The sequence below is a fragment of the Halobaculum gomorrense genome (assembly GCF_900129775.1).
GTDB lineage: Archaea > Halobacteriota > Halobacteria > Halobacteriales > Haloferacaceae > Halobaculum > Halobaculum gomorrense.
In genome coordinates this window covers 109,691-165,544 of sequence record NZ_FQWV01000005.1, presented here as the reverse complement: position 1 = coordinate 165,544, position 55,854 = coordinate 109,691, and the positions used below count along the sequence as shown (strand labels likewise).

Genomic DNA, 55,854 nt, shown 5'->3' with positions numbered 1-55,854 from the left:
CGTGCGCGAGCACGCGAGCCCGCCGGCGATCCTCGACGGCGAGGCGGTCGCGGTCGACGACGACGGCGAGCCGCTCCCGTTTCAGGAGATCCTCCGACGCTTCCGTCGCAAACACGACGTGGAACGGATGCGCGAGGAGGTGCGCGTCGAGCTTCGCGCGTTCGACTGCCTCCACGCCGGTGGCGACGACCTGCTCGACGCGCCGCTGGCCGAGCGCCACGACCGCCTCCGCGAGGCGCTCGACGACGGCGTCTCGGAACTGCTCGTTTCCGACGACGCCGCGGAGATCGAAGCGTTCGAGTCCGAGACGCTTGAGTCCGGCCACGAAGGTGTGATGCTGAAGCGCCCCGAATCGACGTACGACCCCGGAACCCGCGGGAGGGAGTGGCTCAAGCGCAAGCCCGATGTGGAGACGCTCGATCTCGTCGTCACCGGTGCCGAGTGGGGCGAAGGACGCCGCGCGGAGCTGTTTGGCACCTTCGAGGTGAGCGTCCGCGTCGACGACAGTGACGACGACGAGAGAGCGTACGCGACCGTCGGCAACGTCGCGACCGGCATCACCGACGAGGAGTTGGCCGACCTCACCGACCTGCTGGAGCCGCACGTGCGCACGGAGTCCGGCCAGACCGTGACGCTCGCCCCCGCAGTGGTCTTTGAGGTCGGCTACGAGGAGATCCAAACCTCGCCGAGGTACGACTCCGGGTACGCGCTCCGGTTCCCGCGCTTCCTTGCGGTCCGCGACGACAAGGCGCCCGCGGACGCCGACGGTCTCCAGCGAGTCCGACGGCTCGTCGGCGACGAGTGACAAGACACTACTCCGGCGCGATCCTGCGAGGGGTATGGACGCTCTTCGCCTCCTCGCGGAGTACCCGCTCCAAGTGCTACTAGGCGCTGCAACCGCCGCGGCGGTTATCGCGACCCTCGCCGTCGCCGCCGGCGGCTCCTCGCTGTCGGCGACGCTCCGCCTCGCGGCGCTTGCCACCGTGCTCCTCGTGTTCACCCTCGGCTTCTCGGCCGGCCCGCTCGCGGAGCGGTACGTATAGGCGCCTCCCGCCCGCACCCCCAGGCATGACCGTTCGACACGACGACCTGCGGGTCACGTGGTACGGCTACGCCACCGCGCGCGTCGAGAGCGAGGACGGCACCGTCGCCTACACCGACCCCGGCCGCTACGGCGTGCTCACCGGCGAGTGGACCCCCCCGGGCGGCGGCAACCCGAAGCAGGCCGCCCACCCGCGAGCGACCGACCACCGGCCGATGGACGCCGACCTCGTCGTCGTCACCCACGACCACCACTACGACTCCGAGGGGATCGAACGCGTCGCCGCCGACGACGCCACCGTCGTCGTGTACGAAGGCGTCGACGCCGCGCGCATCGACCGCGACGTGACGCCCGTCGACGACCTGCCGTTCGAGGTCGTCCGGGTGGGCGAGGCCGACCACGTCGCCGTCGACGGCGTCGGCGACGTGTGGTCGATGCCGGCGTACAACGAACCGGACGGCCCCCACGCCGCCGACGACGGCTCCGTGCCGCACCCTGAAGGGTTCGGCGTGGGCTACCGCTTCACGGTCGGCGCGATCGGCACCTCGGTGTTCTGGCCCGGCGACTCCGACGCGCTCGACGCGTTCGCCGAGCTGGACGTGTCGCTGTTTCTCGCCAACATCTCCGGCTCTGTCTGCATGGGCGGGCCCGAGGCGGCCGACCTCACAGCACGGATGGACCCGGATCTGGTTGTCCCGATCCACTACAACACGCAGGCGTTCCTCGAAGCGGACTCCGCGGGGTTCGCGAGCGACGTGGCGAAGCGGACAATCCCCGTCGCGCTCGACGAGTCGACCGAGTAGCGCCCGTCGACGAGCGTCTGCCCGGTCCTCAGATGACGCCCATGTCGCCGAGCCTGTCCGGCAGGTACGTGTCCGTCACGAAGTCGAGCCCCTGCGCGGCCAACGCCTGCTGTTCGGCCTTCTTGCCGATGTCGAGCTGAAGCTCGATCTGCTCCTCCCAGAAATCAGTCTGGAAGCGCGGGTCCTCCAGCTCCGATTCGAGGGCGTTCACGTCGGAGTCGGCCAGCGGGTCCGTCGGGAGGTCGTAGTCGACGATGTCCTGCGGGCGGATGCCGACGTACTCGGCTTCCGGCGTCGCGAGGTACTCCGAGAGGTGCGCGGATTTGATGGAGCCGTACGCGACCGACCCGTAGATGCGGTACGACCACGGGTCGCCGTCGGTGAAGACCACGACCGGGAGGTCGAGCTCGTCGTGGAGGCGCTTGGTGATCCGCCGGGTCGCGCGCGCCGGCTGGCCCTTCAGGTGGACGACGAGACAGTTGTAGTCGGTGTCGAAGCCGTTCTCGATGAGCCGGTCGCGCATGCCGCCGGTCTCCACCGCCAGCACGAAGTCGATGTCGTGGTCGAGGAACTCGATCGTGTCGGGGTTGTTGGGGATCTGGTAGCCCCCCTCGCCCACGTCCTCTTGGCAGTGGATATCGCGCTCGCCGCGGCGGGTCTGCTCGCGCAGCTCCAGCGGCCCCATCAGTGTCGCGCCGGACTCCTCCGGGCGCATGTGGAAGTCCTCGCGGGTGACGCCCGAGACGATCTCCAGGTCCTCGACGAGCTGGTTCGACTCGTCCTGGTCGGAGAAGCCCGCCTCGTCGGAGTCCCACGACTCCGAGAGGTAGTACAGCTCCCGCAGGGTCGACGAGCGGTCCTCGTCCAACTGCTGGGCGAGGAACTCGACGGTGTAGGCCGCCTTCAGGAGCTTTCGAGCGCCGCGCACGGAGTTGGCAGAGCGGGTGGACGTGCGGTCGCCGTACACCCACACGCCGCTGTCCTCGTCGAAGACGATGTTGCTCTTCGTCCGCGTCGGCAGGCTCATCTGCGGGATGTCGCCGCGCTCGAACTGGTCGTAGATGTCGGCCGCCAGATCGATCAGCTGTTCGCGGGCCTCCGCTTCATTCAGCTTGGTGTCGGATTCGGGTGTGTCTGCGCTCATATCAGGCGTTCACGGTCAGCTTCTCGGTCTCGATGCCATCGACGTTCACGTCGAACTCGGCGTCGCCGGCAACGGTGTACTCGAGCACCGCCTCCTCGCCGCCGGGCACGCTCGGGTTCCACTTCACGAACCACTCGCCGTCGAGGTCGACGACGGTCGCCTCCTCGGGCACGTCCGTCGGCTCCGCGGAGACGATATCGGTCACGTCCGGCTCCTCAGTGCGGTCGGAGTGGTTCTCGACGATGAGGCGGACGGTGTCGCCGTCGCGCTCGCGCTCGACGCCGACGTTGTTCATGATGCGCGCCATCGCGCCTTCGATGTTCGGGCGCTCGCGTCCGGTCACCTCCGCGACCTTGTCGGCCATCTCCGGGAGGATGCGCCCGAGCACGTCCTGTTTCTCGCGGCGCTTCTGCATCGAGCGGCGCTTGTTCAGATAGCTCTTGAGCTCGCGCGCCGCCTCCCGGACCGCGAGTTCGATCTCGTCCTCGATGGCGGGGATGTTCGCGAGCGCGTCCTTCGACTCGCTGGTGAAGGGGACGTTCGTGGAGGCGACGTGGATCATGATGACGGCGGGACCGTTCGGCATCCCCGAGCCGCCGGGCTGGTCGAGCCCGTAGTTGCGCCAGCCGATCCGCTTGACCACGTCTGTCGTCGCACACGCGCCCCGCTGGTAGACGAGCGGCACGCGGTTGGCGAACCGGAGCAGGTCGACTTGTCCGCCCTCCTCCAACTCGCCGCCGTAGGCGATGCCGGCCTCGACGATGAAGGGGTCGCCGCCGTGGACCTCGGCGTCGCGCGTCGCCGCCGCGTAGAAGTCCGCGTCGAACTCCTTGCGCAGGCCGGCCTCGACGAGTTCGTCGGTGATCGGCGCGAGGCAGTCCGTCGGCGGCGCGAGGATGTCCGTCTCGCGCATCGACTCCAGCAGCTCGCTGGCGGTGTCGCGCTCGGCGGCCGTCTCGCGCACCTTCGGCGCGTCGTCGGGGACGGTGACCATCCGCGACCACAGCGCCTCTACGACGTTCTCGCGGGCCGTGTCGCCGAACGTGGCGTCGTCGAACTCTTCGGTGTCGTCGGCCGCCTCGTCCACGAGCGCGCGCACCCCGGCGTGCGTCGCGCGCACCCGCTCGTCGCCGGCGGCGAACCGCCGGGCGAGGCGCTCGGCCATCCCGGCGACGACGGCGTCGTCCTTTCGGGTCGAGGTGGCCTCGTCGACGAGCCCGTACAGGTCGCCGGTGAGCTCGTCCTCGTCGACCTCCTCGTCGTAGGCGGTCATCGTCGCCCACGCGGCCTCGACGGCGTTGTCACGGACCGTGCCGCCAAAGCGCGTGTCGAACTCGCCTTCTGCGGCGTCGGCGACGTTGTCGACGACCTCGACGAGTTCGTGGTGGCTCGTGCGCTCCCGAGAGCCAAGCGTGCTCGCGACCTCGCTCGCGAAGAAGTCGGTCGCGTCCGCGCCCTTGTTCGAGACCGCCTCCGCGACGGCCGCCTCGACGGCGTCCTCGTCGGCGCTCCAGCCGAGTTCGCGGCCGAAGTGGCGGTCACGGAAGTTGTCGATCACCTTGTCGGCCGTCTTCTTGCCGACGCGGGTGAACTCCTCCTGGAGGAACCCGGAGACTGAGTAGCTCTCGGTCGCCTCCAGCATCTTGATCAGCGTCCCGAGTTCGACCCCGTGGGGGTGCGGGCGGATCTCTTTCGTCTCGGCGGGGAGCTGGTCGGTGCCGCGTTCGAACTTCAGCGGCTCGTCGAGCCCCGGCTCGCGGAGTTCGAGGCGCGCGTGGGGATTGACGACTGCGGTGTGTTTGACGTAGTCGTGGAGCTGCTGGCGCGCGCGCATGTTCGCTTCCATCTCCACTTCGATGCGCGTGCCGTGCGAGCGGTCCCAGGAGGTGGTCCGCTCGGCTTTGATCTCGGGCTCGTTGCTATCGGTGTCGATGATCAGCTCGAAGTACTGCGCATCGGCCTCACCCTTCGGGCGGGAGGTGATCTTCGCGGGCTTGCCGGAGGTGAGCTGGGAGTACAGCACTGCCGCGGAGATGCCGATTCCCTGTTGACCGCGGTTTTGTTCACGAGCATGGAATCTTGAACCATACAATAATTTTCCAAATACTTTTGGGAGCTGTTCCTTCGTGATCCCGGGGCCGTTGTCCTCGACGATCAGGCGGTAGTAGTCGCCCACCTCCCTGATCTCGACGTAGATGTCGGGGCGGATGCCCGCCTCCTCGCAGGCGTCGAGCGCGTTGTCGACGGCCTCCTTGACGGCGGTGACCAGCCCGCGGGCGCCCGAGTCGAACCCGAGCATGTGCTTGTTTTTTTCGAAGAACTCGGCGATGGAGATCTCCCGCTGGCCCTCTGCCAGCTCGTCGGCGATCCCCTGGTCCTCGCCGAGTTGCGACTGGAACGACGTCATTCTCGTGGGAACCCCTATCCGACGCGGGGTTATAACCGTGTCCTCACCGCAGTGAATGTGAACACGGCCGTCCGGCGCGGCGACCGACAACGACCGCCCCGAAGGCGATCGCTGTGAGGTCGGCGCCTGCGGCGACTGGACGCGGTGCGACCCGTTGACCGCTCGTTCAGGCCGCCCAAGCCGCACACAGCGCGCGGAGGATCAGCCCAAGGGGACGGGACGAGTGTGACCACCGGACGGTATCACGGGTCGCTCACGCGCGCGCGTGAGAGGACTTATAACCGGGGCTCCGTTAGGGGTGCGTAAGGTTCCTATGTCAGATTCAGGGGATAGTGAGTACGGTGCCGGGCAGATTCAGGTGCTGGAGGGCCTCCAGGCCGTCCGCAAGCGCCCGGCGATGTACATCGGTTCTACGGATTCTCGCGGCCTCCACCATCTGGTCTACGAGGTCGTCGACAACTCCATCGACGAGGCGCTCGCGGGGTACTGCGACGAAATCGAGGTGACCGTCCACGACGACGGCTCGGTCTCCGTCTCGGACGACGGGCGCGGCATTCCCGTCGACACCCACGAGAAGTACGAACGCCCCGCCGTGGAGGTCATCATGACGATCCTTCACGCCGGCGGGAAGTTCGACAACAAGTCCTACCAGGTGTCGGGCGGGCTCCACGGCGTCGGCGTCTCCGTGGTGAACGCCCTCTCGCACTGGCTGGAGGTCGAAGTGAAGCGCGACGGCGCCGTCTGGCGCCACCGCTTCAACCACGGCGAGCCCGAGGAGGGCGCCTTCGAGCGCGTCCGCGACATGGAACCGGACGAGGACACCGGCACCACCATCCGCTTTTGGCCCGACACGGACATCTTCGAGACCACCGACTTCGCGTTCGACACCCTCGCGAACCGCCTGCGCGAGCTCGCGTTCCTGAACGAGGGCGTCACGATCACGCTCACGGACGAACGCGACGGCGAGGTCGAGACGTTCCACTACGAGGGCGGCATCCGCGAGTTCGTCGAGTACCTCAACGAGACGCGCACGCCGCTGCACCGCGACGTGGTCTACTTCGACGCCGACGAGGAGGCCGAGGACGGCGTCGTACAGGTGGAGGTGGCGCTGCAGGCGACCGACGAGCTCCAGGGGTCGGTCCACGCCTTCGCCAACAACATCAACACGCGCGAGGGCGGCACCCACCTCACCGGGTTCAAGACCGCGCTGACGCGCGTCGTCAACGACTACGCCAACGACAACGGCCTCATCGGCGACCTCGACGGCAACCTCAAGGGCGAGGACGTCCGCGAGGGACTGACGGCGGTCATCTCGGTGAAGCACCCCGACCCGCAGTTCGAGGGGCAGACGAAGACGAAGCTCGGGAACTCGGAGGTCCGCGGCATCGTCGAGTCCGCCGTCCACGAGCACCTCGGCACGTTCTTCGAGGAGAACCCCGACACCGCCGAGACGATCGTGAGCAAGGCCGCGGAGGCTGCCCGCGCCCGGAAGGCCGCCAAGCAGGCGGAGGAACTCACCCGACGGAAGTCCGCGTTGGAGTCGACGGCGCTGCCCGGTAAACTGGCCGACTGCCAGTCTCGCGATCCCGAGGACGCCGAACTGTTCATCGTGGAGGGTGACAGCGCCGGGGGGTGTTTCACGGGAGACACCGAGATCGCTCTGGCGTCCGGACGGTCGATCACGTTCGAGGAGCTGGTCGAGGAACGGGCGAACGGCGAGGATCACTACTGCTATACCGTCACGGAAGACGGACGGATCGGTCTCGAACGCATCGAGCATCCCAGAGTCACGAAAGAGGACGCGTCGCTCGTCGAGGTCACGCTCGACAACGGCGAGTCGATCCGCTGTACGCCCGACCACGAATTCATGCTCCGTGACGGGAGCTACTGTGAAGCGCAGGATCTCGATGGCGGGCAGTCGCTGATGCCGCTGTATCGGAAGACGTCGGACACCTCCGAGGAGGGGATCACTATCGACGGCTACGAGATGGTGAAACAGCTGTTCACGGGGGACTTCTGGGAGTTCACACATCTGCTCGCCGACCGTTACAACCTCGAACACGGCGTGTACGAGGCAGACGCGGGCGACCACAAACACCACGTCGACTTCGACAAGCGAAACAACCGCCCCGACAACGTCGACCGGCTTCCGAAAGAGAACCATCTCGAACTCCACCGCGCACACGCTGCAAAGACGCTCCACACCGACGAGGTGAAACAGGAACTCCGGGAACTCAGGCGGTCCGACGAGTTCCGGGAGATGATGAGCGAACGGATGCGTGAGGACGGAACCGTCGAGGTCCTCCGAGAACAGGCGAAAGAGCAGTGGGAAGACGAGGAGTACGAACAGTACATGCGGAACGCCTGGCGAGAATACTACGAAAACAACCCCGAATACAGAGAGCGCGTCCGTGAGCGCCTCACCGAGGAAGCTCGCAAGTACTGGGCCGAGGAGGAGCATCGAGAAGAGCAGTCCGACCGCGTCGAGCAGTACTTCGAGGACCACCCCGAGGCCATCGAGGCGCGCAGGAAGGCAGCCAACGAGCAGTGGAGCGACGAGGAACTCCGCGAATGGCGCGCCGAGAAGACGAAAGAACAGTGGACCGAGGAGTTCCGGGAGGACCGCATGGAGGCGTATAACGAAACGTACTACGAGAACACGATCCCGTTCATGAAGACGGTCCTCGAAGCGGAGGAGACTCTCGACAACTACGACGACCTGCGGCGCGAGAAGGGCGATCCGAACGTCCTCACGAAGGCGACGACCGTCGAGAAGTTTTTCGACGACGAGGAAGCGCTCAGAGGGGCCGTCGAGACGCATAACCACCGTATCGAGTCAGTCGAGTCGCTCGACGAGACCGCGGACGTGTACGACATCGAGGTGCCGGGAACGCATAACTTCGCGCTCGAATCTGGGGTGTTCGTCCACAACAGCGCCAAACAGGGCCGAAACCCCGAGTTTCAGGCGATCCTCCCGCTGGGGGGGAAGATTCTCAACGTCGAGAAACACCGCCTCGACCGGGTGCTCCAGAACGACGAGATCCGCAACATGATCACCGCCGTCGGTACCGGCATCGGCGACGAGTTCGATATCAGTGAATCAAGATATCAGAAAGTTATCATGATGACCGACGCCGACGTGGACGGCGCCCACATCCGGACGCTCCTGCTCACGCTGTTCTATCGGCACATGCGCCCGCTCGTCGAGGCGGGCTACGTGTACGCGGCCCAGCCCCCGCTGTACCGTATCCGGTACCGCGGGAACACCTACGACGCGATGACCGAGGCCGAGCGGGAGACGATCGTCGAGGAGAAGTGCGACGGGAACCCCGACCAAGTCCAGCGGTTCAAGGGCCTGGGCGAGATGAACCCGGAACAGCTGTGGGAGACGACGATGAACCCGGAGAACCGGGTGCTCAAGCAGATCACGATCGACGACGCCGCGGCCGCAGACCGCATGTTCAACGTCCTGATGGGCGACTCAGTCGAGCCGCGCAAACAGTTCATCAAGGAGCACGCCCCCGAGGCGGAGTGGGTGGACATCTGATGCAGAAGACGACAATGACCGACGCGACACCGACGACGCGAGCGACTGGAGCGACGCGATCCGACCACGGGACGACGGAGGCGTCTCGATGAGCTCCGACGTACCCGACGTGGACCCCGACGACGTGCGGGCGGCCCAAGTCGACCGCGTCCGCATCGAGGACGAGATGGAGCAGTCGTACATCGACTACGCGATGTCGGTCATCGCGGGTCGCGCGCTGCCCGACGTGCGGGACGGACTCAAGCCCGTTCACCGGCGCATCCTCTATGCGATGCACGAGATGGGCGTCACCTCCAACACCAGTCACCGGAAGTCGTCCTCGGTGGTCGGCGAGACGATGGGCGATTACCACCCGCACGGCGACCAAGCCATCTACGACACGCTGGTCAACATGGCCCAGGAGTTCTCCATGCGCTACCCGCTGGTCGACGGCCAGGGGAACTTCGGCTCGATGGACGGCGACCCCGCCGCCGCGATGCGGTACACGGAGGCGCGGATGTCGAACATCGCCGAGGAACTGCTCGACGACATCGAGAAGGATACCGTCGACTTCTCGTCCAACTACGACGACCGGCTGACCGAACCGGACGTGCTCCCGGCCGCGTACCCGAACCTGCTGGTCAACGGTTCGACCGGCATCGCGGTCGGCATGTCGACGAAGGTGCCGCCGCACAACCTCGGCGAAGTGATCGACGCGACGATCGAGCTGATCGACGACCCTGACGCCACGGTCGCGGACCTGATGGAGCACGTGAAGGGGCCGGACTTCCCGACGGGCGCGAACATCGTCGGGCGAAACTCCGTCAGGGAGGCGTACACCACCGGGCGCGGCCGGGTGCGAGTCCGTGCGGAGATGGATGTCGAGGAGTTCGGCAACGACCGCGAGCGCATCGTCGTCACCGAACTTCCCTATCAGGAGAACAAGGCGCGCATCGTCGAGCGCATCGCGAACGACGTGAACGAGGGCGTCATCGAGGGGATCGCCGACCTCCGCGACGAGTCCGACCGCGAGGGCGTGCGCGTCGTCATCGAGCTCAAGCGCGGCGCGAACGTCGAGGTCGTCAAGAACCAGCTGCTGGAGCACCACCTGGAGTCGACGTTCGGCGTCATCAACCTCGCGCTGGTCGACGGCCAGCCGAAGGTCCTGACGCTGAAGGAGACGCTCGAACACTACGTCGACCACCGCAAGGAGGTCGTCACCCGGCGCTCGCAGTTCGATCTCGACGAGGCCGAGGACCGCGCGCACATTCTCGAGGGGCGACTGAAGGCCCTCGAGAACGTCGAGGACGTGGTCGAGACGATCCGTGAGAGCGAGGACCGCGACGCCGCGAAGACGGCGCTGCGCAACGCCTACGACTTCAGCGAGGAGCAGGCCGAGCACATCGTCCGGATGCAGCTCGGCTCGCTCACCTCGATGGAGGCCGCCGAGATCGAAGACGAGTACGAGGACGTGCAGGCGACCATCGAGCGGCTGAACGAGATCCTCGACTCCGAGCAGGAACTGCTCGACGTGATCAAGTCGGAGCTACGCGAGATCAAAGACAGGTACGACGACGAGCGCCGAACCGGCTTCGTCGAGGACACGGGATCGGTCACCCACGAGGACCTCATCCCGGAGGAGGAGTCGGTCGTCATCCTCTCGGAAGACGACTACATCAAGCGGATGCCCGCGGCCGACTTCCGCGCCCAGAACCGCGGCGGCAAGGGGATCATCGGCGCCGACCTGAAGCAGGGCGATCGGGTCTCCTCGGTGTTCCTCGCGTCCACGCACGACTACCTGTTGTGCTTCACCGACAAGGGCCGCGTCTACCAGCTGAAGACGTACCAGGTGCCCGAGATGGGCCGCACCGCCCGCGGGAAGTCGGCGGTGAACGTTCTCGACCTCGACGACGGCGAGGAGTTGACCGCCGTCGTCAACTGCGACGACCTCGACGGCGAGGAGTACCTGACGATGGTCACCGAGGGCGGCTACGTGAAGCGGACCGCCGGCGACGAGTTCGAGAACATCCTCTCGACGGGGATCCGCGCGATCAAACTGAAGGACGGCGACGCCCTCGTCGACGTTGAGGTGACCGACGGCGGGCGCGACCTCGTGATCGGCACCCGCGACGGGATGGCGATCCGCTTCGACGAGGACGAGGTGCGCGCGATGGGCCGCACCGCCCGCGGCGTCCGCGGGATCAAGCTCACCGGCGACGACCGCATCGCCGGCGTCGCGGCCATCAACGAGGATGAGCACAACTGGGTGCTCACCGTGACCGAGAACGGCTACGGGAAGCGCACCGATCTGGCGGAGTACCGGACCCAGAGCCGCAACGGGAAAGGTCTCATCGACATCAAGACGAACGAACGCAACGGGCCGGTGTGCGCCGTCGAGGCGGTCACCTACGGCGATCACCTGTTCGCGATGAGCGCGGGCGGGCAGATCATGCGGACCCGCGTCGAGGACATCTCGACCATCGGCCGCAATACGATGGGCGTCACCGTGATGGACCTGGACGAAGGCGACACGGTCGCCGCCATCGACGTGCACCCGTCCGAGCGCGTCTCCGCCGAGCGGAGCGTCGACGCGACCGACGCCGAGGGCGAGTAACGATTGACATCCTCCCCGCCCTAAAGGGCGAGGATTCCCCGAAGAGGATATTCAGGTTGCGCGTTTCCTCGGTTCTCAAGTACGCTTTCGCGTGGAACATCGGAGGTTGCCACCGAGTTGTGACCAACGGTGTGCTTTTCAGCGCGTATAGCCCTGTCAATGGGGCCTTCCTCCCCGCATACAGCAGGCCTCAACAGCGTGGAACGTAGTTCCACGAGCAATCGGGCGTAGCCCGATGACGACGGCTGGCTATTCAACCAGCGAGGTAGCACGGTTCGCGTCAGCCGAACTGTTACGCCGTGCATGGTTCACCCTCCCGTTGTGCAATGTTCTCCGATGCGTTCAGGTCGGCGTGTCTTCCTCGACCGCACTCCGTACACCAAAAGTGGTCGCCATCACGGGTTCCCATCGAACCACAATCCGAACACCGTTGACTGGTATGGTAGGCGTCAACCTTCTCGACGCGAATACCAGTGCGTTCGGCTTTGTACGTGATGAACTGTTGGAGTTGGTGGAAGTGCCACGAGTAAACGCCCGACCACGAACTGTTCTCACGGATGCCTTCGAGGTCTTCCATCCTGATGACGGGGTTCTCGAACTGTTCCGCGAACGTGATGAGGCGACGGGAGAGTTTGTGGTTCATGTCCTTGATTCGACGCTGTTCTTTGTCACCCACACGGTTGCGTGCGCGAAGCGCACCCGCTTCCGAAAGCGACTCGCGTAGGGAACGATATTTGCGTCGAACGTATTTCGCCTCACCACCCGACACCAGCATCGACTCGCCCTCACCGTGGGCGGTCACAGCGAGGATGTGTCGTTCACCAATATCGACACCGACGGGCGTTTCACCCGACGTATCAGCGTCGTATTCGACGTTGAACGTACAGTACCAGTCGTCTCCGCGACGGTAGACCTGTAGGCGAGTCTTGTCGGCGTCGCCTTCGACTAGTTGATCTACGGGGTCAGCAATGTCGTCGTACACTTCGATTGGAGTGTACCACCATTGGGAGACGCACGGAAAGCCGACGACGACCGTGCCGTTCTCGGTCGTGTCGAGTTCCCAATTCTGGTTGTTGACGGCAAACGGTTGACTCTCTCGGTAGCGAACTTCTCCGTTCGTGCTGTGGTCGGATTTCGCCTCTCGAATGGCTTGGTTTTGGATAGCCGAGTAGAGGTCGTTGTCGATGCTGGCGGTGGTCACGGACTTGTCGAAGTCGCCGTTCTCCCATCCGTCGATACAGAACTGCTTGGTGTCACGGTAGAGGCGAGAGGCGCGTTGCCACTCTTTCCGTCGTGAGAAGGATGGGTTGTGGAACTTCGCGGTAACAGTCACAGTGACCATTACAGCTGTAATTGACTGTACTATCTTAAGAAACTGTTAGAATATCAGGCCGTGCGATCGTCGGTGTATTGCGTCATCAATTGTCGGATTCATCCCCGCCCTGCAGGGCGGGGCTTTCTCTTTGCACTTCCGTAACCGCCCCCGGCGCAGTCACTTCTCCTCCCGCCTGTCCGCCAGTTCGTAGTACGCGCCGCAGCAGTCGGTGGGCGCGAGCCGGTCGCGTTGGTCCCTCACCGGGAGGGCCGCGAGTCGCGTCGTCCGGCAGCGGCGGCACCGATCCGCGACGACCGTCTCGCATCCCCGACACCGGATCAGGTACCGGCCGCGGTAGAAGGCGGGGCAGTGGCGGTCGGTGTTCACTGCCGCCGCCCGGTTGCGGAACCACGCGCCGTGGCCGGTCGCGCCGAACCGGGCGAACTGCTCGACGTGGACGAGTTCGTGCCGGAGGACGCGCCGCCACTCCGCCTCGCCGTAGGTGTCGGCCGCGCGGCGCGAACAGACGAGGTGACACTCCCGAAGCGACGCGAACTGCGAGTCCGGCCCCGGGAGGCGGTCGCCGTGCTCACGTCGAACCGCCTCCCAGTCGAGCGGATCGCCGACGGCGGCGCCGGGGACCCTCGGGTGGCTCACGACCGCCGCCCGGCGCTTGGCGCGCCCAGAGACTCGCCAGTCCGTGACGACCGACAGCGACGGGATCCGGTAGTCATACGTCGCGACCGCGGACGCGGCGTAGTCGTGGCTGTAGGTAAGGAGGTCGTCGTCGGTCGAGGCGTCGCTCCAGCGGATACGGGTGGCTGGTGGGAGCCGAGTGTGAATCTGTCGGGTGCGCCCGAACCGCGCTCGACCGCTTACAGAATCCGCTTTCCGAACGCGCTGGACGTGAGTTCGGCCGCGAGCGACGCCGTTTCGTTCGATTCGTCGAGAACTGGATTCACCTCGACGACCTCCATCGAGCGGAGGGCGTCTGATTCGGCGAGGAGTTCCATCGCGTGGTGTGCCTCCCGGTAGGTGACGCCGCCGCGGACGGGCGTCCCCACGCCGGGGGCGATTGTCGGGTCGAGCCAGTCCATGTCGAGGCTGGCGTGGACGCCGTCGACGCCGTCGCCGGCGACCGACAGCGCCGCCTCGACCACGTCGGTGATACCGCGCTCGTCGATGTCTGACATCGTGTAGGCGGTCATCTCGGAGTCGCGGATGGCGGCGCGCTCGCTGTCGTCGAGCGCGCGCAGGCCGACGTACGCGACGTTCTCCTCGCGGAGGCCCGTGGCGTTCGCCCAGTCGACGCTGTCCCACTCGGCGTAGCCGAGCGCCGCCGCAAGCGGCATCCCGTGGACGTTGCCGGAGGGCGAGGTCGTCGGCGTGTTGTAGTCGCCGTGGGCGTCGAACCAGACCGCGCCGATCTCGGCGTCGCGGGCGCTCCCGCGCAGCGACCCGATCGCCACCGAGTGGTCGCCGCCCAACACGAGCGGCGTCTCCCCCGCGGCGACGCTGTCGGCGACGCCGTCGGCGAGCGCGGTCGTGACCTCCTCGATCTCCTGAAGGAACTTCGCGTTCCCCTCGCTCGGCTGGCGGGAGTTGGGGTCGCGCTCCTCGGCGCGCGGAACCCTGAGGTCGCCGGCGTCGGCCACGTCGACGCCCGCGGACGACAGCGCGTCCGAAAGCCCCGCATAGCGGATAGCGGACGGTCCCATGTCGACGCCGCGGCGGTCCTGGCCGTAGTCGGTCGGCGCGCCGATGATCCGGACGGTCATGCCACTACGAGGGCCGGCGGGGGGCTTCAAACGGCGGGGTCGACGGTCGCTCACTCAGACCCGTTCAGGTCCGCCAGACACCGCCACGCGTACATCGTCCGGAGCACGTCGGCGGCGGCCCCGGGCGCGAACACGAGGTCGTCGGTCGCGCGCACGTGGTCCAGCACGTTCCGCGAGGAGTGCTCGGGCGCGGCCGCGACGCCGGCTCCGCTCTCGTCGGCCCACTCCATCACCCGGAGATCGGACTTCGAGTCGCCCATGACGCAGACGAACGGATCGTCGACACCGAGCACGTCCAGCGACGCCTCGACGCCGGCGGCCTTGTGGAGGTCAGCGGCGGCCAACTCGGCCGCGTCCGCGCGGTAGAGGGCGACCTCAAGCCGGTCGAACAGCGTCGCCGCGGCGTCCGGCACGTCGCCGTCGGCGGTCGCGCCCGCTCGATCGATCGCGCCGGCGATCTCGGGGTCGTCCGCGGCGTAGTACGCCCTCGCGGCCGCGGGGCCGCCGTCCAGGTCGAGGCGTTCGCCGGCGGCCCCGCCGACGAGGTCGAGCAGGTGGACCATCGCCTCGTCGATCACCGCCTCGGCGTCGTCGCTTCCGGTCTCGTAGTTTGGCTTGAGGGTGACGTTGAACTCATTGCCTTGGAGGTGGCAGCCGCGCCGGACACGCTCGGGCGCCTCGCGGAGCACGCCGTCGCGCACGTCGTCGACGACGCCGCGGACGTCCTCCGCGAGGTCGTCGTACAGGAGCCGCTTGGTGTCGGCGCCGCTGCCGGGCGTGAACACGCCCGCGCCGGCCTCGTAGACGACGGACACGTCGCCCGAGTGGACCAACTCGTTGCCGAGCCCCTGGATCAGAAAGCCCTTGACGTTCTCCAGGGTCTGGCCCGTGCAGATCACGAGCGGGACGCCGCGCTCGACGAACTCGGTGAGCAGGTGGAGCGTCTCGCGTGGGATCTCGTTGTCCGTGTCGCCCGCCGAGCGCAGGGTCTCGTCCACGTCGAGCACGAGCGCGTTGGGGGCACGGCCGTACTTCCCGTGGAGGTCGAGGGCGGTGAACGACGACTCCCGGTCGGCCATCGCCCCCACCTCCGCGAGCGTGGACCCGCCGTCGCCGAACGCCCGCTCGATGCGCTCGCGGCGGTCCGCGAGGTCGCTGTTCGCCTCGTCCCATCGGTCGAGCGCGACGCGCGAGTCCAGCGGTGGAAACAGATCGACGAACTCGCGGTACGCACGGAGCGTCTCCGTGTCGAACTCCGCATACAGCTCGTAGAGACGGTCGTAGAGAGTCATACCTGGGGTAGGAGAGCCCGGGTGAAAAGATTCACTCGCGACGCGAATACTGATGCGACGGGTCGCCGGCGACAGGGCTGGGGGACGTGACGAGCGTTCGGACTCGAAGCGTACGACCGGCTCGGCGCGCCACCTATGTGCCCGCAGCCCCTCGATCCCGTATGGCTGACCAGGAGCAGAAGACGGAGACCGGCGGGATGCTGTTCGTGCTGGCCGGCGTCGCCGGCTTCGTCTTCCTACTGACGATCGTCGTGATCTGGGCGTTCGCCTACGGGCCGTTGTCGTAGCGATTCCAGCTACTCGGTGCCGGAGTCGGACTCGCCGTCCCCGTAGCTCCGACCGTCTCGCTCGTCCGCCTTCATCCGCCGCAGCGCCGCCACGGCCTGGCTCGCGTCGTAGCCGAAGAACACGTCCGTCCCGTACTCGGCGGCGACCTCCGCGGCGTGATTCAGCGCGTCGATGTCGACATTCACCGCGTACAGTTCGACGGAGAAGTCCACGTCCAGCCCCGAGAGCCGGCTCCGGAACCCCTTCGCGATCGTCTCCAGCCAGTACGTCGTCCCGTAGTTTGTGTCGTACAGCGGGACGACGAACTCGTCGACGTGGTCGGCCAGCGCGTCCAGATCGAGCCCCGCGCGGTCGGACAGGTGTCCCGGGTACGGGTCGGGGTACAGCGTGAGATACGCGCGCCCGGGGATCCGCTCGGTCGCCTCGGCGACGAACCCGGTGATCACCTCGGCGCGCCAGTCGGCCCACTCGTCGTGGTCGCTGCGCGCGAACTGCCGCTCGCAGCGGTCGCAGCGACAGAAGCCTTCCCGGGGGAAGCCAACGTCGTCGAGCCGCACGTCGCCGTTGACGGCCGCGCAGTCCTCGACGATCTCCAGCAGGCCGCGGCGGTACTCCTCGTGGGTCGGACAGATGTACGCCCAGTCGAAGTACGTCCGATCGCGGGTCGCCGGCCGACCCTCTGCGTCGACGGGGACGAGGTCGGGGTTCGCCTCCGCGGCGGCGTTGTCCCCGAAGCACGACACCATGTTCACGGCCGTCTCGATCGGCTCGGCCGAGCGACCTGTCACGTCTTTCACCTCGTAGAAGGCGAGGTCGAAATCGGGCCACTCCGTCTCCTCGGCGTTGCGGGTGACGACGCCGTACGCGGTCATACCCCTGCTTGGCCACTCGCGAGGGTACGTGTTTCGGAAGACGGGGTCGCCGCGACGGGGCGGGCCTCGAGCGGGTCGCGTTCAGTCCTCGCTTTCGACTTCGACTTCGACGGCTTCGGTGTTGGAACTGAACAGGACGTACAGGAGGACGACGACACCGAACAGCACGACGATTTTGGATTTGCCGGACATACCCGATGTTTCAGGCGGCGGGCACTAATCGTTTCCGCCATCGCCGGGGCGCGAGCCGGGCGACCGGACCCCGGGTCCACGAACCGCCGTCACCGGTCACGCCGCTTCCTCGTCGCCGTCGAAGACGTGCACCTCCGCCTCGCAGTCGACACAGGCGAGCACGTCGCGAGTCGGCGTGTCCTCGATTCCCATCGTCCCGCCGCAGCAGCCGTCGTCGACGGTGCGCTCCTCGAGGTCGCCGCCGCAGGCGGGACACTCCGGCGTGAACAGCCGCAGCGGTGTCGTCGCGGGCGCTCGCAGCGACTCCGGCACCCCGACGCGCTCCATCGCGCGCACCGCGGCCACGTCGCCCGTAGCGTTCGTCGGCCGGAGCCAGACGACGCCCTCCTCGCCCTCGACGGAGACGCCGCCGTACCTGCGCTCGCCCTCCGCCTCGAAGGGGACGACCTCGGCGGTCGCAGCGACCAAGTCTCCGGAGTCGGCCGCGCGCAGGTCGGCCAGCTCCTCGCGCCAGGCGGTCTCGAACGCCTCGGAGAGGTACAGCGCGTCGTCGTCCCTCTCGCCCTCCTCGAGCACGCCGTGGTGGAACATCGCGCCGAGCAGCTCCTGCGGGTCGGTGTCGGTGACGAGGTCGTCGGACTCGCGCTGCCGCTCCGACTCGCCGTCGGCGGCGACGTGCCGGAACTGATCCTCTAATCCAAGCGACCGGACGAGCTTCGGGGCGAACTCGGGCGTCCCGGGGACGACGTACCCCCGGAGGTAGATGAGCGCGGCGCCGACCGCGAGCACGGGGACGGCGAGCGAGCGGCGCCGGGCCCCGGCGACCGCGGCGGCGACGGCGACGGCGGCTGCGTTGACAGCGGTACACGGCGCGCACCGGTTTTCGCCGGTGTACTCCGGGCGGCGGAGCGTGTCGATCGGGTCCATGGGCCACAGTGGCGGCCCGACCGGGATAGTGGTTTTCGATGCGACACCGCGGCGGCTCACGGTCCGAGCGCCTCCCCGGATGGCCATGCCGGCGTGTCCTCCCGACCGCGTGTCCCCGGACGGTGTCGAGGTGGTCGGTCAGTCGTCGGCCTCAGGCCGTTCGTCGACCGGGCCCGCCGACCGATCGGCGTCGTCGGAGTCCGCGCCGTCGGGCGGCCATGCGGGCGTGCGGCTCGTGTCGTGGGTGCCCGCTGGCGGGAGGTTCGTCGCGGCCGCCGGCGAGGCGGCCAGGTCGACCTCGTGGTCGGTCCGCTCCATCCCGCCGTCGCGCTCGCGGGCGTCCTGGTCGATCCGCATCGAGCAGAACTCGGCGCCGCACATCGAGCAGAAACGCGCCTCCTTGTAGTTGTCGCCCGGAAGCGTCTGATCGTGGAAGTCACGCGCGCGCTCGGGGTCGAGCGCGAGGTCGAACTGTCGCCGCCAGTCGAACTCGTAGCGGGCCGCCGAGAGGGCGTCGTCCCAGTCGCGCGCGCCGGGGAGCCCGTTCGCCACGTCGGCCGCGTGCGCGGCGATACGGTAGGCGGCCAGTCCGTCGCGGACGTCGTCCGCGTCGGGGAGGCCGAGGTGCTCCTTGGGCGTCACGTAACACAGCATCGCGGCGCCCGCGCGGGCCGCCTCGGTCGCGCCGATGGCCGAGGTGATGTGGTCGTACCCCGGGGCGATGTCTGTGACGAGAGGTCCCAGCACGTAGAAGGGCGCGCCGTCGCACACCTCGCGCTGTCGCTTGACGTTCGCGGCCACCTGGTCCAGCGGGACGTGCCCCGGCCCCTCGACCATGACCTGCACCCCCGCCGACTGTGCCCGGTCGGTCAGTGCTCCGAGTGTCTCCAGCTCGGCGAACTGCGCGGCGTCGGAGGCGTCGGCGACGCTCCCGGGTCGGAGCCCGTCGCCAAGGGAGATCGTCACGTCGTGCTCGCGGAGGACCGCACAGATCTCGTCGAAGGCGACGTACAGCGGGTTCTGCTCGCCGTGTGCCTCCATCCACTCCGCGAGGATCGACCCGCCCCGGGAGACGATCCCCGTGACCCGGCCGTCGGTGAGGGGGAGGTGTTCCATCAGTACGCCCGCGTGGATCGTCATGTAGTCGACGCCCTGTGCGGCCTGTTCGCTGATCACCTCGAGCAGGAGGTCGGTCGTGAGCGCCTCGGGCGAGCCCGCCCGCACCACCGCCTCGTAGATCGGCACGGTCCCGACCGGCACCGGCGAGTGGTCGAGGATCGACCCGCGGATCTCCGCGAGCGGACCGCCCGTCGACAGGTCCATCACCGTGTCCGCGCCGTGATGGACCGCGGTGTGGAGCTTCTCCAACTCGCCGGCCGGGTCGCTCGCGTCCTCGCTCGCGCCGATGTTCGCGTTCACCTTCGTCGCAAAGTCCGCGCCGATCACCATCGGGTCGAGCGCCTCGTGTGCGTGGTTCGTGGGGATCACCGCCTCCCCGTCGGCGACGGCCGCTCGGACCGCTTCGGCCTCTCGGTTCTCCCGTTCGGCGACGCGCTCCATCGACGGCGTCGTCTCGCCGGCCCGCGCCCGTTCGAGCTGCGTTCGTGGCATGTGACTACCTAGTAATACAACCAGTTAATATACTTGACGACGGGTCGCGCTCGCGGGCTCGGAACGCGGGTCGATACGGACGGATACGGACGGGATCGGAACGGAACGCGCGGCCGGCGGGCGTCGGCGGCGGTCGTCGGCGTCAGTGAACCGCCAGGTGGTCGCCGATGTCCTCACGGACGATCTCCCCGCAGAACTCGCAGCGGACACCGTCGTCGACGACCTCGAAGGCGGATTCGACGGGCTCGTCCTGGTTCGTGATGCAGTTGTGGTTCGGGCAGGTGAGCAGGCCGACGACGCGCTCGGGTCGCTCGACGCGCTTCTTCTCGACGACCTCAAACTCCCGGACGATGTTGACCGTCGCCTCCGGCGCGAGCAGCGAGAGCACGTCGACCTCGCCCTGGCTCAGCTCGCGGTCCTCCACCTTCAGGACATCCTTCGTCCCGAGCTTGTCCGAGGGGACGTTCATCCCGATGGAGACGCCGACGCCCTCGCTGCCGTCGATTCCGAGGATCGCGAGGACGTTGAGCGCCTGGCCGCCGGAGATGTGGTCGATGACGGTCCCGTTGCGGATCTTCGAGACGCGGAGTTCCCGCTCCGGGTCGCTCACCGGCCCGCACCTCCGTCGGTCGCGGCGTCCCCGCCGAGGAGCTCGTCCAACAGCGCCATGCGGACCGGGACGCCGTTGTGCGCCTGCGCGAAGTACGCGGCGTGGTCGGTCGCGTCCACGTCGGGGGCGATCTCGTCGACGCGCGGGAGCGGGTGCATCACTGTGAGGTCGTCGCGCGCACGCTCCAGCGTTCCGGCGTCGATCTGGTACTCGCCGGCGACCTGCTGGTACTCGTTCTCGTCGGGGAAACGCTCACGCTGGATGCGCGTGACGTACAGCACGTCCAACTCACTGAGCACGTCGTCGAGGTCGGTGTGCTCCCTGAGCCGCGCGCCGGCGTCGTGGAGGTCGAACTGGACCCCGTGCGGGAGTCGCAGCGACTCGGGGCTGATGAAGTGCATCCGCGCGTCGAAGTTGGTGAGCGCCGACGCCAGCGAGTGGACCGTCCGACCGTACTTCAGGTCGCCCATGATCCCGACCGTCAGGTCGTCGAGCCCGGCGCGCTCGCGCATCGTGTACAAGTCGAGCAGGGTCTGGCTGGGGTGTTGTCCGGCGCCGTCGCCCGCGTTGACGACGGGCACGTCGACGAACTGCGAGGCGAGCTTCGCGGCGCCCTCGCTGGGGTGGCGCAACACGATCCCGTCGGCGTACCCCTCGATGACGCGGACGGTGTCGGCCAGCGACTCCCCCTTCTTGACCGACGATGACTCGACGGGTCCCATGTCGACGGTGTCGCCGCCGAGGCGCTTCATGGCGGTGTCGAACGACATCTTCGTGCGCGTGCTCGGCTCGAAGAAACACAGCGCGAGCAGGCGGTCGGCGTGGCGCTCGCCGACGGCTCCCGGGTCGTCGGCGAGGTCGGCCGCGCGGTCCAGGACGGCCTCGATGTCCCCCCGGGTGAGCTGGCCCGCCGAGAGGAGGTGGTCGTGACGCATCACCGAATACGCCGTCGGCGCGTCCCTTCAATCGCTCGGCTCGCCGATCGGGTCGCAGTCGTGCGGTTTTGCACGGGGATGTACCGCGGCCGCGGCGCGGTTTCGAGAATCGTAACGGTGTCGCGATCAACACACCGGCTTCACGTCGATCCCCATCCCCTCCAGGGCGTCTGCGTAGTCGTCGTAGGCGATCTGCACGACGTACTCGGCGACCATCCGCGCGCGCTCCCAGTCGCCGTCGGCGTCACAGCGCTCGTCCAAAAGCGCCAGTCCCCGCTCCAGTTCCGCCTCGGTCTCCGCCCGGAGGTCGCGAAACAGGTCCGCGCGCGCCTCATCGCCCTCGTTGACCAAAAAGGAGACGATCTGGAGGTGCGTCCGGTCGCTGACGAGCCCCCGGCCCACGGCGCCGGCGGCGACGCGCTCGACTGCGTCGTCGCGCGCCCGGAGGTACTCGTGCATCGTGCCGCCGTCGGCCGGGTCGTGATCCTCGCCCATCGCCGAAAGCGAGTCGAGCACGCGCTCGCGGTGGTCGCGCTCGCGCTCGGCGAGCCACTCGAACAGCGCCGCGGCGTCGGCGTCGGCGCCGTCGCGTGCATCTTCGTCACGCGCATCACCGTCGCGTGCGTCGGCCGCCCACCCGGCGAAGGTGGTGTGGGCGGCGTGCTCGGAGTCGGCAGCCGCCCGCAGCACGGCGGCCGGGTCGAGCGTCGCGTCGGTGAGCGCGACGAGCAGTTTGTTCGAGCCCAGCCGCTCCAACTCGGTGGCCTTCGCCGATTCGACCGTCTCGCGAAGGGACTCGGCGTCCGGGTTCATAGCGATCGGTCGCCGAGCGCGGCGTTAACGTTTCCCCCGGTCGACACCAACAGTTCCCCATGGCTCACATCGACGCGTCTGCGATCCTGCCGAACGGACACGTCCAGCGGATGGCCGCGGAGGGCGAGGTCACCCAACTCCACCGCGGGCACGCCTACGCCGAGGAGGGCGACACCTTCGAGATCGACGGGACGACGTTCGAGGTGACCGCGATCGAACACCGAACCCTCGGCGACCTCACGGACGCGGACGCGCGCGCCGAAGGCTCCGAGGATCTGGACGCGTACAGGGACCGGCTCGCCCGCGTCCACGAGGAGTTCGAGTGGGATGACGACAGCGAGGTCGTGAAACACGCGTTCGAGCCGCGGGAGTGAGGCGGGGCCGTGAGCGACACCGACCCGGCCGACGCGGGCTCGCTCGGCGGCGACCCCGGTGGCAAGCTCGGACCGGCCGCGCTCGCGCGCCTGCTGCGCGACGGAGAACCGGTGTCCGTGCTGGACGTACGCGACCGCCCCGAGTACGAGGCGTGGCGCGTCGACGGCGCGAGCGTGACCGCCCGACACGTCCCGCACGTCCGGTTCGTCGCCGCGAACGCCCGGGGCGAGCCGACCGCGCCGCTGCCCGACGACCTCCGGGAGCCGATCGTCGTCGTCTGCGGCCGCGGACGGGCGAGCGCCGAGGTCGCGACGACGCTCGCCGCCGCCGGCGTCGACGCGGTGAACCTCGCGGGGGGCATGGACGCGTGGGCCGAGACGTACCTCGCTGAGCCGCTCGTCAAGCGGGACGGCCTGACCGTGATCCAGTACCAGCGCCCCTCCTCGGGCTGTCTCGCGTACCTCGTCGTCGCGGGCGGGGAGAACGGCCGCGAGGGCACGGATCGCGACGCCCGCGAGGCGCTCGTCGTCGACCCGCTGCGCGCGTTCGCGGAGCGCTACGTCGCCGACGCGGCCGAGTCGGGCGGGAGGCTCGGGTACGCCGTCGACACCCACGTCCACGCCGATCACGTCAGCGGCGTCCGCGCGGTTCGGGAGGCGACCGGCGGCGACGCCGAGGCGGTGCTCCCGGCGGGCGCGACCGAGCGCGGCCTCGCGTTCGAGGCGACGCTGCTGGCCGACGGCGACGCGCTCCGAGTCGGCGACGCCGAGGTGTCGGCGATCCACGCCCCGGGGCACACGAGCGAGTCGACCTGCCTGCGCCTCCACCGCGACGATCCCGCCGCCGGCGACGTGCTGTTCACCGGCGACGCGCTGTTCCTCCGGAGCGTCGGCCGGCCGGACTTGGAGGCTGGCGACGACGGCGCGCGATCTCTCGCCGAGCGGGCGTACGAGACGCTGCACGACCGCCTGCTAGCGCTCCCCGACGACACCGTCGTCGCCCCGGGACACTTCGCCGACCTCGCCGACGCTCGCGGCGACGCCTACGCCGCGCCGTTGTCGGCGCTTCGTGACCTCGACGTGCTCGGACTCGACCGGGCGGCGTTCGTCGACCGCGTCGCGTCGTCGCTCCCGTCGCGCCCGGCCAACATCGAGCGGATCCTCGCAACGAACCTCGGGGTCGAGTCGATGGACGACGAGGAGGCGTTCGAGGCCGAGTTGGGGCCGAACAACTGCGCGGTCGGGTAGGGGGGGACCGAGCGGTCGAGGAGGGGACATCTGACCGAGCGGTCGGGGCGCCGGATTCGGCCGCTCGTCGACTTCGCGGTCGAGTGGATGGACGCGCACCGGTGACGGGACGGCAGTCGAGTGAGGCTTCTCCGCTCCGGCGCTGGTCAAGCCGTCTCGGCGTCGCGCCCCACCGAGCGGAACCGCATCCGCACCCGAACGCCGCACGCGTCGCGGTTTTCGATGTCCAGACTCCCGCCAGAGAGGTCCATCACCCAGTACATCACCCACAGTCCGAGGCCGGTGACATGTCTGAGCGGAGACTCGTGTAACGCTTCGATCGCTTCGATCTCTTCGCGCGGAACGCTCGTCCCGTCATCGACGAGTTCGACGGTCGTCTGGGCCCCGTCGTTGACGACGGACACGGAAATCGAGATGTCATCGTCGTTGTGGGTGACGGCGTTATCGAGCGCCTCCCGAACGGCCACGCTCACCGCCGGGTGTGCGACGACGACCGCGCGATCCGGGATCGTTGCCTCCAGGTCGACTTCGGGGTGCGTGTCGCCGAAGCGACCGACCTCCTCGCGGACGACGGCGGCCAGGTCCGTCTCGACGGTCCCGTCCACGTTCCACAGGTCGGTGAGCGTCTGCGCCTTCTCCGAAAGTCGGTGAACGCGGTTGACGTGGTCGATCACGGTCCGCAAGTCGGACGCGAGCGCCGGATCGTCGGTCGACTCGACGCCAGAGGAGGTGATCCCGCGGATCACGCTCACTTCGTTGCGGATATTGTGCCGGAGCACCCGCTGGAGAACGGTGAGTCGTCCGCTCAACTGGGCTTGTTCGGCGCGTTCGGCGCGCACGCGCTCGACGTAGTAGCCGACGACACCGCCCGCGCTCGATCCGAGGCTCCACCCGATCGAGAGGACGAACCACGCTTCCGTGATCGGCTCGTTGGCCGCAAAGCGCGCGAGCACGTACACCGCCGACAGCACGCCGACGACGAGTCCGGATCCGAGGCTCACGCCCGCGATCCGACTCGCACGCGCCGCGTCGAGACGCTCGCCGGAGACGCGATACGAGACGAACGTCGACACGCCCGCGAACACGAGTAGTATCGACACCTCCGCCGCCTCGACGAGCAGGGAGTCGTTGTCGACTACCAGGTGCAGTATCGCCAGGCCGGGGATGGCTGCCGCCAAGGCCGCGAGAACGCTCCTGGCCCCGCGGTTTTTATCCACAGTATCGCGTTTCGAACCAACCGACGAAACTGTTGTGGTGAAAACTCAGTCGTCGTCTGCGGCCGCGCCGGCGGTCGAGGCGGCGTCGTCCTCGATGCTCGGGGGGTACTTGCCGCGGTCGAGCTTCAGGTCGGACTGCGCGCGCGCCATGCAGGTGAGCGCGTAGTCTTCGGCCTCCTCCTCGGTGAGCGCGCGGGCGACGGCCGCCTGCTGGGCCACCTCGCCCTCGACGATCTCGGCGGTGCACGCCAGACACATCCCGACGCGGCAGGAGTACTCCTGCGCGATGCCCTCCTCGATGCAGGCGTTCAGGATGGTCTGCTTGTCGGACACCTCGATGGTCTCGTCGGTGCCGACGAACTCCACGGTGTACTCGGCCATGCCACCAGTGTTCTCGGGTTCTCCCTTCTACGTTTCGCTCTCCGAGCCGGATGCAGTCGTACGAACGGAGTCGACGAATGCGGACCGTAGCGGCTCTACCGTCCCTCGAACTCCGGCTGACGCTTCTCGGTGAACGCCGACACGCCCTCGGCGTGATCGTGCGTGTCGAAGACGGCCGCCTGTGCGCCCGCCTCGTGTTCGATCGCCTCTCCGAGCGTCGCGAACTCCGAGCGCAGCAGGCGCTTGGAGGTCCGCAGCGCGACCGTCGGTCCGGACGCGATCCGCTCCACCAGCATCGAGAACTGCGCCTCGAACTCCTCGTCCGCGACGGCGTGGTTGACGACGCCCAGCTCCTCTGCGCGCTCGGCACTCAGCAGTTCACCGGTGTAGACGAGCTCCTTCGCGACGTTCTCGCCGACGAGCCGCGGCAGGAGATAGGAGGTGCCCGAGTCGACCGCGAGGCCGACCTCGCGGAAACCGAACCCGATCTGTGCGTCCTCGTGGAGCGCGGTCACGTCGCAGGCGATGGCGAGGTTCGCGCCCGCGCCGAAGGCGGCGCCGTCGACCTTCGCCAGGGTTGGGAACTCGCACTCGTAGAGCCGCTTCACGCACCGGCCGATCTCTTGGATCACGTGCCGGACCGCGTGGTCGACGGGCTCGTCGGACTCCTGGCGCTCGACCATCGAGTCGATGTCGCCGCCGGCGCAGAACGCCGGTCCCTCGCCCTCGACGACGACACAGCGGGTATCGCCGCCCTCCAGAGCGTCGAGGGCGGCTTCGATGCCGTCGGTCATCCCGACCGACAGCGCGTTGCGGCGGTCGGGGTCGTTCAGGAGGACGCGCGCGACGCCGTCGTCGCGTTCGAGTCGAACGAGACCGTCGGAGAACTCCGTCGTGGCTGCCATACCGGGGCGACGGAGGCCCGGGTAATGGCCGTTTCCCCGCCGTTTCCGGGGAGAGTCTGCGAAGACCCTCGCGAACGGCGCCGATCCGCTCCGCTCGCCGCGTCCCTACTCGCCGCGAAGCTCGAACTTCTGGACCTTCCCGGTCGTCGTCCGCGGCAGTTCATCGACGAACTCCACCTCGCGGGGATGCTTGTACTCCGCGAGGTTGTCGAGGCAGAACTGCTTGATCGCCTCGGGCGTCACGTCGGCGCCCGGCTTGGGGACGACAAACGCCTTCACCGTCTCGCCGCGGCGGTCGTCCGGGATGCCGACGACCGCCGCGTCGGCGACCGCCTCGTGCTCGAAGAGCAACTCCTCAACCTCCCGCGGGTAGACGTTGTACCCGGCGGTGTTGATCATGTGCTTCTCGCGGTCGACGATGTAGAAGTAGCCGTCCGCGTCGTGGTAGCCGATGTCGCCGGTGTGGAACCAGCGCTTGCCGTCGTGCTGGGTGAACACCTCCTCGTTCGCCTCCGGGCGGTTGTGGTACCCCTGCATCACGTTCGGCCCGCTGACGACGACCTCGCCCGTGACCTCGTCGAGATCTACCTCGTCCTCGTCGACCGGTCCCTCGTCGACGGGCGGGATCGTCTCGAAGTCGTCGTCGACGATCATCGCCGAGACGCCGGGGAGCGTCTTGCCGATCGAGCCGACGCGGCGGCCCTTCTCGGGCGTGTTGAAGTGCGTGACCGGGCTGGTCTCGGTGAGCCCGTACCCCTCGTAGATCTTTACGTCGAACAGCTCCTCGAAGCGACGCAGCACCTCGACGGGGATGCCGGAGCCGCCGACGCCGCACAGCCGGAGGCTGGAGAGGTCGCGCTCGGCGGCGTCGGGCTGGTTGATCGCGTCGTTGTACATCGCGGGGACGCCGTGCATCAGCGTCAGCTCCTGGGACTCGATGAGGTCGAACGCCTGCTGGGCGTCCCACGCGGGCAGCGGGTAGTACGCCCCGCCGTCGAACAGCGTCGCGTTCATCACGACCGTCATCCCGTAGATGTGGAACAGCGGGAGGACACCCAGCTGCTTGTCGTCGGTGGAGATCCCGTCCGGGACCAACGAGGCGGACATCTCCGCGTTTGACGCGAGGTTGTCGTGGGTGAGCAGCACGCCCTTCGGCGTTCCGGTCGTCCCCGAGGTGTACGGCTGGCAGGCGATGTCGCCGTCAGCGCGGTCGGCGGTCTCGAAGGCGGGGTTGCCGAGGAACTCTTCGAAAGAGACGGTCCCCTCGACCGCCTGGCCGATCGTGACGACGGTGTGTACGTCCGTCTCGTCGCGTACCTCCGCGACGTGTTCCGCTAGATCCGGCAGGGTGACGACCACTTCGGCGCCGGAGTCGGAGAGCATGTGGTCGATCTCACGGGACTTGTACTGCGGGTTCATCGGGACGACGACGCCGCCGGCTCGCAGCGTCCCGTGGAAGCCGATCACGAACTGCGGGAGGTTTGGCAGGTAGATCCCCACCCGCCCGCCGGCCTCGACGCCGGCGTCGGCGAGCCCGGACGCGAACGCCCCCGTCTGCCCCCAAAACTCTCGATAGCTGATATCCGTGCCGTCGTACCAGACTGCGGTCTCGTCAGGGTGCTCCTCGGCGGTCGACGCGACGTTCGTGATGAGGTTTGTCATACCATCGAGTCGGACGGCCGGTCCCGGCTAAAGTCTTTCCCGGTCGTTCACGAAGGTGGACGCGCGCGAGCGGTCCGTGGCGCCGCAGCGCGGCCGCGAGTCGGTGGCGTCATGGCCGTGCGGTGCCGACGGCCATGCATGAGCGATCCGACGACGACCGGACGCGTCCGCGGCCGACCGGCGACGACGCGGCGGCGACTTCTCGCGGCCGTCGGCGCGACCGCGGCGGCGGGCGTCGCCGGCTGCACCGGTGCGAACGGCGACGGCGATGGAGGCGGCGGTGGGGCCGGCGGGGACGCGGGAACCGAGCGGTACGACGGCTGGCTCGCGGATGCGAGCGGCTACGACGGGAGCGTCGCCGACCGGACGGGCGCCGACGAGGCGACGGTGCGAGTCGGCGCCGGCGACGGCTTCGCGTACGACCCGGCGGCGGTCCGCGTCTCCCCGGGAACGACCGTCACCTGGGAATGGACCGGCGCGGGCAGCCGTCACAACGTCGTCGACGAGGACGGTGGCTTCCAGAGCCCGTACTACGCCGCCCAAGGCGCGACGTTCTCCCGCGAGTTTTCCGAGCCGGGCGTAACGAAGTACTACTGCACCCCGCACAGGACCCTCGGCATGGTCGGCGTCGTCGAGGTCGTCGAGGAGTGAGGCGACGGGACGCAACGGGGCGGGAGTCAGACGGGTCACTCACATGACGCCGTCGAACGCGTCGCCGGCCAGCCCCGGCTCGGTCGGAACGTCGACCCGGCCGCCCTCGACGGGGACCGGGTCCGCGGCGAGGAGGTCCGCGGCGAGGAGGTCCCGCGTGCCGAGGCCGTGGGCGCGCTCGTCGCCGCCGGGGAGCGCGGCCGCAACGTGGACCGCCGCCGTCCGCGCGACCGCCGCGTCGACGGTCGTCGTGACGACCGGCGTGACACCGGCGGCCGCGGCCGCACGTCCGGCCGCGAACGCCCGCGAGGGACCGCCCAGCGCCATCGGCTTGAGCACGACCGCGTCTGCGGCGGCGGCCTCGATCACCTCGCCGACGCCGTACCGCGTCAGCGACTCGTCGAGCGCGACGGGCGCGCCCGCGCCGCGGAGGGAGGCGAGCCCCGCGAGGTCTGCGGCGGGCAGCGGCTGTTCGACGTACTCGACGAGGCCATCGAGTGCCTGGAGCGCCTCGCGCGCGGTCGCACGACCCCAGGCGCCGTTGGCGTCGGCCCGGAGCGCGACCGCCTCGTCGCCTTCGAGAGGGCTCACCGCGTCCGCGACCGTGCGGACCCGCTCGACGTCCTCCGCGACCGACCTCGCGCCGATCTTCAGTTTCACCGTGCGGTAGCCGGACTCGACCGCGGCCTCCGCGGCGGCGACGGTGTCGGCGACGGACGCGTCGCCGACGGTCGCGTTCGCGGGGATCGAGGCGGCGGCGCCGTCACCGTCGTCACCGCCCGCGCCCGCCGGCTCGCGGGCCAGCGTCGCCGCGACCGGCCGACGCGCCCGCCGCGCGAACGCGTCGCGGTACCCCAGCGTGACCGCGTGGCGCGCGGCGGGCGTCGCTGCGACCGGCGGGGTTCCCTCGTCGCGGGCGCGTTCGAGCGCCGCGCGACAGTCGGCGAGCGACTCGGTCCACCCCGGCAGCGGCGTCGCCTCGCCGACGCCGGTCTCGCCGCCGAGGTCGACCCGGACGAGCAGTCCTTCCCTGGCCTCGATGTCGCCCGCGGCCGTCGCCAGCGGCGCCGCGAGGTCGAGCGAGAACTCCCGGAGGGCGACGACGCTCACAGCGCCAGCCCGAGGGCGAACAGCGCCGCGAACGCGGCGAGCAGCTTCCCGGTCCGCTCCAGCGCGGGGTTGAGGGCGTCGCCCGCCGTCTCCGTGAGGACAGTCCACGTGAGCGGGACGGCGAGCGGGAACGTCGCCAACGGCAGCAACACGGTGAGGTCACCGGTGGAGGCGGCGAACACCGGTGGGATCGCGTACGCCATCGCGAGCAGGAGGACGAACTGCGCCCGCGAGAAGCCGTAGCCGAACCGGACCGTGAGCGTGTTCTTGTCCGCCTCGGCGTCTTCCTCTCTGTCCCTGAGGTTGTTGACGACGAGGATGTCTGTCGAGATGGCGGCGATCGGCAGCGAGGCGACGAGCGCGGCGACGGGGACCAGCTCCGCGCGCGGGACGAGCGTGAGGAACTCGACGCCCAGCGCGGCGGCCGCCTGCACGTAATAAGTGCCCGTGACGGCGACGAGGCCGAAGAAGACGAACACGAACACGTCGCCCAGGCCGTGGTACGCGAGCGGGTACGGCCCGCCGGTGTAGGCGACCCCCATCGCCACCGAGACGAGCCCAACGATCATGATCGGCACCCCGGCGACGGCGACGAGGTACGCGCCGACGAGGATCGCCGCGAGGAACGCGAGCCACATCGCGCGCTTCACCTCGGCGGGGTCGATGAGCCCGCCCGCCGTCACTCGGGTGAATCCCTCGCGGTCGGCGGTGTCGGCGCCTCGCTCGGCGTCGTAGTAGTCGTTCGCGAAGTTCGTCCCGATCTGGATCAGGGCCGCGCCGACCAGCGCCACGAGCGCCGGCAGGGGCGCGAACACGCCGTCGCGGACGGCCAGTCCGGTTCCAACGAGGACGGGCGCCAGCGCCGCCGGCATCGTCTGCGGGCGCGCCGCGATCACCCACGCCCGGCGTCTGGAGATGTCCGGCTGACTCGTCTCCGTGCTCATTGGCGGGGACTGGGGCGGACGGGGCAAGAAGGGTGGGCTTCCCGGTCCCTCACCGGTGCGAGCGGTTTTGTCCCCCGCCGCCGACCGACGGCCATGGCCCGCGTTCCGTACGTCGACCCGGAGGACCTGCCCGAGGAGTACCGCGACCTCGTCGTCTCGAAGCTTCAGGGACGCCCCGTGAACGTCTACGCCGCCCTCGGCAACAACCCGGAGGTGCTGGCGGGGACCCGCGCGTTCCTCTCGTCGCTGTGGGAGTCCAGCGGCCTCGATGAGCGCGAGCGGGAACTCGTGATCCTGCTCGCCTCCGCCGAGAACGGCTGTCGCTACGAGTGGCACCAGCACGTCCGGATCGGCCGCGAGGCCGACGTCGCCGACGACGAGATGGCCGCCATCGCCGACGGCGACTTCGACGCGTTTGGGGACGACGAGGCGCTGCTGCTGCGGTACGCCCACGCCGCACTCGGCCGCGAGGTCGACGACGCGCTCCACGACGAGTTCGTCGCCGCCCGCGACGACTCGACGGCTGTCGGCGTCGCGTCGCTGGCGAACGGCTACACGGCGCTGGCGGGCGTCCTCGACGCGCTCGACGTGGAATTGGAGGGGGGCGACGAGTTCGCGGGGTGGGATCCGCGGGAGTAGGTACCGGTAGCGGTGCTGTCGCGGAGGCGGTAGCGGTGCTGTCGCGGAGGCGGTAGCGGTGCTGTCGCGGAGGCGGTGTGGAAAGCACCAGTAATTGTACCGCGAGCGAGGCCGGAGGCCGAGCGAGCGGCCTTTTGTCATGAACGGGTTTTGGCGGGGGTCGAGCGCGCCGGAGGCTCGCGAGGCCCCCGTGAAAAGCGGTTCGTTAGTAGTGCCAGGGGTACCCGGAGAAGTCCGGCTCCCTGCCTTCGAGGAACGCGTCCCGCCCCTCCTGCGCCTCCGGCGTCATGTACGCGAGTCTGGTCGCCTCGCCAGCGAACACCTGCTGGCCGACCATGCCGTCGTCGGTCATATTGAACGCGTACTTCAGCATCCGCATCGCCGTCGGCGACTTGCTCGTCATCTCGTCGGCCCACTCCAGCGCCACGTCCTCCAGTTCCTCGTGCGGGATCGCCTCGTTGGCCATCCCCATGTCGACGGCTTCCTCGGCGGAGTAGGTCTTCCCGCGGAAGAACACCTCCCGCGCCTTCTTCTGGCCGACCTGCTTCGCGAGGTACGCCGAGCCGAAGCCGCCGTCGAAGCTCGCCACGTCCGGGTCCGTCTGGAGGAACTTCGCGTGCTCGTCGCTGGCGAGCGTGAGGTCGCAGACCACGTGCAGGGAGTGGCCGCCGCCGACGGCCCACCCCGGCACGACCGCGACGACGGGCTTGGGCATGAACCGGATGAGCCGCTGGACCTCCAGAATGTGCAGGCGGCCCGCCTTCGCCTCCTGAACCAGTTCGTCGTCGGACTCGTCGGCCTCGTCGTCGTCGCGGTACTCGTACCCCGACTCGCCGCGCACGGACTGGTCGCCGCCCGAGCAGAACGCCCAGCCGCCGTCCCTCGAGGAGGGGCCGTTCCCGGTGAGGAGGACACAGCCGATGTCGGCGCGCTTGCGGGCGTCGTCGAGCGCGGCGTACAGTTCGTCGACCGTGCCCGGCCGGAACGCGTTCCGTTTCTCCGGGCGGTCGAAGGCGACGCGGACGGTCGGCGAGTCGACCGCGCGGTGATAGGTGATGTCGTCGAACTCGTCGCTGCCGTCGACCGGCTCCCAGCGGTCGGGGTCGAATATCTCCGAGACGGCGGTCGGGTCGTCTGCGTCGCTCATACCGGATGCGCGGCACGAACGCGCAAAAAGGTGCGCGTGTCGCCGGCGGCGACGCCGCGCTTCGGTTCGCTCGCTCCCCACAAGAGCCATGTCGGCTGGAGTGAACTCCGGGAACGATGCCCTCCAGACGCGACGCGCTCGGCCTCTGTGGCGGCGCGCTTCTCGGGGTCGGACTCGCCGGCTACGTCGGCCCCGAGGGCGGACGCACGAGAACTCCGCGAACCGACGACGGGACCGAGCTGTGGCGGGCGACGATCCCCGGCGACTACCCGCCGACCCCGGCGGCCGGCCCCGACGGCGCGTACGTCGCCACCACCGCGGGCGGCGTCGGGAAGATCGGTCTCTGAGGAAGGCCCGACCCGCTTCGGCGACGGCCCGTCGACTCAGTCCAGGGTTGCGACGCGCCCGGCAACCTCGTCGGCGATGTCCTCGCGAACGCGGTGGCTCGCCGCCGCGTCGCTCGCGACCTCGATCACGTCCGTTCCGGCGCTCGCGACGCTCTCGCGGTACAGGTCGCGAAAGCCCTCCCGGTCGTCGCCGTCGACGCGCGCGAACGAGAGGTCGTACAGGTCCTCGGTCGCCTCGAGGTCGAGGCCGTGGGGCGTCTTGAACTGTCCGGTGAACGGCGGGTCGAACTCCTCGATGGGGAGCATGTGGAAGATGCCGCCGCCGTCGTTGTTGATCAGGACGACCGTCGCGTCCACGTCACAGCGCGCCAGCGCGAGCAGCCCGTTCATGTCGTGGTAGTACGCCAGGTCGCCGGTGACGATCGTCAGGTCGTCCGTCGTCGCTGACCCGGCGCCCAGCGCCGTCGAGACGATGCCGTCGATGCCGGAGGCGCCGCGGTTCCCGAGCATCGTCAGCCCCGTCGCCGCGGGCGCGGCGAACCGGTCGGCGTCGCGCACGGGCATCGAGTTCGAGACGAACACGGTCGACGGCTCGGGCGCCAACTCGGCTACGTCGGCGAGGACGCGCCCCTCGAAGAAGCGGTCCCCGTCGACGGTAGCGTCGACGGCGTCCCAGTGGGCGGCCTCGGCGGCCTCCCAGCGCTCGCGCCACGCGGTGGAGTCGGACGCGCTCCCCGCTCTTGCCCCGCAGCGTTGCCCGACCCGCCGCGAGAGCGCGCCGCACAGCCGCGACGGATCGGCGACGACCAGGTCGGTCGCGGCGAACTCCGCCTCGCGCCAGCCGCCGGCGGGGTCGACGAGCAGCTGGCGCGCGTCGGTGTCCGCGAGGTACTTCCGGAGGGACTTCGAGGTCGGCGAGGCGCCGAAGCGTACCACGACCTCGGGGTGGGGCCACCCGTCGGGCGTGCCCTCAGCGAGGAAGCCGTCGTAGCCGCCGAGGATCGGCGCGACGCGGGCCGAGGAGCCGAAGCGGAGCCCGGAGAGCGGATCCGCAAGCACGGGGAAGCCGGTCGCGTGCGCCAGCGCGGTGACGGCCTGCGGGTCCGGGCCGGGCGGGTCGGCCGGCCCGGCGACGATCAGCCCGCGTTCGACCGAGAGCGCTCGCGCGAGTCGCTCGAGGTCGCGGTCATCCGGCATCGGGTGACCGGCGGTCGTGGAGACGAACGGGTCGCCGTCGCGTCCCTCCGCGGCGAGCGTCGGCAGGTCGTCGGGTACGTCGCCCTCGACCTCCACTGGCTCCAGCGGCTTGCGGAACGGGGCGTTCAGGTGGACCGGCCCCGCGGGGGTCCCCTCCGCGGTCGACACGGCCCGCGCGAGGTCCGTGCGCAGCGACCGGAGCTTCCGGTCGTCGGCCTCCGGCTCCGGGAGGTCCTTGTACCAGCGGACGGCGTCGCCGTACAGCTTCTCCTGATCGACGGTCTGGTTCGCGCCCGAGTCGCGCAGTTCCGGCGGTCGGTCGGCAGTGAGCAGCAGCATCGGCACCCGCGAGTTCGCCGCCTCCATCACCGCGGGGTGGAAGTTCGCGGCGGCGGTGCCGGAGGTGCACACCAGCGGCGTCACCTCGCCGGTTCGCCGGGCGCGGCCGAGCGCGAAGAACGCGGACGCGCGCTCGTCGAGGTGCGAGAACACGTGGATATCGGGGTGCTCTGCGAACGCGACGGTCAGCGGCGTCGAGCGCGACCCGGGGGTGACGCAGACGGCGTCGACGCCCGCCGCCGCGAGCTCGTCGGCGACGACGCGACCCCACAGCGCGTTCCGGTTCGGGGCGTGGGCGGTCATGGCGGCGGCTTCGACCGGCGCCCTGATAAACCGCGCGTCACCGGACCGTCCCGCGACGGTTCCCTCCGGCACTAGACCGGCCGGACGAGATCGACGCGCCGCCGGAAACCAGATACTTCAGGCGCGACCACGTCTTGTGACACATGCAGCTCTCGGAAGCGCGCGAGGCGTTCGACGACCGTCTCTCGTTCCCGGTCGACCGCGAGACCGTCGACGACCGCGTCGGCGATGTCCGGCTGGAGGCACCGAACGGCGAGGACACCACGGTCGGGGCGGTGCTCGAGCGGACCGAGACGACCGAGTTCGCCTCACCAGGGGAGCTTCACGACACCGTGGCCGGCCTCGTAGACGACGCGTTCGTCGGGCGGAAGCGCTACGACGACCGCGGCAACGGGGGCGAGCGACGCGACGACGAGCAGTCGTTCTGACCGACGGCTACACGGAGTGGCGGTCGGTCCGGTGAGTGGACGCACGGGCCGACGGTCGGACGGGGAGGCGTTCCCTCTCCTACCCCATCAGTCGGCCGTGTTCGACCTTCATACAGCGATTCTGCGTCGCGAGCAGACCGGCGTCCTCGGCGCGCGCGAGCGCTTCGTCGTGGGTGATCCCCAACTGGAGCCAGATCGCCCGAACGTCGCTGCGGTCCTCGCGGCGTGCGACCACGTCGTTGACGATGCCGGGCACCTCCTCGCCCGGGCGGAACACGTCGACGAGCTCGACCTCCGATTCCACGTCCGCGAGCGAGTCGTACGCCTCATGGCCGAGGATCTCGTCGGCGTATGGGTTTACGGGGATCACCTCGTAGCCGTGTGCTTGCAGGTACTTCGGGATGTCGTGGGCGGCCTTGCCGGGCGTGCTCGAACAGCCGACGACCGCGACGGGGTCCATCGAGAGCAGTTCGCGCAGGCCGTCGTCGTCGGTGAGCGGCATACTCGGAGATGCGCCGTCTCGGGACAAAAGCGTTCGTGCGCCGACCCCGGCCACAGGCGTTCGCGAGTCAGGCGTTCGCAAACCGGACAGAGGGCTCGGCGTCCTCGCTGGTCTCGACGATTCCGTCGAACAGCTGCTTCAGCGTGTTCATCGTCTGGTCGTCGTGGGCCGTCGAGTCGATGCAGTACAGCCCGAGCCCGTCGACGCTCTGGATCCGCCCGGTGAACACGTGGAGGAACCGGAACACGGTCTGCAGGTCCGAGTACATGAGGAGAGTTGACAGCGAGTGCACCATCACGCGGTTTTTCCGAATACCGCGATCCTTGTAGAACGCCTCCAGGAACGACGAGAGCTTGATCCCGATGCCGGTCATGTCGACCGGTGAGGAGGTGTACTTGATCCGGTCGCTGTCGCGCACGTCGTTGACGCCCTGTTGCCGGGTGACCGTGTCGACGACGGCGATGGGACGGCCCTCGTATGGCTCGCGCTTCTCGAACTGCGAGAGGAGCCGATCGGCCGAGTCCTTTGTCGTCACCATGATCGCGCCTTCGCCGTTGCGCGTTCCCTCCGCGAGCACGTCGAGCGCGAGTCCGCGCTTTCCACTCAGCGCCGGTCCGGTGAGGAGAACGTTCGACCCGGGATCGATCTCAGTCCCGAGCGCCTCGACCTCATACATCGGAAGCCCTCGCAGACGCGTCGGCGGAGACGGCGCGCTCTCGCGGGCTCGTCGTTCGCTCCGTCTCGCCTGAAGTCATCCAACTATAGGGTTGTTGCCGTGAGCCGGTATTATTCTTTATGATTGGATGGACGACGTGACCGCACCCGGCGCTCACCCGAGCACCGTCGCGGCTCGCCCCGCGACGAACGCGGCCGCCGCGAGGAAGGTGCCGCGTTTGATCCACCGCTGGGCCGCTCGCGGGTCCCGAAATCCCCACGCGGTCGCCCCAAGCATCGCGGCGTCCGCGGGTACGACGATCGCGAGGTACGCCGCGCCGAATGTGCCGTCAATGTACGGGAGCGCACTCGCAAGCGCCGCCGTCGCCATCGCGACCGTCGCGAGCGCCAGCGCCGGGCGCTCGCCGGCGACGATGGGAAGCGTTCGGAGCCCCTCCTCGCGGTCGCCCGCAACGTCTTCCACGTCTTTCACCACCTCGCGCGCGAACGTCGCCGTGGCCGCCAGCCCGAACAGCGTCCACGTCGGCGGCGCGACGGGGCCGACCGCGGCCGCACCGAACAGGAACGTCGAGCCGGTGAGGTACGCGACGACGACGTTCCCCACCGCCGGCAGCCCCTTGAACAGTTGCGTGTACGCCAGCAGCGCCAGAAGGTTCACCACCGCGATCGCCAGCGCCAGCCGCGGAAGCGAGAGCGCGGCTCCGGTCGCGATCAGGAACAGCCCAGTCGCGAACGCGGCGGCGGCGCGGGCGGAGACGCGACCGCTCGGGATCGGTCGATCCGGTCGGTTGACGGCGTCGATGTCGCGGTCGAAGTAGTCGTTGACCGCGTTGCCCGCGCCCGTCGCCGCCGTGGTCGCAACCACCGCGAGTGCGACGGCCCACGGGCTGTCGAGTCCGCCAGCGACGAACGATCCGACGAACGTGAGCGCACCTGCCGCGACCGCGTTGCCGCCGCGGGCGAGTTCGAGGTAGCCGCCGACCGTCCGTGTCGCGTCCATCGTTCGCGGTCACCGGCCGGTCGGAAATAAAGGGCGCGGGACGGAGCCGGCGATCGCCAGGAACGACGAGCTACGGAATGAGAGTGTTCGGGCGGTGATGCCCGAACGTCCCGGTGCCACTATTCCGACAGTGGATCTGCGGCCACCCGGAGAGCCCGACACCGGGACCCAACCCAACGTGGAACCAACGCCCGACCGACTGCCCGCCTCCGCCCCGACCGTTGGTGGCCGTCGTCGCCAGTCGATGGCAAACGAGTGTGACATATATACTTTCGCCTCGGACCACCAACTCGAAGCGCGGGACTTAAGCGGGACTGTCAGATATTCACTGGTGCGGGCGCTTAGCTCAGTCTGGACAGAGTGCTTGGCTTCGGACCAAGTTGCCGCGGGTTCAAATCCTGCAGCGCCCATTCCTTCGCCGCCCGTTCCACCTCCAACCGAAGGTTCGCAGTACAGGCCCTCTCGATACCGAATCCGGCGTTTGAACCTTCGCCGAACCCCCCACTTTCTGAGGAGCCAAACGGGATCCACGTTGCGGCCCTCCGCCGTCTGCCAAATCTGTTCGCAAATACGGGGGTGATCCCCCGTGCGTGAGCTGCGGTTTGTTCCTGCGAGCGACCTCTACGATCCAGCGACTCGCACCCGGTTCCCTCACCCGTCGACGGAGGCGACCGACTCCGAGGTCCGCTCCGCGATCGAGGAGGTGTCGCGATGAACGGCACCGAGTATCGGTGTCGACGCTGCGGCGTCCGGATGGTCGAACCCGACCCGCCCCGGACCGACCGCTGCCCGGTCTGTCGTCGACGTGGTGACGGCTCCGACCGCCCGGCGATCTCCGACGTGCGGGGTGACTACTGATGTCGCCTCGTCTCCCGGGCGACCCGCCGAACCCCGGCAGTCAGTGGAACCCGTCGGTTCCGCTCCCCTCGGTCGCGATCGTCCTCCGCTGTAAGGGATGCAACCAGAAGTTCGTCACTCGCGAGCAGCATCCCGCTTCCCGGCTCGGGATGTGTCGCTGCTGCGCGCCCCCCGAGTGGTACGCTGAGTACATCCCGTCCGGACGCTGGAGGGCCGAGGAATGACCGACACCGAGTACATCGAGTACCAGTGTCGGAGCTGTCAGCTGTTCACGCTTGCCGACGAGCGAGCGGATCACGCTCGGTACCGGGAGTGCCCCGACTGTTTCCGCGTCCCCGATCTCCGTCGGGAACCCGTCGATTACCGACTCCCGTCGCTCCGCTGGGCAATCGCCGCAGCCCCGCTCGACCTCACAACCTCTCAAAGCGAGGGAGAGGCGGAGGCCGCCCGCGGCGCCGCGAGCGCCCCGAGCGGCGCCGAGGCCGGAGCCGACGCGGAGCGGGGGCTTGCCCCCGACCGCGCAGCCCGAGCGCATGAGGGAGTCCCGACCGGGACGACCGAAAACGAGCGGCGGTCGGCTCCAGGCCGTGCGCGAGCAACGCGCGCGGATGGTGGTTCCCCGGTAGCCACGAAGCAGGTCACTCTCACCCGGTGGACCGGTGAGTAGCGACATTCCATCTGCCGGAGACGCACCCACCCCAACCAGCGGTGCGTCTTGGCCTTCCAAGGAGACTAACTCTGTAACGCCCGCTACTCCCGATTCAGCCGGGAATAGCGTTCTCGCGATCGTCCACGAGCGCGTCTCCGAGTTCCGCCGAGAGTATCCCAAGTTGGCCGATCTCCCGCTATCTCGCTCACACGGTCGGAGCCTCCGCCGGATCGTCACCGAAGCCGAGTGGGCAGACGAGTGGGTCGAACCCGACACCTTCGGCGAGTCGGCCTTCTGTACCACGTCGCTTGTGAAGCGGGAGGCCGGCACCTGGGCGGATGCGCTCGCTGCGTTCCTCACGGCGCATCTCGATTACGACGGGATGTTTGCTCGCTTCTCGAACGGAGAGGACTCGTTCGAACTGCCGCTCACCGATGCCTGGGGAAAGGAATATCACGCGAAACAGTACGCCCGGGCTCGCGCGCTCGAACGGCAAATGGGCGGCGGCGAACGTCCGTCTGGCGGTGAAGCTGTCGCCGCGTGGGACCGCCCCGCGACCGCGATGATCACGCTCTCCGCGTCCTCGACGCCGAACGGTGATCGCCTCTCGCCCGTTGACCACCTCGACGCCGTACACGACTCGTTTTCATACGACGGCGTGCGCGACACGCTCCGCAACGTGATGGAATATCACCTCGGGTTAGACTCCGACCAGTGGGGGTACTGGCTCCAGGCAGAACCTCACGGACTCGGCGACGGCTCCGGCGTGAACGCTTGCTACACCCACATCCACGTCGGGACGTACCTCGACGCCGCCGGCCTCGACGCCGAACGGATCGGGTCCGAACTGGAGCGCGTGATAGACAAGCACTTGGACGTGTGCGAACCGGCTGGGAAGAGCGCACACGATTACGACGCGATCGACTCCTACCAGGAGGAAGACGACGGCTGCATCTCGGTGAACATGGAGGTTGGGAACCTCGGGTCCTACCTCGCCGCGTACATGGGCGGCTCGTACGACGAACGGCTCGAAGAACGGCCGATCGAATATCTCGCGTGGGGGACGCTCTACTGGTCGACTGCCCGCCAGCGTACCACCCGCTCACAGACGGTCAACCAGGCGATCGCCGCGGACGCCTGCCAGCAGCGTGCCGAGTCTGAATCGGCGTCCCAATCCAAAGAACACGGAGAATCGGTACGTTGGTCAGAAGCAAACGGCTCGGATGTCGTCTGTCGCTGCTGTGGCTCCGGCTGGGCGATCGACCAGTCACGGATGAGTAAACCAGTCTTCGACGACGATCTCCGTGCGGTCCTCCCCGACGGTCCACCAAATAATGACTCGCCGCCGTCACTCGACGAACTCTGGGCGGACGCACGAGCAGCTGGGCGAGCTGGCGAAAGCCTCGCTCGGGCTCGGACCCGCGACCGTGTGACTCGCTGGATAGATGCGCACCCGTCCGCCTCGATCTCCCCGGTCGCGCTGCTCGGTCGCCTCGACATTCACCCGACACACATCGAGTTCGTCGCCGATCTCCTCAACGGAAGTGATACCGGTCCCGAATCAAAGGGGTTCACTCGACCTGACCCGCTCGAACCGGAGTGGGAGCTGGAGGCGATTATCGACGCCGACGGTGAGGAACACACTCCTGGCGACGGCGGTGTAGATATGGTGACTTTGCACCTTCCGGAGAAACAGATCCGCGAGGAAACCCGACTGTCGAAGCCGCTCGCATCTGGTGAAACTTGGCGCTGCGGTAAGTGCAACTTCGCTACACACAATCCACGGATGATGGCTGGCCATCTGGTTGCTCACGGGCTCGAAGACCCCGAAGCTGCAGATCACGTTCTAATGTACCATCCGCTGAGCAAACGCCGTGACCCACGAGAGGCGATGCAGTACGCTGGTGAACGACCGGATCCGCCGGAGCAACGATACTATTAGCCCCGTATCGCACCATTGTGTCTCAGAAACCATAATCAGAACAATAGAATTAATACTATAATACATCTAAGATACAGCCGGGCAGAGTCATTACCTGCCCTGTTCCACAGTCCAGGTGGGCTCTTTGCCCACCAGACTTTCAAAATACATAGCAGCTGCTGTAGAACGTTTGTTTTCACTCGTGATAACTGGAACACTAAGTATATATTAGCGGACAGCCAAGTTGTAACCAACACAGGGAGGTTGGCGGTACTGATCGCTCGCTGTGTACGAGAGAAACCATGGACTTCAAAAACCTATTCGACGACGACCGTGCCGTTTCCCCGGTGATCGGGGTTATCCTGATGGTCGCTATCACAGTGATCCTCGCGGCGGTTATCGGGTCGTTCGTCCTCGGTTTGGGGAACAGCGTGCAGCAGACCGCACCGAACGCGAACTTCCAGTTTGATTACAACAACACGGCAATGGACGTGACTGCCACCCACACTGGTGGCTCAACGATCCCTGCTTCGGACAACGTCACGCTGTCCACTCCCAATGAGACTGTCTCATTCGGGACAGAGGTGTCCGCTGGAACCAGCAAAACAGCGAATTACACTTCTGGTGAGTACGTCCGCGTGATTTGGACTGCTGAGAATGGTGACACGTCTCAAACGCTCGCTGAAGAGACTGCCCCGTAGAAGGAATTTCAACGATTTGATTATTTGTCTCGATGTTGCTGAGAGTCATCAATAACTGAGTGATAGGCTGCGTTCGGTTTTCTGGTTAGGCTGGCCACCTAGTTCACTCAACCTCTCGGATTTTACTTTCACCGAGCCGTGTGCTCGGCTAAGTGAGTATGTCTAGTACTAGATACTGCAATGGCGTCCAAAAGCGAGCCGGCGTTCGACGACCTCGACCCGGTCAGCACTGATGAGGAATCGAGCGGTAGCAACTGGCTGAACCCCGATCCCGGCGAGACTGTCAGCGGGACGATCACCGGCTGGAACCCCGATGCGGGCCACAACGGTGTGATCGAGCTGGACGGGAACCCGATGTACATGAATCGGACCCTCCAGCGCCAGCTGATTGCCGCGCTCGTCGAGGGCAATCAGATGTTCGTCCGCGTCGACGAGAACTCCCAGACGTTCACCAACGAAGACGGCGACGAGACCGAGTACCACCCGAAGGAGGCGCGGTTCGCGAGGGACGACTGATGGCGTACTCGAACCGCATGAGCGGCGTGCTCGGCGATTACGCCAACATCCGCACCATCCCCGCGTACCTGTCCGCCGCGTACCTGCTCGCTGGGCTCTACCAGTTCGGCGGCATCGCCACAGTCGAACTCTCGTGGCTGTCGTACACGCTCGGCGCCGAACACGCTGTGCTCGTCTCGATGGGGGCGTTCGTCGTCGCGTTCGCGGGCTCGTCGACGCGCCAGTTCGAGAACTACGAGACTTGGGAGCAGGTCGCGATCGCGATCGGCCCCGCGGTGATCCTCGGCGAGCACCTGACCGCAGAAGTGACCGACTTCCTGATCGGCTTGGGCGACCCGCTGGGAATGCAGCTCGCGTTCCTCGCGACCGTCGTCTCGTGGGCCGTCGCGGTGAGGTGATCCACCGTGGACCGACCGAACCGTAGTCAGATCGTCGCGCCGCTGTTCGCGCTACTGCTCGTGTTCTCCGCTCTTGGGGGTGGTGTCGCTGTCCAACCAGCGGCGGCGACCCACGACTGTTCGAACCTCGACAGCCTCGTGTTCTTCGCCTCGCTCACCATCGCGAACTACGACAAGTGTGCCCGCGATCATCAGGCCGGAGCTGTCCAAGAGGTGCGTGATGCGACCACCAACCAGACGCACTCAGACATCTACAACGCTGGCCTCGCTCACGTCGCACAGACCGAGCAGCAACGTGCCGTGTTCGCCAACTACCTCAACGACACCGAGGCAGCTGCGTGGATGCAAGCCGAGAGTGCCGTCGCTTCGTCGTACCAGAACGGGTCGGCCAAAGCGGTCGCGAAGTCGAACGCTCGCACCGCCATCGCCGACTACTACGCTGTCAAACAGGTGAATCTCATCGACAGCTGGAACGCTACCGTGGTAGCGTTCAAGACGCTTCGACAGCGCGCGGTCAACGAGTCCGACCTCTCGCCCGGTCAAATCTTCTCGTACGACTCCCAGCGGTCGTACACGTTCGAGGGCACCGGGACCGCCTCGGTCACACTCACCAACGGCAGCACTCGCACCGTCAAGACCTTGGAATTCTCCTCGACGGGACCCAACGGGTTCAACAAGTACCCCACAATCCACGTCGCATCGTCGTGGAGTGACTCGTCCCGTCTTTACAGGATTCTGCTCAAGGCTCCTAACAGCAACTTCGAGGATGAGTCGTTCATCGGGCAGCGTGAGGACTGGCGAGGGACCTGGATCGACATCCAGAACCAAAATTCCGGCCTTCAGGCCGAGGTCGATCCCTTCGTTAATAACACCTGGACAGCCTTCGATTCAGGGCAGATCAACGCCACCGACGTGATCTCCGGGGTCAATCAGATGACCAACTACGGCGTCGAGTACAGTGAGGACAGCAACCTGTACAACTCGGTCGCTGCTCTCTCGAACCTCGGCCTCGACACACCGAACCTCAACGGCACCGGTACGATGGCTGTCACCTACAACAGCGTCGAACGGCACGGCCTCGTGATGGCGCGAGAGGCGCCAAATGGCAGCTGGTCCGCCAACACGACCTACAACGCTTCGAACATCTCCGGCCCGGTGTTCCTCGTCACCACCGACGGCAAGAAGGTGGAGCTGAACGGGGAATTCCATGTCGGCGCGATCTCCTCGACCGACGGTTCGAACGTCGACAACGTCACCGCCACGAAAGTCGTCTACAAGACCTCGAACACGAGCGAACTGCTCGAAAAGATGGAAACCATCGAGGAGCTGCGCAAGGAGATGGAGGCGAAGGAGCAAGCCGCTGCTGACGGCTCCTCCGGGTCCGGGACCAACATCGACCCGAAGTACCTCCTTGGCGCGCTCGCAGTGATCGGCCTGCTCGCCTACGGGAAGGGCCAGCAGTCCAAGAGGGACTGAGTCATGTGGTGGCTCCTGCTACGATTCCTGCCGCGGCCGGGGCTCATCAGCTACGGCGTTCTTGCCGCGCTCGTCCTCCTGCAACTCGGCGGTGTCGACGTTCTCGGGATTGGCCTCGATCTCGCCGACCAGCTCGCCGGAGACCTACTCAACTGGATCGAGGGGGTGATCGCTGACCAGCTGAACCCCTTCTGAATTGTCATGGTTTCCTGCCTCGACGCGCCCGCGGTCGGTTCTCGCCGGTTCGACTCCGGCGGCGCGTCCTATGGTCCGCACCATACTGGTCGGCCTGCTCCTGCTGGGCCTGCTCGCCACACCGCTGGCGGCGGTCGCCCAGGAGTCGCCGACCTCGACCCCGACCGCAGAGAACACGCCGGGGCCTGCCGACGGTGAGCGGCCCGGAGAAGCGCAAGTATTCGGTGATCCGGCCGTCTACATCGAGAGCTGGTCGTACACCGACGGCGTGTTTCGGATCGTCTTCAACAGCAGCGCCTATCGGCCATCGCTCACGCTGACCGCACCCGTCGAGCATTCGAAACGCGGTGCGACCCGCGGCGCGGTCGTCTCGCGCGAGCTGCTTCGCGGCTCGACCGTCGTCGAGATCGCCTCGCCGACCGGAGAGGTATCTATCACGACCTCTACCTCCATCCGCGCAGGTGTTTATACCAAGCTCGACGCTGACCAAGGCGGCGCGATCGTCGCTGGCCCGTGGGACGGCGCGGACGTGAGAGACGCCGGCATCGGCGGTGCCCTGGGCGTCGCGCTTGCCGTCGTTCTCGGCGCGCTGTCGGTCGTCTCGGGCGACTCCAACGAGGGTGAGCGCATCGCATGAGCCCCGTCCTCGAAGCCGTCGCCGGCCTGCTCGTCGTCGCTGGCTCCGCGCTCGTTCTCGCATGGGAGGTGACCCATGCCTGACGAACGCTCCGATGATGCCGACCGTCGGACCCAAGCGAACCGCGCGGGTACATCGGACCATCTCGCGAGCGACCCGCGCCAGTCGACCTTCTGGACGGTCGTCGGCTACGTCGTCGCACGGTGGCCCTACGTCGTCGCTGCCGGGCTCGCTGGCTTCCTCGTCGCCTCGCTGGCCTTCGGGATCACCTTCCCTCGGAACGCTCGCATCATCGGCGTGAGCGCCAGCCTGTCCGCGCTCCTGCTCGGACGGCCCGTCTGGTCGCGCGTCAAGTCCCTACTCTGGAACCCGTCGAAGCTGCTGCTCGTCGACCTCGACGCCGACGACCGTTCCGGCGGTGGCGCGTGGCTCGTCCCGACTTCGGCCTATCGGGCTAACTGGAAGTGCACCGAAGGATCGCCGTACTGGCTCACGCCGAATCTGATCGTTACTCGAGACGTGGACTTCGCCGAAAAGGAGTTCCGCGGCACCTGGCGCGGCACGCTCTCGGACGCCGAGCTGCTCCAGGCGATCGAAGCGATCCGCACCTGTCGCGACCAGCTCGAAGAAGACGCCCAGAAGGGCCGCCGGCTCGACGCCCAAGGCTGGGTGATCGTCCAGCGCGCTGCGCACGCTGGCGTTCGAAAAGTGATCGAGACGTTCGAAGCTGGTACACTCCCGGATGAGGGCGACGGACTCGACGCGGCGATTGCCGACGCGCTCGACGAACTCGGGATGGAACGCGGGCTGTCTCGCGTCGACGATGAGTCGCCGACCGACTTCATCACCGAACTCGACCTGGACGTGAGCGACGTGACCGGCGGCGGCCTGCCACGAACCAACCCGGAGGCTCCCGCCGATGACTGACGCGATCTGCTCGACGTGCTCGACGCCGGTTCGATTCGAACTCGTCGACGACTGGCATCTCGGTGAGTACATCGCGGTGATCTGTTCGAACTGTGACGGAGGCTCGCGATGACGAACGTAGACGAACAGGTGTTCACGGCGGCGAAGCTCGCTGAGCAAGCGCGCGGTGACCTAGAGACGACGCTCGACCTCCATCATCATGCGGGCGTCGTCGCTGACACCGACCACGCAAACGCGCTCTCGTTCCTCCAGGGCGTCGACGGCTGGACCCGATCGGCGCTGCGCTCGGAGGTCGAACCGACGCTGCACACGGCGGAAGCGACCCGCGCGGTGATGGACGGTCGTCGCGAACAGCTCGCGACCATCGTCGGCCTGACCGAAGCGGAGTTGACCGCTTCCCAAATGCGCCTGCTCGGGCAGCTATCGAGCGCGCTCGACAACCACGGTGCACCAGCGTTCGTCTCGGTCGGTGGGAACCCAGAGACGGGCAAGACAAACGCCGGCTGGCTCTTGATCGAACTGCGAAAGCAACTCGTCGACGATCTCCTCGTCCTCTCGAACGCGGCGGGGTCGCTGACGGACATTCGCGTCACGTCGATGCACGAGCTGACCGAGTTGCTGATCGAGCATCGCGAGCGACCGAAGGCGGTGCTGCTCGACGAGTGTTCGACGCACATGGACGCACGGACGCACAGCCGTGAGGTCGCCACGCAGTGGACGCCCGTCGCGAAGCGCATGGCGAAGCTCGGCGTCGACGTACAGCTGAACGTTGTTCACTCCGGGAAGGACTACCATCCAGAGGGGAAGCGGTTGACGACGCTCGGTGTCTGGAAGTCAGAGAAGACTGTTGCTGAGTTCTTCTCAAACTGGGCTGCGGATGCCGACCGGCCATCGAGTCCAATTTTCTCCGGCCCCGTTGCGGAGTTGGAGCCGACAGGTGTTGAGTACGATCCTGATGATACCGCGCCTTGGTCCTGGAATCTTAATGAAGGACTCTTCGAAGCTGATCGAGATTGGGATGGTTACTACAATGACCTCGAGAAAAGATGACACAGCTCCTGTGAACCCAGTTTGTAATTACTTGCACTACATTTAGCAGTTTAACAGACTGCTAATTTACCAATGTTTTTGTACTGTCCGGTCTGATGACTTCAGAACGACATGCCATCTCCCTTGCCCATAGTATACCTCCACACTTCGAATGGAGGGGGGATTCGGGGATCAATACGGTTCCAGAAACTGGTATTCCTAGCTCAAGAAGAATCAGAAATTCCAAAGAATTACCAGTTTGTTCCATATAAGTTTGGCCCGTACTCGTACCGCTTAGAGCAAGACATTGAAGAGTGGAGACGGCGAGAACATATTGATAGAAACAGGACAAAAAATAGCTCGGGCAACTATCGAGTAGATTATTCTCTCAAGCCAGACGGTGTAAAAGCCGCAATTGACCTTCAGAAAGTGGACGGGTTTAAACGGGTTTTCGACGAGGCAGAAAAAATCAATTCTGAATACGGACAAGAAAGGCTTTCAGATCTACTAGAATATGTGTATCGAAAGTACCCACAATATACAGATGAGTCCACATTAGACATCAAGCGGCTCTTTGATGAGTCTACCACTTCTCAATTTACGGAAGAAGATACGTCACAAATCGGTCCTTTCAGCCATATTAACAAAGTTGATCAAAGAGAAGGGAAAGTTGCAGGTTTAGACACAAGTTTTGTTAGACAACTGTTGGAGATCGGGAACGAGTTCCAAGCCACCTTAGAACGAATTAGTGATACTTCTCTATCAATATATTGGCGGTCAGAAACCCCTTCATTTGATAGCTTTATGAGAGCGCTCGAGCGTGACGAGATGGTCACCGCAAATTCAATGACCGAAATCAGGTCGACCGAGTCTGAGGATTGGATTCGGGGAAAATATGGTGAATTGTCTGATTCGGTCACCAGAGAAACCTGCCAGTTCATTAGGGTGACAGCTGAGGAGTCAAGTTACGTGATCTCGTGGGAATCCGGCAGAGTGCTCGATAACGATGAAATCACAATCTTTGTGAAAGAGTCAGATGCCGACTACCGAGAACTTCGATCTGCATTGGTCCAGTACGCTACTGCGACTGGGTTGGATACCGAGATCACGCCACTTGACCGTATGAGTACTGCCGACGAGTTAATTACTGAATCCTTCCGTCAGACTGCAAAATTTGCGATCAGCTAAATTAGAAATGAGTGAAATGAAACAACTCGCTGGGACTGCCTGCTACCAATCAGACAAAGACGAATATGGCATGATTGAGGTGAGGACATGTCTTGATAATACTGCAGATATCTGCTGTCTCTCCTCAGGAGAAACTGGAACACAACGAATCGGTGTGACGAATTGGCGGAGTCACTTATCCACAATTGAAATCAGCATACGCAGTCTGAATCAAGACGTAGTCTTGGTGCCTGATGAAAATGAAGGTCCTAGAGAATACGAATATACAAAAGAGGTCTACGTACCTCCCTCACTTGGAAATGATATCAAGGAATATGAGCTTGAGATCTCTGCCAAGAGAGATTCCGATCCCAGCTCAACAAAGGAGATGATACAGGTCTCGATGACTATTGATACAGAAGAAGCTGCTGAAGCCGCAAGAGATGGACCAACTCTCTACTCAGAGATCAATTTCACATGATATCCCTGAATCCAGGGCTAATTCTTGAAATCACTCCATTTATTTCAACAATAATAGTAGAATTGGCAACAGCTGGAGGCGAGGAGAAATTCAGCGGTGAGTTCAAGAAACAACCAGAATACAGTGAAATTGGTGATAGTCCTGCGAGTGCGGATAATATTCGGAACACAGCCCTATTGAGCTATGACTATGAACAATCAATGAGATACTTCGACATCGCAACCATTGCATCTTTTGTCATTTTCTTGACAAAGCTATACACCGCTGAAAACGCCTCAGGTTCCATTGTCCTTGCTGGGATCATCTCGATATGTTCAGTAGTGGGCCTTCGTGTCTGGATGACACGGTATTTTGAATCTGTAACTCCAACGGAATATGCAAGGAAAGATTTACTACTTAAATATCGAGGATTTCTCGTCCGATGGGGTGATCTAGCGATAGTTACAGCCAATCTTGTACCCATTGTCTGCCTGTTATTCTTAGAATTTTTCTGAAACCCATTGATGTGAGTACTTGTTTCCTATTTTAATGCTCCGGCCGACGTGCATCCCTCCCTCTCTCCTTGTAGGGAGCGGGCCGATGGGGGGGTGGCGCGCGAGCAGCCCCCTGCGGGTTCGAGCGCGCTCCGACCCGGCTACTCGACGAACTCCAAATTCTCCGGCTTGTATGTGTAGAGCTTGATATCCTGGTCGTCACAGTACGACGAGAGCAGCGCCGGGCTGATCCCTTCCCAGTCGCCTGGCCCTTCAGCCAACGAGCTGGGGAACGCCACACGAACGACCTCGCCATCGACTTTCTGGCCGTAGAGTTTGACCTTCGTCTCCGGAGGCAGCACCTCGACGACGACGGCCTCAGACGCCTCCTCGTCGTCTGCCCGCTTCACGCGGTCACCCGGACGGAACGGGTTCTTCGGCTTCTGGTTCATGTACGCCATGTTCGGCCCGAGGTCCTGCAGGCTGTTCATCGGCTGCGCTGCAAGGTGTTGCAGTTTCTCCGGTTCCTCACCCGAGTATTGCTCACTCGTTCGTACCTTCGACTTGAGCACCGCCATGTGCTCCCACCCGAGGAGAATCAGCGAATCCTCGTTGTCGCGGTGCCACGCCATCACGATGATGTCGTCGTCCGAGTCGTTCTCGACGAGTGTTTTCGGGAGGAACGCCGAAACGTCTCGCGAAGTCTTCACGTCGACTTTGAACCCGAACACTTCGAAGTCGTGACCTGAGAAACTCTCCGGGTTGCAGCGTCGAATCGCCTCCTCATTCTCCCACTCCCACATCTCCGCAGGGATGTACTCCCGACAGAACTGCTCGAAGGCGATTTCCCCGAGATTGCCGACTCGCTTTTTCTGAACGTCTTTGGCTCCCTGCTGCTTCGCCTGATAGTCGGCGCGAGTCAGGTCGATCTCATCCGGGGTGAATTGATACACAAATCTCTGAGAGGCGACAGGTGTGCTTATACTTTCACTACCGGATAGTGATCAGAAAGGACTGACTCGCTCTGCTAAATCTCGTCCTCGTCGAGCTCACCCGCGAGATACTCTCGACCCTTGTCGGTGATGCGATAGTGTCCTCTCCCGGTACTCGTACGTTGAACAAGCCCGTGATCTGCAAGCTCGGCTAACCGGTTCGAGATATGTTGTCTCGTGATATCTAAATTCGCGCTGATAATCGCCGGAGAGAGGATCAGTCCGGATTCATCTAAGAGCTCCAAGATTCGGTCATCACCTGGATACTGCATCCAGTCGGTCCTCGCCCGCATTGCTCAGAACATTTAGAAGCAGAGTGTTAGCAACTCCGACCGACAATTTCTAGCAGTACGTTCGTCATAGCTCACTTTGTCGTTCGTTAAGCTAAAACTAAGTACCCACATCTCTTGGCATGGCTCAAGGGAAGCACTTCCGGACGCGTCGCTCCTCGACGAGTCCTCGAAGGAAACGGGCCCGACTGCGATGACAGCCGGCCCGCGTGGGCTTCCTGCTCAACCAGAAAGCCATGTACGACAACCCGAACCGCGCTAATCAATCCGCCGAATCACATATAAAAAAGCGATCCTGGTGTGCAGAGCGAAAGTGGATCTACTTTCACTCCGCCCATGGCTCCGCCTCAAATAACCCCGGTCCTGAGGTGGAAGCATGAGCGAAGACCTCCAACCACTGACGCCCTCCGAGGCGCGGGACCTCCATCTCGAAGCGATGAAAGAGAACGCAGCGGAGTGGACTCGTGTCTCCCACCGGAGTCACCTCCGTGCGTTCGTCGAGTGGTGTCGTACCGAGGGCGGTATCGACAACATGAACGACCTCACCGGGCGCGACCTCTACCAGTTCCGCGTCTGGCGTCGCGAAGGCGGCTACAGTAAGGGAAAGACCGACACACTCGCCCCAAAGACGCTCGACTCTGCGCTGACGACGGTTCGCTCGTTCCTCCGCTTCTGTGAGCAGATCGAGGCGGTCCCTGAGGGCCTGCGCGAGAAGGTGATCCTTCCGACGCTCTCTGCATCGTCGGAGGTGAGCGATTCGACGATCGCTCCCGAGCGCGTCCCGCCGGTCATCGACTACCTCGACCGCTACGAATACGCGAGTCGGGATCACGTCGTGTGGGCGCTGGTCTGGCACACCGGCGCTCGCCTCGGTGCCGTTCGCGCGCTCGACCTCGAGGACTGCGAGCTGGACAACAAGAAGCCGGGCATCAACTACATCCACCGTCCAGACTCGGACACTCCGTTGAAGAACGACGAACGGGGAGAGCGATTCAACCGAATCAGTGATCGCGTGGCGACGGTCCTCCAGGACTACATCGACGGTCCCCGAATCTCCGCCCGCGACGACTACGGTCGCTTCCCCCTGGTGTCGACGAAGAACGGTCGGATCTCTCCGACTGCCATTCGTGATACGTTCTACCGCTGGACCCGTCCCTGCTTCACTGGTGACGAGTGCCCGCACGGGGAGGAACCGGAGACGTGCGAGGCTGCTCGGTTCGACCAGATGAGCAAGTGCCCGTCTGCTCGCTCGCCCCACGACGTGCGCAAGGCTCGGGTGACGAAGTATCGGAACGACGGCGTCCCTCGAGGCGTGGTCTCTGACCGACTCGACACCTCCGAGGCTGTGCTGGACAAGCACTACGACCGCGCGTCGAAGCGTGAGAAGGCCGATCGGCGATGGAGGATGATTCGCGAATGAGCGACCCGTTGTTTACTGTCGCCTTCGCGGGGTCGGAATCGGCGAAGCCCTGCAGCGCCCATCGCGTCTCGAACAGGCGAAATCCGGCAGACGTAGGCAAGTTGTTCACCTATCTCCTGTTGTTGCTGAGAGTGGTTTCGTTCGAGAGGCGAACGATTCCGACGAGCGTGTTTCCCGCTGGTGGTCGCGCACAGCTAAACCCGGATGGAATGGCTATAATCAATGACTCGTTGGATGTGACCGCGAACACTCCCTGTTCGCTTTCACCGTTCACGCGTCGTTGTCTACGAGTGAGGGGCCTTGCTTAGACGCGTGCTGCGAGCGGAACTGAATTACTAGGTCGACAGAAGTCGAGTGGTTCGATTACAGAAGTGCCCCCAGTTCGCTCAGGCCGTACAGCGACCAGTTCTGATCTACGTCGTCAGCGAGTCCATCGACGAACCCACTTTTCGAGAACAACACGAATTCCTCCTCGCGTGTATCCGGCCCCCATCGAACACGCTCGGCTTTCTCCCGCAGCTGCGACACGAGGGCCGAACCAACCGGCTCACTCGTCCATTTACATTCAGCGAACAGAATCCGGTCGGCGTCCGGGGCGAGCCCGACAATGTCGATCTCGTCTTCCCCGTACCACCACCGTCCGACCTCGGAATACGACTCGAGGTGACCGCGACGGATCGCTGCCCAGACGGCCTCTTGACAGACGTCCTCGAACGTCGTTGCGACGTGGTCGGGGAGGTTCGGCTCGATCGTTCGGGGCGACGACGACGTACGGGGGCGCGTGTTGGATCCGAACGGCGAACTCCGGCGTGCGGCCCTGACCGATGGAACCGTGTATCACGCGCCGACGGTGTTCCAACTCAAGGCCATGCTGTTTCACGCTGGAATTCTGACGACCCGCGGAACCGAGCCCTCGAACCTTGACCCGACGGCCGACACCTGGGCGCTCCGAGAGCAAGTGACCGCTACCGGGAGCCGGTAGCTGCGGTTCGGGGCAGAGCGTCGCGTTCCTCTACGACGAGTTTACCTCTGAGCGACGAGTCCGCAAACGATGCCCTACTGACGCAAGGGTGAGCCTGTCATCGGACTTCGGGGGCCCGATCGGCGTCGGCGGTGGGTCGGCCGGCTGACAGTACCGCAGCCCGTGCCCGACCGTACCGAGTCTCTCTCGATTCATAACAAAGCCTCGGCGACGCGTCACGGATCACGTGTGGCGGGCTGTCCGTCACCGGAGATAACTGACATGGCGACCACATCGACGGCGGACTCGTACGACGACACCGTGACGGAGATCGAGGAGACGCTCGGCATGGTTCCGGGCTTCTTCGGCGGCATGAACCGTGACGGCCTGGTCGACGAGTGGCCGACGTTCAAGCGAATGACGCTGGGTGAGACGGCGATCCCGGCTAAGTATAAGGAGCTGATCAACCTCGCGGTCGCGGCGAACCTGAAGTGTCCGTACTGCGTTCACTTCCACCGCGCGGCGGCGAAACTACACGGCGCGACCGACGAGGAGCTGACGGAGCTGTCGTTCCTCGCCGGCTACACGTCGCGGTACAGCAGCATGCTCCACGCACAGGCGTACGACCTCGACACGTTCGAATCCGAGGTCGAACAGATCGGCACCCACCTCCAGTCGCACCTGGCGGCTGACGACTGATCGCCGAGTGCGATTTTCGCGGGTTCCCGGCTTACTCCTCGTCCAGCAGTCCCATATCCTCGACGACTAGATCGGCGATCTGATCGGCGAGCGCGGGGTCGACGCCGGCGACATCCTCGCCGTCGTGGCGCGTCTCGTTGTGTCGCTCCAGCTGGTCGGCGAGGGCCGACAGCGGGACGCGCGTCCGGGTGTCGCACTCCTCGCAGACGATAGGTACTGTGGGGTCGTCGTCCCCGTCAGTGGACATACACCGCGCTCGCACGGGGATCGGCATGAACGGGTCGGTTCGGCTGTGCGCGACGGCCGGCGTCGCCGCGAGCTGCACACCGGACCATGCCGGCGGCGCGTGGGTCACTCCAGCCGCGTGGGGTCGAGGTCGTCCCCGAGCGCAGCAAGTCGGTCGGCGGTCGAGATCCCGGACAGCAGCACCGTGACGCGGAACTCATCGGCGGTCGGATCGGGATAGTCGCCCCAGCGGATCTCGGGCACGCCCGTCTCCTCCTCGATGAGATTCCGAGCGCGTTCGAGTCCGCGGCGACTAAGCCACGCCGGCGGCGCGTGGAAGACGACGGCCACACGCGACGCGCTGGTGAGATCAGACGGGAGGCTTACTCGATGGGAGATCGCCTTCCGGGCGGCGTTGGTGGCGACCGACACCGCCTCGCCCTCGTCGACGGCGGGGGCGTCGGCGCCGCTGACCCGGTCGATCAGGCCGCCGACGAACCCCTCGCGGCGGCCGTTCTCGACCGCGGTCGCGGCGGTGCCAAGCGCCGAGACGCCGCCCGCGCCGAGGGTGTTCGTCAATTCGCTGGCGTCGAGCACGCGCTCGGGCGTCGGGTCGGCGGCCTCGCCGGCGGCGAGAAGCGATCCGAGCCGCCCGGCGACGGCGTCGTCCAGCCGCGGCCACGCCGCCGCGTACGAGGCACCGCTCGCGCGCCACACCTCAAGGTCGGCCAGCAGGAGGTCGTCGCTCGCGGCCGAGAGCGCGCGCACCGCGCCCGCGGCGTTGGACGCGAGCGGCCGATCCGGGCGGTCGGGGTCGTCGGTGCCGTCCGCGTCTCTGGCGGCCGATCGCTTCGGCCTGTCCGCCGCCGCGTCCCCGGCGGCGCCGTCGCCACCGGCCTCGGCGACGCCGGGGAGCACCCCGAGCGCGTACACCGGCGTGCCCGTGACCTGACCGAGCAGGTCGACGAGCGCCGGGGCGACGCCGGCGCCGGTGCCGCCACCGAGCGCGGCACACACGACCGCGGCGTCCATGCGCCCGACGGGAATCGAGTCGACCGCCGCCTGGAGTTCCGGGCGCTCCTCGCGGGCGATCTCCGCCGCGAGGGCCGCGTCGCCGGCGGTGCCCTCGCCCTCGGCGTGGACCGCGCCGATCAGCTGGCGCCCGTCCTCGTCGATGCGCGAGAGCGCCGCGAGATCGCTCGCGTCGGTGTCGATCGCGACCGCGCCGGCGACGTAGTCGACGCCGCGTCCCCCCCCGTCCGTCAGCAGCGCGTCCGCCAGCGCGGCGCCGCCTCCGCCGACGCCGACGACTCCAATCTGCATATCGAGTGAACGCGGCCGCCGCGGGTACATAATCGTGGTGGAGGCAGTGGGTCGCGATAGTGCTCGGAGGGGGGCGACGGGACGCGAGCGGTCCGCTCCGGCGAGCGGGGAAAAGCGGTATGTCGCGCGCCGCCGTAGTCGCCGTATGGTCGAACTCGTGTCCGTCGCCGCGGTTGCGGAGAACGGCGTCATCGGCGACGACGGCGAACTCCCGTGGCCCTCCATCCCCGAGGACAAACGGCAGTATCGCGACCGGATCGCGAACCACCCGGTGGTCCTCGGTCGGGCGACGTTCGAGTCGATGCTCGACGACCTCCCCGGGTCGGCGCAGATCGTCCTCTCGCGCAGCGTCGACGCCGTCGACGCCGACACGGCGAACGTCGCCGGCGACGTGGCCGAGGCGGTCGCGATCGCGGAGTCGCTCGGCGCCGACACCGCCTACGTGATTGGCGGCGGCGCGATCTACGAGCTGTTTCAGCCGCACGTCGACCGGATGGCGCTCAGCCGCGTCCGCGGCGAGTACGAGGGCGACACCACCTACCCGGCGTGGGACGACGCCGACTGGGAACTGATCGAGTCGACTGAGTACGACCGCTTCACGCTGGAGGAGTGGGTCCGCGTCGGTGCCGAGTGATCACGGGCCCGGCGGCGACTGACTCCCGGTCCGACGGCGAGGGGCCGACGCGACGGCAGAAAGTGATACGACGGAGGCGCCCGTGGATCGGGCCGTGATCCTGCAAGCCGCCGTTCCGATCTCGGTACCGCTGTTGTTCCTCGTCGGCGTCGGCGGCGGCGTCGGCGCGACGCTCGCGATGGACCGCGTGATGGACCGAGTCGACGAGGGGTGGACGCCGCCGCGGGTCGCCAGCGGCGTGCTCACCGACACCCACCCCGACGAGTCGTCCCCGCGCCTCGCAACCGTCGTCCACTACGTCGCCGGGACGCTCTCGGGGCCGCTGTTCGTCTGGCTCCTGCTCGCGGTCGGGGCCGTCCTCGGGTTGGGGGTGCTCGCGACCGCCGTCGCGGGCGCCGTCATGTACCCGCTGATGGTCGGCTTCTTCGCGCTCGTCGTGTTACCGCGGTCGACGGGCGTCGCCCGCCAGCGCCTCCGGCGGATCCGTCGGGCGTGGGCGATCGAGGCCGCCGTCTACCTCATCGTGCTCGTCCCGCTGGTCGGCGGGACCGCCGCGGTCCTGTGACGTCCGATCTCCCGAACGGTTTTCACCGCGACTCCCGTCTCGCCGCCGTGTTCCGACGCACCCGCGAGACCGCGCCCGC

55 protein-coding genes, 1 tRNA gene and 3 pseudogenes (2 of these 59 only partly in view) are annotated in these 55,854 nt (G+C 66.6%); 31 read left to right on the top strand and 28 right to left on the bottom strand.

What is annotated here, in order from left to right:
* The 3 genes in view from ligA to BUE16_RS10550 are tightly spaced (at most 34 nt apart) and all read left to right on the top strand, a layout consistent with a single transcriptional unit that may run on beyond the window.
* Window positions 1–805 carry the 3' end of an ATP-dependent DNA ligase LigA gene (ligA, locus tag BUE16_RS10560; protein WP_073309409.1) on the top strand. 1,061 nt of this gene lie to the left of the window's left edge, so 805 of the gene's 1,866 nt are visible here — the last part of the coding sequence; the start codon falls outside the window, past its left edge; it ends in the stop codon at window positions 803–805.
* 34 nt (window positions 806–839) lie between these two features.
* Window positions 840–1,043, top strand: a complete 204-nt coding sequence (locus BUE16_RS10555; protein WP_073309407.1) for a hypothetical protein — start codon at window positions 840–842, stop codon at window positions 1,041–1,043.
* Between the two features lie 25 nt (window positions 1,044–1,068).
* Window positions 1,069–1,845, top strand: a complete 777-nt coding sequence (locus BUE16_RS10550; RefSeq protein ID WP_073309405.1) for an MBL fold metallo-hydrolase — start codon at window positions 1,069–1,071, stop codon at window positions 1,843–1,845.
* A gap of 28 nt (window positions 1,846–1,873) precedes the next feature.
* On the opposite strand, the gene BUE16_RS10545 is transcribed toward BUE16_RS10550, so the two are convergent.
* Together BUE16_RS10545 and BUE16_RS10540 are read right to left on the bottom strand one after the other, a co-directional pair.
* Window positions 1,874–2,989, bottom strand: a complete 1,116-nt coding sequence (locus tag BUE16_RS10545) for a DNA topoisomerase IV subunit A (RefSeq protein WP_073309403.1) — start codon at window positions 2,987–2,989, stop codon at window positions 1,874–1,876.
* Between the two features lies 1 nt (window position 2,990).
* Entirely contained in the window at window positions 2,991–5,396 is a 2,406-nt protein-coding gene (locus tag BUE16_RS10540; protein ID WP_073309401.1) for a DNA topoisomerase VI subunit B, read from the bottom strand.
* A gap of 313 nt (window positions 5,397–5,709) precedes the next feature.
* On the opposite strand from BUE16_RS10540, the gene gyrB reads away from it, so the two are divergent.
* Window positions 5,710–8,943 carry a DNA topoisomerase (ATP-hydrolyzing) subunit B gene (gyrB, locus tag BUE16_RS10535; RefSeq protein WP_073309399.1) on the top strand — a complete coding sequence of 1,078 codons (3,234 nt, stop codon included), beginning with the start codon at window positions 5,710–5,712 and terminating at the stop codon, window positions 8,941–8,943.
* Between the two features lie 88 nt (window positions 8,944–9,031).
* Window positions 9,032–11,536: a DNA gyrase subunit A gene (gyrA, locus tag BUE16_RS10530; protein WP_073309397.1), complete on the top strand. Its 2,505-nt coding sequence runs from the start codon at window positions 9,032–9,034 to the stop codon at window positions 11,534–11,536.
* Between the two features lie 292 nt (window positions 11,537–11,828).
* Here gyrA and BUE16_RS10525 read toward each other — a convergent pair whose 3' ends face one another.
* From BUE16_RS10525 to BUE16_RS10510, 4 genes are all read right to left on the bottom strand, one after another.
* The gene (locus BUE16_RS10525) at window positions 11,829–12,878 is read right to left on the bottom strand and encodes an RNA-guided endonuclease InsQ/TnpB family protein (protein WP_073309395.1); all 1,050 of its coding nucleotides are present in this window, start codon (window positions 12,876–12,878) and stop codon (window positions 11,829–11,831) included.
* Between the two features lie 150 nt (window positions 12,879–13,028).
* Window positions 13,029–13,508, bottom strand: coding sequence for a SprT-like domain-containing protein (locus BUE16_RS16715; RefSeq protein ID WP_073309393.1), 480 nt, complete (start codon window positions 13,506–13,508; stop codon window positions 13,029–13,031).
* Between the two features lie 218 nt (window positions 13,509–13,726).
* The gene (rocF, locus tag BUE16_RS10515) at window positions 13,727–14,629 is read right to left on the bottom strand and encodes an arginase (protein ID WP_073309391.1); all 903 of its coding nucleotides are present in this window, start codon (window positions 14,627–14,629) and stop codon (window positions 13,727–13,729) included.
* A 50-nt stretch (window positions 14,630–14,679) separates the two neighbouring features.
* Window positions 14,680–15,921: an HAD family hydrolase gene (locus BUE16_RS10510; RefSeq protein WP_073309389.1), complete on the bottom strand. Its 1,242-nt coding sequence runs from the start codon at window positions 15,919–15,921 to the stop codon at window positions 14,680–14,682.
* 161 nt (window positions 15,922–16,082) lie between these two features.
* Here BUE16_RS10510 and BUE16_RS17355 point away from each other — a divergent pair, with 161 nt between their 5' ends.
* Window positions 16,083–16,208 (top strand): hypothetical protein, encoded by a 126-nt coding sequence (locus tag BUE16_RS17355; RefSeq protein WP_268762491.1) that lies wholly within the window; start codon window positions 16,083–16,085, stop codon window positions 16,206–16,208.
* 9 nt (window positions 16,209–16,217) lie between these two features.
* On the opposite strand, the gene BUE16_RS10505 is transcribed toward BUE16_RS17355, so the two are convergent.
* From BUE16_RS10505 to BUE16_RS10480, 6 genes are all read right to left on the bottom strand, one after another.
* The gene (locus BUE16_RS10505; protein WP_073309387.1) at window positions 16,218–17,081 is read right to left on the bottom strand and encodes a hypothetical protein; all 864 of its coding nucleotides are present in this window, start codon (window positions 17,079–17,081) and stop codon (window positions 16,218–16,220) included.
* Window positions 17,082–17,369: 288 nt separating this feature from the next.
* A complete protein-coding gene (locus BUE16_RS10500; RefSeq protein WP_073309385.1) occupies window positions 17,370–18,200 on the bottom strand; it encodes a hypothetical protein in 831 nt (276 codons plus the stop codon).
* 138 nt (window positions 18,201–18,338) lie between these two features.
* Window positions 18,339–19,811, bottom strand: coding sequence for a phosphomethylpyrimidine synthase ThiC (gene thiC / locus BUE16_RS10495; RefSeq protein ID WP_079991602.1), 1,473 nt, complete (start codon window positions 19,809–19,811; stop codon window positions 18,339–18,341).
* Window positions 19,812–19,953: 142 nt separating this feature from the next.
* Window positions 19,954–20,421, bottom strand: coding sequence for an aspartate carbamoyltransferase regulatory subunit (pyrI, locus tag BUE16_RS10490; RefSeq protein ID WP_073309383.1), 468 nt, complete (start codon window positions 20,419–20,421; stop codon window positions 19,954–19,956).
* Window positions 20,418–21,356 (bottom strand): aspartate carbamoyltransferase, encoded by a 939-nt coding sequence (gene pyrB / locus BUE16_RS10485; protein ID WP_073309381.1) that lies wholly within the window; start codon window positions 21,354–21,356, stop codon window positions 20,418–20,420. Before pyrB ends, pyrI begins: the two co-directional genes overlap by 4 nt.
* A gap of 126 nt (window positions 21,357–21,482) precedes the next feature.
* Entirely contained in the window at window positions 21,483–22,169 is a 687-nt protein-coding gene (locus BUE16_RS10480) for a rubrerythrin family protein (protein WP_073309379.1), read from the bottom strand.
* Between the two features lie 59 nt (window positions 22,170–22,228).
* Here BUE16_RS10480 and BUE16_RS10475 point away from each other — a divergent pair, with 59 nt between their 5' ends.
* A complete protein-coding gene (locus BUE16_RS10475; protein WP_073309377.1) occupies window positions 22,229–22,543 on the top strand; it encodes an ASCH domain-containing protein in 315 nt (104 codons plus the stop codon).
* 9 nt (window positions 22,544–22,552) lie between these two features.
* Window positions 22,553–23,791 carry an MBL fold metallo-hydrolase gene (locus BUE16_RS10470; RefSeq protein WP_073309375.1) on the top strand — a complete coding sequence of 413 codons (1,239 nt, stop codon included), beginning with the start codon at window positions 22,553–22,555 and terminating at the stop codon, window positions 23,789–23,791.
* 146 nt (window positions 23,792–23,937) lie between these two features.
* On the opposite strand, the gene BUE16_RS10465 is transcribed toward BUE16_RS10470, so the two are convergent.
* The 4 genes from BUE16_RS10465 to BUE16_RS10450 form a co-directional block, all read right to left on the bottom strand.
* The gene (locus tag BUE16_RS10465) at window positions 23,938–25,008 is read right to left on the bottom strand and encodes a sensor histidine kinase (protein WP_079991601.1); all 1,071 of its coding nucleotides are present in this window, start codon (window positions 25,006–25,008) and stop codon (window positions 23,938–23,940) included.
* 45 nt (window positions 25,009–25,053) lie between these two features.
* Window positions 25,054–25,389, bottom strand: a complete 336-nt coding sequence (locus BUE16_RS10460) for a 2Fe-2S iron-sulfur cluster-binding protein (RefSeq protein ID WP_073309371.1) — start codon at window positions 25,387–25,389, stop codon at window positions 25,054–25,056.
* A 95-nt stretch (window positions 25,390–25,484) separates the two neighbouring features.
* Window positions 25,485–26,294 (bottom strand): enoyl-CoA hydratase/isomerase family protein, encoded by an 810-nt coding sequence (locus BUE16_RS10455; RefSeq protein ID WP_073309370.1) that lies wholly within the window; start codon window positions 26,292–26,294, stop codon window positions 25,485–25,487.
* A 105-nt stretch (window positions 26,295–26,399) separates the two neighbouring features.
* The gene (locus BUE16_RS10450; protein ID WP_073309368.1) at window positions 26,400–27,956 is read right to left on the bottom strand and encodes a long-chain-fatty-acid--CoA ligase; all 1,557 of its coding nucleotides are present in this window, start codon (window positions 27,954–27,956) and stop codon (window positions 26,400–26,402) included.
* Between the two features lie 138 nt (window positions 27,957–28,094).
* Here BUE16_RS10450 and BUE16_RS10445 point away from each other — a divergent pair, with 138 nt between their 5' ends.
* On the top strand, window positions 28,095–28,607 hold the full coding sequence (locus BUE16_RS10445) for a halocyanin domain-containing protein (RefSeq protein ID WP_073309366.1): 513 nt from the start codon (window positions 28,095–28,097) through the stop codon (window positions 28,605–28,607).
* Between the two features lie 39 nt (window positions 28,608–28,646).
* Here BUE16_RS10445 and BUE16_RS10440 read toward each other — a convergent pair whose 3' ends face one another.
* Together BUE16_RS10440 and BUE16_RS10435 are read right to left on the bottom strand one after the other, a co-directional pair.
* Window positions 28,647–29,717, bottom strand: a complete 1,071-nt coding sequence (locus BUE16_RS10440) for an enolase C-terminal domain-like protein (protein WP_073309364.1) — start codon at window positions 29,715–29,717, stop codon at window positions 28,647–28,649.
* Complete coding sequence (locus tag BUE16_RS10435; RefSeq protein WP_073309362.1) at window positions 29,714–30,661, bottom strand: 1,4-dihydroxy-2-naphthoate polyprenyltransferase; 948 nt, start codon at window positions 30,659–30,661, stop codon at window positions 29,714–29,716. Before BUE16_RS10435 ends, BUE16_RS10440 begins: the two co-directional genes overlap by 4 nt.
* Window positions 30,662–30,754: 93 nt before the next feature.
* Between BUE16_RS10435 and BUE16_RS10430 the strand changes: the two genes are divergently transcribed.
* Window positions 30,755–31,300, top strand: a complete 546-nt coding sequence (locus tag BUE16_RS10430; RefSeq protein WP_073309360.1) for a carboxymuconolactone decarboxylase family protein — start codon at window positions 30,755–30,757, stop codon at window positions 31,298–31,300.
* 205 nt (window positions 31,301–31,505) lie between these two features.
* Here the strand turns inward: BUE16_RS10430 and BUE16_RS10425 are convergent, their stop codons facing one another.
* Complete coding sequence (locus BUE16_RS10425; protein ID WP_073309357.1) at window positions 31,506–32,447, bottom strand: 1,4-dihydroxy-2-naphthoyl-CoA synthase; 942 nt, start codon at window positions 32,445–32,447, stop codon at window positions 31,506–31,508.
* A 116-nt stretch (window positions 32,448–32,563) separates the two neighbouring features.
* On the opposite strand from BUE16_RS10425, the gene BUE16_RS10420 reads away from it, so the two are divergent.
* Window positions 32,564–32,794 (top strand): hypothetical protein, encoded by a 231-nt coding sequence (locus BUE16_RS10420; protein ID WP_073309355.1) that lies wholly within the window; start codon window positions 32,564–32,566, stop codon window positions 32,792–32,794.
* Window positions 32,795–32,830: 36 nt separating this feature from the next.
* Here the strand turns inward: BUE16_RS10420 and menD are convergent, their stop codons facing one another.
* Window positions 32,831–34,633 (bottom strand): 2-succinyl-5-enolpyruvyl-6-hydroxy-3-cyclohexene-1-carboxylic-acid synthase, encoded by a 1,803-nt coding sequence (menD, locus tag BUE16_RS10415; protein WP_073309353.1) that lies wholly within the window; start codon window positions 34,631–34,633, stop codon window positions 32,831–32,833.
* Window positions 34,634–34,776: 143 nt separating this feature from the next.
* On the opposite strand from menD, the gene BUE16_RS10410 reads away from it, so the two are divergent.
* Window positions 34,777–35,061, top strand: a complete 285-nt coding sequence (locus tag BUE16_RS10410) for a DUF5789 family protein (RefSeq protein WP_073309350.1) — start codon at window positions 34,777–34,779, stop codon at window positions 35,059–35,061.
* Window positions 35,062–35,140: 79 nt separating this feature from the next.
* Here the strand turns inward: BUE16_RS10410 and BUE16_RS10405 are convergent, their stop codons facing one another.
* The 3 genes from BUE16_RS10405 to BUE16_RS10395 form a co-directional block, all read right to left on the bottom strand.
* Window positions 35,141–35,563, bottom strand: a complete 423-nt coding sequence (locus BUE16_RS10405; protein ID WP_073309348.1) for a CoA-binding protein — start codon at window positions 35,561–35,563, stop codon at window positions 35,141–35,143.
* 67 nt (window positions 35,564–35,630) lie between these two features.
* A complete protein-coding gene (locus BUE16_RS10400) occupies window positions 35,631–36,239 on the bottom strand; it encodes an RAD55 family ATPase (protein ID WP_073309346.1) in 609 nt (202 codons plus the stop codon).
* 153 nt (window positions 36,240–36,392) lie between these two features.
* Window positions 36,393–37,238 carry a geranylgeranylglycerol-phosphate geranylgeranyltransferase gene (locus tag BUE16_RS10395; protein ID WP_073309344.1) on the bottom strand — a complete coding sequence of 282 codons (846 nt, stop codon included), beginning with the start codon at window positions 37,236–37,238 and terminating at the stop codon, window positions 36,393–36,395.
* Between the two features lie 335 nt (window positions 37,239–37,573).
* Between BUE16_RS10395 and BUE16_RS10390 the strand changes: the two genes are divergently transcribed.
* From BUE16_RS10390 to BUE16_RS16365, 13 genes are all read left to right on the top strand, one after another.
* Window positions 37,574–37,648 (top strand) — tRNA-Arg (locus tag BUE16_RS10390).
* A 1,278-nt stretch (window positions 37,649–38,926) separates the two neighbouring features.
* Entirely contained in the window at window positions 38,927–40,687 is a 1,761-nt protein-coding gene (locus BUE16_RS10380; protein WP_321166974.1) for a hypothetical protein, read from the top strand.
* 281 nt (window positions 40,688–40,968) lie between these two features.
* Window positions 40,969–41,367, top strand: coding sequence for a type IV pilin (locus BUE16_RS10375; RefSeq protein ID WP_073309340.1), 399 nt, complete (start codon window positions 40,969–40,971; stop codon window positions 41,365–41,367).
* A gap of 180 nt (window positions 41,368–41,547) precedes the next feature.
* Window positions 41,548–41,883, top strand: a complete 336-nt coding sequence (locus BUE16_RS10370) for a hypothetical protein (protein WP_073309338.1) — start codon at window positions 41,548–41,550, stop codon at window positions 41,881–41,883.
* The gene (locus BUE16_RS10365) at window positions 41,883–42,281 is read left to right on the top strand and encodes a hypothetical protein (RefSeq protein ID WP_073309336.1); all 399 of its coding nucleotides are present in this window, start codon (window positions 41,883–41,885) and stop codon (window positions 42,279–42,281) included. The genes BUE16_RS10370 and BUE16_RS10365 overlap by 1 nt, the downstream gene beginning before the upstream one ends.
* Before the next feature lie 6 nt (window positions 42,282–42,287).
* Window positions 42,288–43,757, top strand: coding sequence for a hypothetical protein (locus BUE16_RS10360; protein ID WP_073309334.1), 1,470 nt, complete (start codon window positions 42,288–42,290; stop codon window positions 43,755–43,757).
* 3 nt (window positions 43,758–43,760) lie between these two features.
* Complete coding sequence (locus BUE16_RS10355; RefSeq protein ID WP_073309332.1) at window positions 43,761–43,952, top strand: hypothetical protein; 192 nt, start codon at window positions 43,761–43,763, stop codon at window positions 43,950–43,952.
* A 70-nt stretch (window positions 43,953–44,022) separates the two neighbouring features.
* Window positions 44,023–44,589 (top strand): hypothetical protein, encoded by a 567-nt coding sequence (locus tag BUE16_RS10350; protein WP_073309330.1) that lies wholly within the window; start codon window positions 44,023–44,025, stop codon window positions 44,587–44,589.
* A gap of 75 nt (window positions 44,590–44,664) precedes the next feature.
* Complete coding sequence (locus tag BUE16_RS10345; protein ID WP_073309328.1) at window positions 44,665–45,516, top strand: hypothetical protein; 852 nt, start codon at window positions 44,665–44,667, stop codon at window positions 45,514–45,516.
* Window positions 45,517–45,624: 108 nt separating this feature from the next.
* On the top strand, window positions 45,625–46,566 hold the full coding sequence (locus tag BUE16_RS10340) for a hypothetical protein (protein ID WP_073309326.1): 942 nt from the start codon (window positions 45,625–45,627) through the stop codon (window positions 46,564–46,566).
* Between the two features lie 111 nt (window positions 46,567–46,677).
* Window positions 46,678–47,733, top strand: a complete 1,056-nt coding sequence (locus BUE16_RS16375) for a hypothetical protein (RefSeq protein WP_143165412.1) — start codon at window positions 46,678–46,680, stop codon at window positions 47,731–47,733.
* A 16-nt stretch (window positions 47,734–47,749) separates the two neighbouring features.
* On the top strand, window positions 47,750–48,193 hold the full coding sequence (locus tag BUE16_RS16370; RefSeq protein ID WP_143165411.1) for a hypothetical protein: 444 nt from the start codon (window positions 47,750–47,752) through the stop codon (window positions 48,191–48,193).
* On the top strand, window positions 48,190–48,687 hold the full coding sequence (locus tag BUE16_RS16365) for a hypothetical protein (RefSeq protein ID WP_143165410.1): 498 nt from the start codon (window positions 48,190–48,192) through the stop codon (window positions 48,685–48,687). Before BUE16_RS16370 ends, BUE16_RS16365 begins: the two co-directional genes overlap by 4 nt.
* Window positions 48,688–48,830: 143 nt before the next feature.
* On the opposite strand, the pseudogene BUE16_RS10335 reads toward BUE16_RS16365, so the two are convergent.
* Together BUE16_RS10335 and BUE16_RS10330 are read right to left on the bottom strand one after the other, a co-directional pair.
* Window positions 48,831–49,619: pseudogene (locus tag BUE16_RS10335) on the bottom strand (hypothetical protein); the annotation flags it as partial.
* A gap of 74 nt (window positions 49,620–49,693) precedes the next feature.
* A complete protein-coding gene (locus BUE16_RS10330) occupies window positions 49,694–49,930 on the bottom strand; it encodes a winged helix DNA-binding protein (protein WP_321166973.1) in 237 nt (78 codons plus the stop codon).
* 394 nt (window positions 49,931–50,324) lie between these two features.
* Here BUE16_RS10330 and BUE16_RS10325 point away from each other — a divergent pair, with 394 nt between their 5' ends.
* Window positions 50,325–51,368: a tyrosine-type recombinase/integrase gene (locus BUE16_RS10325; RefSeq protein ID WP_073309320.1), complete on the top strand. Its 1,044-nt coding sequence runs from the start codon at window positions 50,325–50,327 to the stop codon at window positions 51,366–51,368.
* Between the two features lie 363 nt (window positions 51,369–51,731).
* On the opposite strand, the pseudogene BUE16_RS10320 reads toward BUE16_RS10325, so the two are convergent.
* A pseudogene (locus BUE16_RS10320) lies at window positions 51,732–52,121 on the bottom strand (DUF234 domain-containing protein); the annotation flags it as partial.
* Here BUE16_RS10320 and BUE16_RS17520 point away from each other — a divergent pair.
* Together BUE16_RS17520 and BUE16_RS10310 are read left to right on the top strand one after the other, a co-directional pair.
* Window positions 52,120–52,350, top strand: a pseudogene (locus tag BUE16_RS17520) (hypothetical protein); the annotation flags it as partial. The pseudogenes BUE16_RS10320 and BUE16_RS17520 sit on opposite strands and share 2 nt — an antisense overlap.
* Window positions 52,351–52,611: 261 nt before the next feature.
* Complete coding sequence (locus BUE16_RS10310) at window positions 52,612–53,028, top strand: carboxymuconolactone decarboxylase family protein (protein ID WP_073309318.1); 417 nt, start codon at window positions 52,612–52,614, stop codon at window positions 53,026–53,028.
* Between the two features lie 31 nt (window positions 53,029–53,059).
* Here BUE16_RS10310 and BUE16_RS10305 read toward each other — a convergent pair whose 3' ends face one another.
* Together BUE16_RS10305 and BUE16_RS16360 are read right to left on the bottom strand one after the other, a co-directional pair.
* A complete protein-coding gene (locus tag BUE16_RS10305; protein ID WP_073309616.1) occupies window positions 53,060–53,275 on the bottom strand; it encodes a hypothetical protein in 216 nt (71 codons plus the stop codon).
* A 104-nt stretch (window positions 53,276–53,379) separates the two neighbouring features.
* Window positions 53,380–54,576 carry an FtsZ/tubulin family protein gene (locus BUE16_RS16360; RefSeq protein ID WP_073309315.1) on the bottom strand — a complete coding sequence of 399 codons (1,197 nt, stop codon included), beginning with the start codon at window positions 54,574–54,576 and terminating at the stop codon, window positions 53,380–53,382.
* A gap of 145 nt (window positions 54,577–54,721) precedes the next feature.
* On the opposite strand from BUE16_RS16360, the gene BUE16_RS10295 reads away from it, so the two are divergent.
* The 3 genes from BUE16_RS10295 to BUE16_RS10285 form a co-directional block, all read left to right on the top strand.
* On the top strand, window positions 54,722–55,210 hold the full coding sequence (locus tag BUE16_RS10295; RefSeq protein WP_073309313.1) for a dihydrofolate reductase: 489 nt from the start codon (window positions 54,722–54,724) through the stop codon (window positions 55,208–55,210).
* Window positions 55,211–55,307: 97 nt separating this feature from the next.
* Window positions 55,308–55,775 (top strand): hypothetical protein, encoded by a 468-nt coding sequence (locus tag BUE16_RS10290; RefSeq protein WP_394327437.1) that lies wholly within the window; start codon window positions 55,308–55,310, stop codon window positions 55,773–55,775.
* Between the two features lie 47 nt (window positions 55,776–55,822).
* On the top strand, window positions 55,823–55,854 hold the beginning of the coding sequence (locus BUE16_RS10285) for a hypothetical protein (RefSeq protein ID WP_073309614.1). Its footprint extends 496 nt past the window's final position; only the first 32 of its 528 coding nucleotides appear in the window; its start codon is at window positions 55,823–55,825; its stop codon lies off the right edge, out of view.

Coding starts and splice junctions, on each gene's coding strand:
- BUE16_RS10555 (WP_073309407.1), top strand. CDS start 840: ATGGACGCTCTTCGCCTCCTCGCGGAGTACCCGCTCCAAGTGCTACTA.
- BUE16_RS10550 (WP_073309405.1), top strand. CDS start 1,069: ATGACCGTTCGACACGACGACCTGCGGGTCACGTGGTACGGCTACGCC.
- BUE16_RS10545 (WP_073309403.1), bottom strand. CDS start 2,989: ATGAGCGCAGACACACCCGAATCCGACACCAAGCTGAATGAAGCGGAG.
- BUE16_RS10540 (WP_073309401.1), bottom strand. CDS start 5,396: ATGACGTCGTTCCAGTCGCAACTCGGCGAGGACCAGGGGATCGCCGAC.
- gyrB (WP_073309399.1), top strand. CDS start 5,710: ATGTCAGATTCAGGGGATAGTGAGTACGGTGCCGGGCAGATTCAGGTG.
- gyrA (WP_073309397.1), top strand. CDS start 9,032: ATGAGCTCCGACGTACCCGACGTGGACCCCGACGACGTGCGGGCGGCC.
- BUE16_RS10525 (WP_073309395.1), bottom strand. CDS start 12,878: ATGGTCACTGTGACTGTTACCGCGAAGTTCCACAACCCATCCTTCTCA.
- rocF (WP_073309391.1), bottom strand. CDS start 14,629: ATGACCGTCCGGATCATCGGCGCGCCGACCGACTACGGCCAGGACCGC.
- BUE16_RS10510 (WP_073309389.1), bottom strand. CDS start 15,921: ATGACTCTCTACGACCGTCTCTACGAGCTGTATGCGGAGTTCGACACG.
- BUE16_RS17355 (WP_268762491.1), top strand. CDS start 16,083: ATGGCTGACCAGGAGCAGAAGACGGAGACCGGCGGGATGCTGTTCGTG.
- BUE16_RS10505 (WP_073309387.1), bottom strand. CDS start 17,081: ATGACCGCGTACGGCGTCGTCACCCGCAACGCCGAGGAGACGGAGTGG.
- BUE16_RS10500 (WP_073309385.1), bottom strand. CDS start 18,200: ATGGACCCGATCGACACGCTCCGCCGCCCGGAGTACACCGGCGAAAAC.
- thiC (WP_079991602.1), bottom strand. CDS start 19,811: ATGCCACGAACGCAGCTCGAACGGGCGCGGGCCGGCGAGACGACGCCG.
- pyrB (WP_073309381.1), bottom strand. CDS start 21,356: ATGCGTCACGACCACCTCCTCTCGGCGGGCCAGCTCACCCGGGGGGAC.
- BUE16_RS10480 (WP_073309379.1), bottom strand. CDS start 22,169: ATGAACCCGGACGCCGAGTCCCTTCGCGAGACGGTCGAATCGGCGAAG.
- BUE16_RS10475 (WP_073309377.1), top strand. CDS start 22,229: ATGGCTCACATCGACGCGTCTGCGATCCTGCCGAACGGACACGTCCAG.
- BUE16_RS10460 (WP_073309371.1), bottom strand. CDS start 25,389: ATGGCCGAGTACACCGTGGAGTTCGTCGGCACCGACGAGACCATCGAG.
- BUE16_RS10455 (WP_073309370.1), bottom strand. CDS start 26,294: ATGGCAGCCACGACGGAGTTCTCCGACGGTCTCGTTCGACTCGAACGC.
- BUE16_RS10450 (WP_073309368.1), bottom strand. CDS start 27,956: ATGACAAACCTCATCACGAACGTCGCGTCGACCGCCGAGGAGCACCCT.
- BUE16_RS10445 (WP_073309366.1), top strand. CDS start 28,095: ATGAGCGATCCGACGACGACCGGACGCGTCCGCGGCCGACCGGCGACG.
- BUE16_RS10435 (WP_073309362.1), bottom strand. CDS start 30,661: ATGAGCACGGAGACGAGTCAGCCGGACATCTCCAGACGCCGGGCGTGG.
- BUE16_RS10430 (WP_073309360.1), top strand. CDS start 30,755: ATGGCCCGCGTTCCGTACGTCGACCCGGAGGACCTGCCCGAGGAGTAC.
- BUE16_RS10425 (WP_073309357.1), bottom strand. CDS start 32,447: ATGAGCGACGCAGACGACCCGACCGCCGTCTCGGAGATATTCGACCCC.
- BUE16_RS10420 (WP_073309355.1), top strand. CDS start 32,564: ATGCCCTCCAGACGCGACGCGCTCGGCCTCTGTGGCGGCGCGCTTCTC.
- menD (WP_073309353.1), bottom strand. CDS start 34,633: ATGACCGCCCACGCCCCGAACCGGAACGCGCTGTGGGGTCGCGTCGTC.
- BUE16_RS10410 (WP_073309350.1), top strand. CDS start 34,777: ATGCAGCTCTCGGAAGCGCGCGAGGCGTTCGACGACCGTCTCTCGTTC.
- BUE16_RS10405 (WP_073309348.1), bottom strand. CDS start 35,563: ATGCCGCTCACCGACGACGACGGCCTGCGCGAACTGCTCTCGATGGAC.
- BUE16_RS10400 (WP_073309346.1), bottom strand. CDS start 36,239: ATGTATGAGGTCGAGGCGCTCGGGACTGAGATCGATCCCGGGTCGAAC.
- BUE16_RS10395 (WP_073309344.1), bottom strand. CDS start 37,238: ATGGACGCGACACGGACGGTCGGCGGCTACCTCGAACTCGCCCGCGGC.
- BUE16_RS10375 (WP_073309340.1), top strand. CDS start 40,969: ATGGACTTCAAAAACCTATTCGACGACGACCGTGCCGTTTCCCCGGTG.
- BUE16_RS10370 (WP_073309338.1), top strand. CDS start 41,548: ATGGCGTCCAAAAGCGAGCCGGCGTTCGACGACCTCGACCCGGTCAGC.
- BUE16_RS10365 (WP_073309336.1), top strand. CDS start 41,883: ATGGCGTACTCGAACCGCATGAGCGGCGTGCTCGGCGATTACGCCAAC.
- BUE16_RS10355 (WP_073309332.1), top strand. CDS start 43,761: ATGTGGTGGCTCCTGCTACGATTCCTGCCGCGGCCGGGGCTCATCAGC.
- BUE16_RS10350 (WP_073309330.1), top strand. CDS start 44,023: ATGGTCCGCACCATACTGGTCGGCCTGCTCCTGCTGGGCCTGCTCGCC.
- BUE16_RS10345 (WP_073309328.1), top strand. CDS start 44,665: ATGCCTGACGAACGCTCCGATGATGCCGACCGTCGGACCCAAGCGAAC.
- BUE16_RS10340 (WP_073309326.1), top strand. CDS start 45,625: ATGACGAACGTAGACGAACAGGTGTTCACGGCGGCGAAGCTCGCTGAG.
- BUE16_RS16375 (WP_143165412.1), top strand. CDS start 46,678: ATGCCATCTCCCTTGCCCATAGTATACCTCCACACTTCGAATGGAGGG.
- BUE16_RS16370 (WP_143165411.1), top strand. CDS start 47,750: ATGAAACAACTCGCTGGGACTGCCTGCTACCAATCAGACAAAGACGAA.
- BUE16_RS16365 (WP_143165410.1), top strand. CDS start 48,190: ATGATATCCCTGAATCCAGGGCTAATTCTTGAAATCACTCCATTTATT.
- BUE16_RS10330 (WP_321166973.1), bottom strand. CDS start 49,930: ATGCAGTATCCAGGTGATGACCGAATCTTGGAGCTCTTAGATGAATCC.
- BUE16_RS10325 (WP_073309320.1), top strand. CDS start 50,325: ATGAGCGAAGACCTCCAACCACTGACGCCCTCCGAGGCGCGGGACCTC.
- BUE16_RS10310 (WP_073309318.1), top strand. CDS start 52,612: ATGGCGACCACATCGACGGCGGACTCGTACGACGACACCGTGACGGAG.
- BUE16_RS10305 (WP_073309616.1), bottom strand. CDS start 53,275: ATGTCCACTGACGGGGACGACGACCCCACAGTACCTATCGTCTGCGAG.
- BUE16_RS16360 (WP_073309315.1), bottom strand. CDS start 54,576: ATGCAGATTGGAGTCGTCGGCGTCGGCGGAGGCGGCGCCGCGCTGGCG.
- BUE16_RS10295 (WP_073309313.1), top strand. CDS start 54,722: ATGGTCGAACTCGTGTCCGTCGCCGCGGTTGCGGAGAACGGCGTCATC.